Raw genomic sequence first — 54,330 nt, forward strand, 5'->3', positions numbered from 1 at the left:
AGATTTAGAACAAAACAAGGTATATTTAACCAAATATTCAACAGAAAAAATGGATGGATGAAAAAAATAAAATCCCAACTAACAAAATGACAAAGCCTTAAAAGGAAAAATATATATATAATAATCATACAAAATATAATAGTATATTGCCGGGGTGGCTCAGCTGGTTAGAGCGCACGGCTCATAGGGTTTTTAGCTATGCTCTGACTGAATTCCTGGGATACCGTGAGGCCGCGGGTTCGAATCCCGCCCCCGGCATATATATCCCAGGAAAATATCAATCTTATTTTAAAACCTTTTTAAATATTTTATAATTTGCTTATTTTAAAAATAAATAAAAATTTATACATAATATATACTTGAAAAACTATTTTTTAAATATATTAATTTTAAAATTAAAGATAATTATTTAAAATTAAAAAAATAAAAATTAATTAAATAAAATAATTATTTTTGATTTGATTAATATAGCATAATAATTAAATCATGATTAAATTAAGAATAATTTAAACTTAATATGATTCTGGTGTTTAAATGGAATATAGGCAGTTAGGAAACACGAAGGAAAAAGTGTCAATTTTAGGTTTTGGAGCTATGAGACTTCCAACTGTTGAAGGTACCAATAGCCAAATTGATTATAAGAAAGCATCTGAGATTTTTTCATATGGTATAGATAATGGAATAAATATTATTGATACTGCATATTCATTTCATGCAAATGAAGTTCATGGAAAAGCAGGTAATAGTGAACCATTTCTTGGAGAATTTCTTGAGACCGGTTATAGAGAAAAAGTATATCTTCAAACTAAATGTCCCTCTTGGTTAATTAATACAGAGGCAGATTTAGAAAAATATTTAGACCATCAACTTGAAAGACTTAAAACTGATTATATTGACAATTACCTACTTCATGGAGTAAATAATGAAAACTGGCAAAATTATAAAAATGCAAATGTTATTGAATTTTTAGATAATGCAATTAGTGAAGGAAAAATCAAACATGTAGGTTTTTCAACACATGGAACATTTGAAACCCTTCTTGTTTTAACAATGGAATATGATAAATGGGAAATTGGTCTTACACAAATGAATTATTTAGATGAAACTTATCAAACAGGTATTGAGGGATTAGATTATCTTGCATCTATGAATATTGGAACTGAAGTAATGGAACCTTTACGTGGTGGAAGACTTGTTGAAAATATTCCAAATGAAATTATGAAAATGTGGGACACATCAGAAGAAAAACGTAGCCCTCTTGAATGGGCACTGCAATATCTTTGGGATATGGAAAATGTAAATTGTGTATTTAGTGGTATGCAAAGTCTAGAACAGGTTAAAACTAATATTGAAATCGCATCACGTTCTAAAGTAAATATGATTAGTGAAAATGATAAGCAGTTAATTAAAGATGTTGCAACTGAGTATAAACAGCATAAGGGTAATGACTGTACAAGTTGTGGATATTGTATGCCTTGTCCTAATGGAATTAATATTCCTCACTGTTTTAGGGAATACAATATTGGTAATATTTTAAATAATCCTAAAGCTTCTGCAATGCAGTATTTTACATATTTTGAAGATAATACATTGGCACATAATTGTACATTATGTGGTGATTGTACCAGTATGTGTCCACAAGCTTTAAATATTCCTGAAGAAATGAAAAAAGTTAAAAACTTCTTTGGAGTAGAATTTAACCATTTTTAATTAATAAATATTAAAAGATTTATATAAAACTATATAAATAAAAAGAAAAAAAGTAGTATTGATTAAAATTAACTATTGTTATATAATATTGGATTTTTAAAAATTAAATTTTAAAGTGAGAATATGCCTGAAAGATTCATAAATATGGGATACTGGGAAATTGTATCTAGACAAATGAGTATTGTTACAAAAAGCCAACAAGAAAGATTTAAAGAAAGCAAAATAACCGTAGTTGGCTGTGGAGGAATAGGTGGATCTGCTATTGAAATGCTTGCAAGAATGGGTATTGGTAAATTAACAGTTATAGATAAAGATTATTTTGATTTTTCAAATTTAAACAGACAATTATTTAGTAGTACAGATGTTTTAAGAGAAGATAAAGCTAAAGTTGTAAAAGATAAACTAAGATTAATTAATCCTTACATTGAAGTAGAAGCAAAAATTGAGGAGATTAATGAAAATAATATTAGTGAACTTAAAGATAGTGATATAATTATAGATGCATTAGATAATTTAGTAACTAGAGTAATTCTTTCAAGATTTGCAAAAGAAAATAATATTCCTCTTATTCATGGAGCAATAAATGGAACTCTAGGACAAATGACAGTATTTGATAAAGAGTCAACTAAAAGCTATGAGGAATTATTTGCAATACCCTCTAAAGGAAAGGAATTAACAGATGATGTAAAAAAAGAAATTAAAAGTTTAACATACGGTGTTCCACCAGTTATAGGTCCTGTACCCAATATTATAGGTAATTTGCAAGCATTTGAAGCATTTAAATATATTACAGACATTGGAACAATTACACGAGCACCTAAATTATTAAGCTATGATTTATTAAATTTAAATTCATTTAATATTGTAGAGTTATAATAAAAATCAATTAATTATTTTTATTATTTTAAAAAAAAATCATTTATTAATTTAATACTTTAACTACTTTTTTTTAAGAAAATGAAAAATATTTCGATTGATAAGAAATTTCTATACTTAATAAGAAAATTTCTCTATTTGATATATACTCTTCACATATGAGAAAAATGATAAAAAATATAAAATAATATAATTAATACTTTAAATTATGAAAAGATTGTTTAAATTAATAGAGAAATATTATTTTATAATCATTCTAATTAGTGTAGTCATTGCTTTTATAAATCCTAAGACCTTTAATTGGGTATTGGAAAAGTTTATAGGAATGAATATAATAAATATCCTTTTAGGTGTAATTTTATTTGGTATGGGTACCACATTAAAGATAGAACAGTTTGTAAATGTGTTTAAAAGACCTAAAGAGATATTGTTAGGAGTTTGTGGTCAATATTTAATAATGCCACTATTAGCTTTAACAATTGCCCGTTTATTTTCTTTAAATGAAGCTTTAACCGTGGGACTTATCCTTGTTGGAACAGTTCCTGGAGGAACAGCATCTGACGTTATAACTTTCCTTGCAAAAGGAGATTTAGCATTATCAGTTTCCCTTACTGCAGTTTCAACAGTTATTTCACCAATTCTAACTCCTTTAATTACATTTATTTTAATTGGAAATGCTATTTCATTTTCTCCAGCAGATATGTTCATTTCAATCGTTCAAATAGTAATTATTCCAATTGGATTAGGTTTGATTATTAATTATAAATTTCCTCACTTTTGTAAAGAATTAAAGGATTATTTACCTGCAGTTTCATCTATTGTAATTGCAATAATAGTTACAGGAGTGATTGGATCAAACAAGGAAGCTATTATCAGTTCATCTATGATAATAATTTTAGTAATAATCATACAATATTTCATAGGAATGGCTTTAGGATTTACCCTTGCTTATCTATCTGGAATGAAACCTAAGCAAATGATTACAATTGGTATAGAACTCTGTTTCCAAAACTCTGGATTGTCTACAAGTCTTGCTAAAACACATTTTCCCAATTTAACTTTAGCAACAGTTCCAGGAGCCCTATATTCAGTATGGCAAAACTTTGCAGGATCTATTTTAGCTTATATATTTACCCGTTATTTTAACAAAGAAGAATGATTTTTATATCATTCTTAGAAAGTTTTGCCCGAATTTTTGCTAGTATAGACATATAAAATTTTACATACTCAAATTTAGCTAATATATCAATTAAATCAAAACTCAATTTTTTTATTGTTTAAAAAAAAACATTATATTTTTTAAATGAGAAAAATTTAAAAAGTTTTAGAAATTTTGCATTGATTCTATTAATTATTTGAATAAATAATAGATTAAAACTGAAGAAAAATATGAAAAAATTTATAATAAAAAATCAATATAAATAATATTACAAGTTATATTTGATAGTAAATTTATGGTAAATTAGTGCTTAATTATGTAAAAACCTTTTTAAATTGGAAAAAATATTTTTTAAATATATTTACCGCTACTTAAAAGAATAAAATAAAATAAGATTAATATTTTTATTTACAATTCATATAGTGTTTATTAAATTAATATTATTACTCAAATATTATTTATCTAATTTGTACTTTTATTTCCTAAATTTGTTAAATACACAAAAATAGTGCACATAGTAGTGGAACTATTGAAATGTGAGGCCCTAATAATACTATAATAAACTCCACATTCACAAAAAACACGCATTTGATTGTGGAGCGATTGAAATAAATGGAAGCTATAATAATATAACAAACTCCACATTCACAAAAAACAACGCAGACGATCTGGCGGAGCTATGTAATGCAGATACTTATTAAACAAGGTTACAGGTAAAGGGACTTTAAAAGTAATATTTTAAAACAATGAAAATATAAAACTTTAGAATAAAAGAGAGTTGAAAATATTTAAATAATTAATTTAATTATTTTTTCCCTTTTATTCACTTATTACTTTTTTTTAAAATCTTAAATAGAAATAAAAAATATTTAAAATATAAAACTGATGATTTGTAATTTAATATTATTAAAATCTCCATATCTTTTTTTGTTATATGATACTAAAAAACAAAATTAAAAATTCTATAAATTGTTTAATATTATGAATAATATTATTAATATTGTTTAATTAAAAAAGCCAAAATTTATTTAATATAATGGACATAATTAGACATTATAAGGTTTTGAAAAGTTTTTATAGAAATTAATTATAAACGAATTAAAAATATAATTGATATTATCTTAATTAAAGAATTAGTTAAATTTTCTAAAAAAATCATTGAAAAATAGAATTTTTTAGAAAAAATAGATTATAGTCTAAAAATATCTTGAAATTATTTAATTTAGAAAAAGTTTATATATTCAAAAAAATAATATGTTTAATAGGAAGATGCCTTCCGACTAAAATTTATAATATATAATATGTTTAAAATTTTTTAATATTATAAGTTTAAATAAAAAATCAATTTAAAATTTTATTAGAAAAAATGATTTTAATTAAATTCATTGAAAAATGGAGCAAAAATAATGAGTAAAGAAGTAGATAAAATAATGGAACAAATAGAAAAAGACGATATACGTTTTGTGAGGTTACAATTCGTAGATATTAATGGAAAAGAGCAAAATGTTTCTATTCCACCAAGTGCCGATATGGATGAATTATTTGCCAATGGGACATTATTTGATGGATCATCTATTGCGGGATTTGTAGATATTAATGATAGTGACCTTGTTATAAAACCAGATATTAGTACTTATTCTAGATTACCATGGAGAGCAGAGGATTCTGCAGTATGTAGATTTATTTGTGATATTCATACTCCAGATGGAAAACCATTCCCTGGAGATCCTAGAAGTAGACTTAAAAAAGCTTTAGCTGATATTGGAAAAAAAGGATTAAAATATAATATTGGTCCAGAACCAGAATTCTTTATTGTAGATATTGATGATGAAGGATATCCAATGCCTTACGATGATGCAGGATATTTTGATGTAGAACCTAAAGATAAAGGACCTGATTTTAGAGGAGAAATCACTTTCAATTTACAGGAATTAGGATTTGAAGTTGAAGCAAGTCACCACGAAGTAGGTCCAGGTCAAAACGAAATTGCATTTAAATTTGATGATGCACTTAAAACTGCAGATGCTGTTATAACCTTTAAAACAGCAATCAAAGCAATTGTAGCAAATATGGCTGCATTTGATGAAATGGATTATAGAGTTACTTTCATGCCTAAACCATTCTTTGGTGTAAATGGTAGTGGAATGCACTGTCATCAAAGTTTATTTAAAGATGGATATAACCTATTTTTAGATCCAGATAGTGAAACCGGCCTATCCCAAGAAGCACTCTACTTCATTGGAGGTTTACTTGAACACGCACCTGCTCTAACAGCTATAACTAATCCTATTGTAAATTCATACAAACGTTTAGTTCCAGGTTATGAAGCTCCAGTATACAGAGCATATGGTCTTAAAAATAGATCTGCTCTTGTTAGAGTACCTGCAGCACGTGGAAAAGCTACTCGTATTGAATACAGAGCACCTGACCCTGCATGTAACCCATACTTAGCATTTACTGCTATGCTTGCAGCAGGTATGGATGGTATTAAAAACAAAATCGACCCTGGAGACCCTACCGAAATTAACATTTATAATTTAAGTGAGGACGAACTAGAATCAAGAGGTATTAGATTATTACCTGCTAGTTTATGGGAAGCATACCATGCTTTCGAAGAAAACGAAGTTATGATGAATGCTTTAGGAGAACATATCTCAGAAAAATTCTTAGAAAGTAAATACCAAGAGTGGGATGACTACAGAGTCCAAGTATTTGGATATGAACAAAGAAGATACTTAGATATTTAAATCTAAAAAACTTCTTTATTCATTATTTTTAACTATTTAAAAAAAAATATAAATTACTAATTTTAATATTTAACTCTATTTATTAAGTAAAAAAATTATAAAAATTAAAAAATAATTAAGATAAATAGTGAAATAATTTTACTCTAATTTTATAAAAAATAATCCTCTTATTAATACCCATTAAATGAATTTATACAGATTCAACTTATTTTTACAAACATAGTAAAAAAAATTATAACTTTTAATATTGATTTAAATAAATAAATTATATAGGATAAATAATAAAAATTAATATAATTTAAGAAAATTTCAAAAAAGTGTAATTATGTCAGAATCTGAACACCGAATGATAGAAATTTTAAGAATATTGAATCAACAAGAAAAACCTACGGGGTCTAAAATAATAGCTACTGAATTAAAAAATAGAGGATTTAATTTAGGAGAACGTGCTGTTCGTTATCATATGAAAATTTTAGATGAAAAAGGACTTACAAAAAAGGTAGGATATTCAGGAAGAGAAATTACCAAATTAGGTAAATCTCAACTTGAAAAAGGACTTGTATATGATGAGGTAGACTTTACTTTCTCAAAATTTCAGGACTATATATATCAAACTGATTTTGATCTTAACACCTATGACGGAACCGTAATTGTAAATACTAGTAATGTATTAGAAAAAGATGCATTGGATATTATTAAAAAGGTTTTCAAGTCAGATATTGCAGTTAGTCCTTTAGTTGGAATAAACTGTGAAAATATTAGTGGAGAAGAAGGTTATACTGTTAAAACCATTTGTGGAACAACAATTGATGGTATATTCTTAAAAAATGGAATAGCTACCCAACCAAAATTCGGTGGAATAATTGAAGTTAAAGATTATGAACCTCAAAGATTCGAAGAAATAATTTCCTATAAGAAAACTTCAATTACCCCTCTTGATGCATTTATTGCTAAAAATATGACCTCTGTTTTAGATGTTGTTCAAGAAGGTAATGGTTCAATACCTGCAAACTTTAGAACTATTCCAAGTACAGCGAAAAATAGAGCTATCGAAATTATTAAAAAACTTAAAAAATCCAATATTGGTGGAATTATTGCTATGGGCAGAGATGGGGAAGATATTCTTGGTGTACCTGTAGGCGAAGGTTCTATAGGAATTGCAATTGCAGGAGGAGTAACACCATTTTGTGCAGCACAAGAATTAGATTATGATGTTGATATACAACTTGGTGAAGACCTTGCAGATTATAAGGAACTTAAACCAATATGTAAAACCAATCCTCATTTAAGAGATATTAATCCTAATAAAAAATATAAGCCAATGCCTTTCTTTTTATCTAAATCAATGAATCTAATCCAAGATACAAATTATAATTGGCAAGAAGATGAAGGAAATATTATTGTAGATATTTCATATATTAATAAGAAAGACTTAGATAAATCATTAGATATTTATGAAAATGCATACAAAGAAAATCCTAAATGTGTAAACCCATATTATAAAATTGTTGAACATGAAAAAGATGATGAGAAGGTAGGTATTGCTACTGTATGTAGTTTGTCAATTGATGGAATTTTAATAAATAATGGAATAATGACCATTCCTAAATATGGAGGACTTTTAGAAATTAATAAACCTCCATTATTTGTTGAATTAATATCATATAATGGAACTAGTATAGATCCTCATAAAATATTTATCTTTAAAAACCTAACTTGTATAAATAAACAAGCAAATAAAGTTCAAAGAGTCTTAGCTTCCATTAAAGAAATACCTAATATTGCTAAAGATGAAAGTAAGGAAATATTAACTGAACTTCAAAAGAAAGATTTACCTATTTATAAAATTGGTAAACCTCGAGAATTAGTATATAATGCTCCTGTAAATAATTATAATTTTGGAATTGTTGCAGGAAGTGGATTAAATTCCATATCTGCAATTAGAGAAAAAGGAATAAATATTGATGTTAAAGCTTTAGAAGGAATAATGGCTTTAAATGAAATGGACAAACTTTAACTTATCAATAGCTTAATCCTTATTATTTTATTATTGTTTTACTTTTATTTTATTATTATTGTTTTAGTTTTATTGTTTTAATTTTATTATTTTATTTTTATACTCTCTTAACCCTATTTTTCTAGAAGTTTTAATTGAAAAAAACAAATTTTCAAAGCTCCAAATCATGTATTTTAAATGAAATAATAATCCATAATTATGTAAGAATATAATTTTATTTGATTTAAATTAAGTGGCAAATCAATAATATTATGAATCTTATGATTAATTTTTAAATGAGATTAGTTCATATATATATACATATCAACATATATAATGATAAAAATAATAAAAAATTAATAAAAATTATAAATAGTTAAAAATAATTAGAATAGATAAAAATAGTTAAAATAGTTAAATATTAGTTAAAATAGTTAAAATCAATTCAAAATAGATAATAAAATAAAGTAAAATAAAGTAAAATAAAAAAAATATAAAATAAGTCATAAGACTTATTCTAATTCTAATTTAAGTTTTCCTAAACTATTGGAAATTTTATTATAAACAAATACAATAATAAAAGTTCCAATAAATCCGCCGATGAAACTTGAAACAATATTGTAAAGTGCAGAAATAGCTAATTTTTGATTAATAACAAGTAATAATAGTGACATAACTACCCCTACAACAAGAGCGATAACTGACATGATAATAGCTGCACTTTTAGCATCCACACTTTCAACTGAAGTATATTCACGACCAGATTTTAATTCTACTTTAATACCTCCAAGATATGAGGTGAGAATATTATAAATAGATACACCAATTAAAACATCAACAAATGTTAATAAAAATGTAGACACGATTAAAATCAATGTTACAGCAGGAGAAAATAGAAGTGCAATAAGATTATACATTAACATTGCAAGTCCTATTTGACCAGTTAACATAAGCATTTGAAGAATAGCAGATGCCATAAATGGAACAATAACCACGGACATTACATAAACAAATATAAATGCAATTGTAGCAATGATAGCAAAGACCAATGCTGTAGATACAGTGTCAATTTTTACAATTCTACCATCTTCAATTTCAAATCCAATACAACTTAATTTTTTAGTTAACACATTATAGAGGAATCCTCTACCAAAGAAAAATATTATAGAATATAAAATAGTTCCAAAGATTATAAATGGAACCAAACTTATATTTGCAACAAGTACATTAGCTCCTCCAACTATGAGAATATAAACAACTAAGATTAAGACAGCAATAATACTTAATACAGTATATATCCCCATACCTATAGTTGTAAGTGAAGATAAATCTAATGATTTAATTTCTTTTTTATTTACCATTTTTTTCACCTTTTAAAATAAAAATTTAAATTAAAATATTTTAATTAATAAAATTTTTTAATTATATACTTATATTATTTTATTAGAAATATACTATAAAAAGATTTTTATAAAAAAAAATTTAAAAATTTAAAATGTTAATTTTACAATAAATCAAAGAAAATCAATGATTAATTATTTAATAATTTAATCTAAAACCAATTTTTAGATGCATCTACAATTTCACTTACAATTATTTCAGATGAACCTATGTAAGTGTGAGGATCCATTATTTCTTGAACTTCCTCCTTAGATAAGAATTTACTTGCCTCTTCATCTTTTAATATTAAATCTGCAAGTAAAATTTTTTCTTTATTTGCTTTAATAGCATTTTTTCTAACAATAGCATATGCAGTTTGTTTACCCATACCTGCTCTTGTAAGTTCTGCCATTAATCTTTCAGCCATAACTAAACCATGAGTTTTATTTAGATTTTCTTCAATATTATCATCATAAAATACAAGATTAGTCATTAATTTAATTGTAAGTTGTAAAATATAATCAGTTAAAATACATGATTCTGGAAAGATTATTCTCTCACAAGAAGAATTGGTTAAGTCCCTTTCATGCCATAAAGGATTATTTTCTAAAGCAGGTGCAACATATGATTTTATAATTCTAGAAACTCCACAAATCCTTTCAGCAGTAATAGGATTCATTTTATGTGGCATAGTACTACTACCTACTTGTTTTTCAGGATCAAAGAATTCACCAAGCTCCATTATTTCAGTTCTTTGAAGGTTTCTAACTTCAAGTGCTATTTTATTTAAGGTTGATGCAAGATTTGCAAGAACCATTAAAAATTCAGCATGATTATCCCTTTGAACAACTTGATTTGTAATTGTTGCAGGAGGAAGATTTAATTTTTCAGCAACTTTTTTGTGAACTTCCCATCCTTCAGAACCTAATGCTGCAGTTGTTCCAACTGCCCCATCTAACATTCCAACACATACATTTGCCCTTGCATTTTCTAATCTATCATATTGTCTTTTAAGTTCAGCAGCCCAATTAGCAAATTTCATACCATATGTAGTTGGAATTGCATGTTGACCATGAGTACGTCCAATACATACTTTAGATTTATTTTCATCTGCTAATTTAATAGTAAGTTCAGTTAATTTTATAATTTTCTCTTCAAGTACTTCAATAGAATCCCTAATTAATAAAGAATTAGAACTGTCTACAACATCATTAGATGTAGCTCCAAAGTGAACATACTCTCCTGCATCACCTTCACATTGTTCTGCTAAACCTTGAACCATAGATGCAATATCATGTTTTTTAGCCCTTTCTATTTCATCTACCCTTTCAAGTTTAACATATTTTGTGCTTGCTTTTGATTTAATTTCATCAGCATATTCCTTTTTAATAATTCCCAAATCTCCCTCAGCTTGTGCTAAAGCAGATTCAACATCTAACATTCTTTGTAATTTATTTTCACTTTCCCAAATTCTTTTCATTTCAGGAGTACCATATCTAAATTCTATTGGATGAATAGCCATTATAACACTTCTTTTTACTTTAAATATTTAAATAATAAGTAAATTATACCAAAATATAAAATTATATAAAAAAATATATTAGTAAAATAGTAAAATTTACATAAAGTTATAAATTATAATTTATTTTTTAAAATTAATATAATTAGTTATTTTGCCATAAGCTTAAAGTAGAACTTATTAAAAAATAGACTACGAAAAATGGATAAAAATCCTTTATTTTGAAAATAAAGAAAATTAATTTTGTAAAAAATTATATTATTAAAGAGACACCTTAAAGAAAAAAGATAATAATATTAAATATTAAATTATCCAAATATTAAATTATTTATATCTAAAAATAATATTATAATAATGGATTAGATTAAAAAAAGAAATAATAAAAAATAATCATTATAAAAAAGGGGAATAAAATGTGTGTAATAGTTATTAAACCTGAAAATACCAATATTTCAAGAGAGGATATTGAGGCAATGTATAAACAAAATCCTCATGGAGTTGGAATTAGTTACTATGATGATAAAAAAGATACTCTCATATGGAAGAAAGGTTTAACCGATTGGGACGAAATAGAAAAAATTATAAATGATTTATATTCAGTTGAAGCTATTGTACATTTTAGATATGGTACTTCTGGACCTAATAATGCTATCATGTGTCATCCATTCCCTATTAATGAGGAAAATAGACTCAAAGGAGAATCTAAAAAATTATTTTATCATAATGGTGAGTTAAAACCATTTGAACCTGAAGAAAATGCACCTTGTAGTGATGCTTATATTTTCTGGAGAGATGTTATAAATAAAATAGATCTTCCACTATCCCCTGAAATTTTAAAATGGTTTGATGATGGAATAAATAAAATGGCCTTTCATACAACTGAAGGCATACAAACCGTTGGGGAATACTATGATTGGAATGGTTTAAAAGTGAGTAATCTTAAATTTACCCGATTTTTATTTGAAAAAAGTAAACCACGCAAAGTATTATCCTACATTAAATGGAATATTGTACTAAAAACAATTAATGGAACTATTAATTCTTGCACTAAATTAAAATAGAATAGTTTCAAAATAAACTAATTATTTTTAAAAAAAAATAGAAATAATGCTCCGCCCGGGATTCGAACCCAGGTCTCAGGCTCGAGAGGCCCGAATGATTGACCATCTACACTAACGGAGCAAATATTAATAATTTATAATATCTTAATTAAATTTCTTAAATTAAGATAAAAAACTAATAAACTTAACTTATACTTTAATTATAATCATATAATTTAATGATAAATATAATTATGATAATAATTTAATGATCATAATTTAAAATATGCTAATTTTAATAAAAAAATACAATAAGCATATTTTACTTAATTAACTATTAAACTAGTAAATTTTTTTATGCTGAAAACCTTAAAACAAAACAGAAAATTGCAAGTACAATAGTAACAATAACTACTTGTTGAGGTGAAAGTTTAGGTCCAACACTTTCTTCATCGAAATACCTAACTAATCCAGCACCAGTTTGTGGCATATCAACTTTCTTATCTTTTTTTGCCATGAAATCACCGTAAATTTTTCTTTAAAATAAATATTATAAAAGTAATAATAAAAATTCAATAATCTATAAAATTGATTATACAAGTATTTATGAAATTTCTATTATTTATATTTTAGAGGAAATTTTAAAAATTTTAACAATAAAAAAAAATATTAAAAATAATCTAGAGGAAAATAGAAATTTTTAAAAATAAATAAAATACTTCCTTTTAAAAATAAAGGACTCTTATCTATTTTTTATATTATATTTTTTAATTAAGTTGGCAAGCTATATTTTAAAAAAAAATAATCAAAAAAAATTAGAATAAAAAACTGAATCTTAATATATTTATATTATAAACTTAAAAAATATAGTATTATAATATAAAACTTTTTTTAATAAATTTGGTTCAAAAAATATATTAAAATTGAATAAATTATATTTTGGAAATTTAAATATAAAATGAACTTATTTTAAAATTTAAGTTTTAAATTAGACTTATTAAATTATTTAAAATCTAAAATTATTAAACTAAAAAAAAATTTAAACACATATGGTGATTATATGGAACATTGGATAGAAAAAATAGCTGATGATTTAAATAATATGGATGTTAAAAAACATACAATTGCAAGTGGGACATCCATTTCTGGTTCAATACATATTGGAAATTCCTGTGATATTTTCATTGCAAATGCTGTGGGAAAAGCACTTAGAAAATTAGATAATGATGTTGAAGTTATCTGGATTGCAGATGACCATGACCCTTTAAGAAAAGTACCTTACCCACTTCCTGAATCTTACTCTAAATACTTAGGTATGCCATACTCTACAATCCCATGTCCTGATGGATGCTGTGACAACTTTGTAGAACATTTTGAAAAACCTTTATTTAATGTATTAGATGATTATGGAATAGATGTTACTATTAAATCTGGTTTTGAAATGTATAAAGCTGGAGAATATAATGATTATATTAGAAAATCTCTTGAAAAACATAATGAAATTAAGGAAATATTCGACCAATATAGAAGAGAACCTTTAAGTGATGACTGGTTACCATATAATCCTATTTGTGAAGAATGTGGAAGAGTAAATACTACTACAGCATATGACTATGATAAAGATAAGGTCTACTACAAATGTGAATGTGGTCATGAAGGTGTAGTTGATATTACAAAAGGTGATGGTAAACTCACCTGGAGAGTCGAATGGGCAGCAAGATGGAAAATATTCAATACTACATGTGAACCATTTGGTAAAGATCATGCTGCTAGTGGTGGAAGTTATGATGTAAGTAAATTAATCTCTAAAGAAATATTTGATTATGAAGCACCATACCCAATTCCATATGAATGGATTACTCTTGATGGTGAAGCAATGAGTAAATCCCATGGAGTTTTCTTTGCACCTGAAGAATGGTTAAAAATTGGGCCTGCTGAAAGTTTAAATTATTATTTATTTAGAAGTAAACCTTTAAAACCAAAAGATTTCTCACCTAAAATGAAATTTTTAGATTTAATGGATCAATTTGACACTGTAGAAAAAGTTTTCTATGGAGAAGAAGAAGCACCATCAGAAAAAGAAGAAGGTAAATTCAAGGAAATTTACAATGTTTGTCAGATAAATGAAAAAGAAAGTTTACCATTTAGACCTTCTTACAGATTCCTTGTAAATGCTGTGCAAATTGTAGGAGAAGAAGATTTGGAGAAAATCTTTAAAATCTTAAAGAAAAACTCACAATTATCAAAAAGCTTTGCAGATAAAGAGTTTGAAGATTTAAATGAAAGTGAACTTGCCCAATATAAAGAAAGAGTAGAAAATGTACAATACTGGTTAGATAACTATGCACCAGGATTTGTTAAATTCCAAGTCCAATACAATTCTATTCCAAACTTGCCACTTCAAGAAGAACAGAACGGATTTTTAAGTGATCTTGCAGATTTACTTGAAACAAATGATTTTGAAAAATCTGAAGATCTACATGATGAAATGTATAAAATATTAGAAAAATATGGTATTAAACCACAAAAGGCTTTTCAGGCTATATATAAAATGATACTTGGTAAAAAACAAGGACCAAGAGCAGCTTCATTTTTATTATCTTTAGATAAAGACTTTGTTATTAAAAGATTAAGAAAAGAAGAATAAAATCTGTTTTTAATTTTTTATTAAATTTTTTTAAATTTTAAATTAATCTTTTTTTATTTTATATTAATTCTTTTTAAATTAAATTAAATCTTTTTTATTTTAATTATAGAAAATTAATAAATTTTATTATACTTATTTATAAATGATTTATAATAAAAATCGGGTAAACAAGTATAAAATAAAAAAACAATAGTAAAATAGTAATAAATATTAAAATTATATTTTTAAAATGAATATAATATAAAAATAAGTAAAAAATTAGTTTTTTAATAAAAACTAATAAAAAAAGTAAAAAAAATAAAGATTTATCCCTTTAATCTGGATAGGAAACCTTTACCCTGTTTCTCTTTTAAGTTTTCAGCCATATTACTGATTTGTTTTTTAAGGTTTTTAATTTCCTTATCTTTATTATTTAACTCTGTGTGAAGTTTATCATAATTTTTTTGTTTATTACTAACAGATTCATTTAAAATAGAAATTTGATGTTCTAATTTAACAATAGTTTCAGCATATTCCTCTTTTAACTCTTGTTTGAAATCTTCTAATTTTTTAAGTTTATTTTCTAACTCTTCATTTTTATCTTTTAAATGAGGAATGGATTTGTCTGAAGCCTCAGATAACTTATCTTCTGCAGTTTTTAAGTCCTTAGCTAATTTTTCATTATCCTTTTTTAATCTTTCAATTTCCTTATCTTTTTGACTGTCATCTTTAACTGCAGGTTCATCAACTTTTGTATTTTGAAGACTTTTAATTTCTTCTTTTAACTGAGCATTTTCTTCTTCTAATTTTTGATGTTGTACTTTAAGAACTGCAAGGTCTGCACCTGCTTTAGTATAGGTTTCACTTAAATCTGCATTAATATCTAATTGGTCGAAATATTTTTTAGTACTTTCATCTAATGCATCAGTTAATTCCCTTTTAAGTTGTTTTAATTCTTTATTTTCATTTTTTAAGTTAGGAATAACTTCGTTCGTCAAATAATTAAGTTCATGTGCTTGATTTTTTATTCTATTTTCATTCTGTTCTAATTTACTTTCTTCTATCATTTAAACCACTTTAAATATATAATAGTTTAAGATCATTATATTCGTATAAAATCATTTGACAAAATTAAATCTTATTATGAAGATTTAATAACTAAATATTTTATTTTATATTGACTATTTATATAATTTTTTAAAAAAAAATGTGATGTGATTCTTAAGCTTAAATAGATTAGATAGTATAATTAGTTAAAAATTTTTAGATTTAATATAATCTTAATGAAATCTGTTAAAATAGATATTTTAAAAATATAGATTTTTCTATCTAAAAATAAATGACATTACATATTTTTAAATTGAATTAAATAGTTTTAAGTGGAAAATAAAAAAACTTAAAGTAAAAATATAATTAAAACCTTAAAAGAAAATAAGTGGATAAAAATAAAATAATAAAAAAATAAATCAAAATGAAATAAATAATAAATTTATTGATTTAGTTTTTTTGGAATCTGCGTCTATCTACAAGTTCTTGACGTTTACCTGGGTTCCATCCACCACTTGCAGATTTAGCGTGACCTACTTGTTGAACGTATCCAGTAATTCTGTCATACCATTCAACATCTTTAGTTTCACCACAGGTAGGGCATTTGTTAGATAAACCTTTCATTAAAGTTTTACAGTTTAAACAGAAACTTAATGCAGAACTGTAAGCCCAGAAACCAATATCAGATTTACGAGCAATTTTATTAGTTAAACTCATTAAAGATTGTGGATCAGAGTAAGATTCACCCATAAATGCATGGAAAATATGTCCACCCGGAGTAATTGGGTGATATTGTTCCTCGATTTTTATTTTATCTACAAGAGAAATATCTGCACTAACTGGTACATGTGAAGAGTTAGTATAATAGTTTGCACCATTATCACCTTGTAAGATAGTTTGATCTCCAAATTGTTCTTTATCAAGAGTTGCAAATCTATAAGCTGTAGATTCTGCAGGTGTTTGGATTACAGACCATCTTAATCCAGTTTCTTTTTGTAATTCAGAAGCTCTATCATATAAGTATTGGATACATTTTACACCAAATTTATTAGCATCTGGATTATCAATTCCTTGACCAAATAATGCCATTAACATTTCATTAAGACCAACAAAACCAAAAGATAATGTTGAATTATCAATTCTATAATAATATTCATCTTTTATTTCTTGAGTTAAGAATGGGAGAATATCATAATCATTTAAACAATGTAGACCTTGTTCTCTTCTAATAAGTAAAGTTTCAATTGCAAGATCCATATAATTATCTAAGTATTCAAATACTTGAGATTCATCTTTAGATTGGTATCCAATTCTAGGTAAGTTTAAAGTGACATAAGCAAGGTTACCAGTTCTAAGACAATCTTTTTCCCAGTCTCCAGTCCAGTTATCTTGGAGTTGAGTCCTACATCCCATATAATTAGCCATATTATTTCTGTATTTAGGCAACATGTTTACAAAGTAAGGAGAACCAAATTTAGCAGAGAGTTTATGAACATTAAATAAATCCTCATCATAATCTCCTTTTAATGTTTCCTTACGTAAAGTATAAATAGTATTTGGGAAAAGATGTGGTTTACCTTCTTTATCTCCACCATATAAAGTTTCAGTGAATGCTCTTTGGATTAATCTGGTTTCTTCTTCAAAGTCACCATAAGTTCCAACAACTTCACCTTTTGGACCATATGCAGTAACATCTTGTAAGAATTTTGGAACACCGAATTCTAATTGCATACTTGTAAATGGTACTTGTGAACCTCTAGCAGCATAAGCCATGTTTAAGTTATATACTAACATTTGAACACATTGTTTAATGTCTTCATATGTTCTACCTCTTGCAAATGGTGCAACAAATACATTCCAGAAAGACATTGCTTGTCCACCAGACATATTCTGTTGTGCAGCAAGCATTATTTCACCAGTATGATTCATTAAAGTTTCCATATGTGCAGGTGATCCTGCAACAGAAGTATGATCACCGGTTCCATCAACTTTAAGACCATATTTTATGAATTGCCTAATATCATGTTGTAAACAGTTTAGTGGTCTTGATGCAAAATATTCTAAATCATGAATATGTACATCTCCTGACATGTGTGCATCTGCTAAATGAGATGGTAACATATGTAATAATGCATATTGTTTTAATGCTTCATCTGCAACATATTTATGAATAGTTTCAGGATTGTGCATCATATTAGCATTACTATTATTTCCATTTTCTATTAAAGAGGAAATATTATAAACAGGAATACCTAAACGAGTATAACTTTTTCTTAAATCTTCTAGACCATATTCTATAAGTTTAGTATTAACCATTTCCCTAATCATTGGTGCAGTAAGGGAATCTACATTTAATTTTTTAAGTTCTTTCCATACTTCAGATGCAATTTTAAAAGCTGTTTCTTGTGATGCACCTGTTTCTTGAACTAAAGTATTTGCAATTTTTGATAAATCAAAAGATTCGATTTTATCTCTTGAAGTTCTAACTTTTAAAGTAGTATTAGCTAAATATTTATTAGCTGATTCTTCATCAATTTCTGCTAATGATTCATAAACTATTTTTTTAATTTCTTTAGTAGTGATTCCATCATGTAATGATGATACTACAGTTGCAATAATTTTATCAGACTCAAAAAATGGAGCTTCAACCATAACTAATGATTTCAATAATTTTTCATAACTAAATCTTTCCATAACTCCATTATTCTTTACAACTGACACTTTAATATCTTCTTGTAAAGTTTCTGCAATATTTGACATTGTCTTCATCTTTTTATCTCCACTTATTTCATATAAATATTTTTAGTCATTATACTGGAATTTTATTCCCTTATAAGGATTATATAAAATTTTAGACAGATTATCTGAAATTTTATTATGTATATTATACTTAAGTTAAACTAGTATATATTTGTTCGTATAGTAACGAACAAATGATATTTTTTATGGAAAATTTAAAATAACCTTAAAAAAAATCATATTCTAAATACTATAAACCATTATTAAATTAATTTTGTATGTTTATAAACAAAATAATAAGTTTATAAAAAAATAATTTACTTAAAAATATATAACTGATTAAAATTTAAACAAATACTGAATTAAATTAGAAAAATGATTACTAAATAATATAATTTAGACAATAATTAATATAATCTAAAAATTATTAATTTAGATAAAAATACTTCTAAAATTACGATAACTTTCAAATAATTAAATAAAAAAATAAATTATAAGAAAATATCTAGTGAACTTTGTTTAGACTTATCAGATTCAAATAAAGAGTTAATTCCAAATTCTTGAATTTCCAATCTTTGCTCAAGATAATGTGAAACAGGATATCTATGTACTAACTGTTGTGAAATATCTAAGTATTTAGTAACAGAACCTTTAGATACACTTAAAATCAAATTACCTCCACACTTACATTTACCTGATAAAGGCATACGCCTATATTTAGAATTACATTTAGTACATCTAACCTTTTGTTTGGAAAATGCACGTACATTACCCATAATATCAGGTAAGAAATGACTTGATAAAACTCCTTCTACTACTCCTCTTTGATCAACTGCCCTAATTTTCTCTGCAAGACCAATTTGACCTTCAACTTTTTCTTTCATAGAAGGTAACTTTTTGTATAAACATAAAGTTGGCCCAGCATGAATATTAGTCGTATGATGAGAAAACATTAAATCTTCATATTGTTCAGGTTTTCCTAAATGCATACTTACATTATCAATTAAATCTAAAAAGTCAGCTGGCTTAAGACCATTTTTTTTAGTTCTCTCAAAGAATTCAAGAGGGAATCTTTCATAAATATCTAAATTATGAGATTCATCATCAATTTCTTGAGGATCTATTCTAGTAGATAAAACTAAAGGTGCATCCATACTTCCTCCACGAGTACTTGGAAGATAAGTTTTAGAAAAATTAATTAAAGGGTCTAGAAGTAACATTACAGAATCTTCATCACTATCACAATTTCTCCTTTTTGCAGAATGGAAATAAGGATGAGCATAACATCCAAGAGCCTTAGTAAAACCTACAATACGGCCTAGAACACCTGCTGATGTATGAGGTGCTAAACCTGCAATTAAATGTCCAATTAAGTCTTCGCGACTTTTAACATTGTAAAATGTATCCATTTTATAAAACCTTTTAAGTTCATCATCAACATAATGTGCAACATTTACAAGATACTCTGCACAATTATCAGATATAACAACATCCTGAACTTTAAGTTCTATAATTTGATTTTCATTTGTGATTGTCTGTCCATAACAATCATGATCATAACCCATTTCATGAAGTTTTTCAACTGTAACACCAATTTCTTTTGGAATAAAATGAGTAAGAGGTAAATCTGTTGAATCATGACGAATAGTTGCATCTTTAAATGTGAATACATTGTTTTTAGATCTAAGTATTCCTTTTTCTAAAGGTTCAGGTATTTTATTTTCAGAAATCATACCTACTACACCTTTCATTTCATCAACTTTACGAACTGCAATATTATCAGATGCCTTTGAAAGTAATTTTGAAAGGTTAATATTTTTTTCTGAATTTTTTCCAAATTCTGTAGGACTTCCACAATATGGACATAATGCCTGAAAAGAACTTAAACCACAATTTGGATTAGTACATTTACGACTAGCCAATTCTACTTTAATATTACCTTTACGAGCAGCCTCAGCAACTAATCTCCTATTTCCCCCAAAGTTACCTATAGGGAATAAAACATTAGGTGCAGGTCTCATTAATCTTTCTTTAGATTTTTCAGGCCTACCAACACGAGTACCAATATAAACTGGAGCTTTATATTCAATAGAAACTTCAGATATATTGTTTAAAATCTCAACACCATCTCTATCATCATTTAACTCTTCGGATGAAAATTCTCGACAAAAAGTATGTATAAGTGCATAAGACGTATTAGAGTCAATGATGACTTTACCATCAACAAGCTTATGACTTATTCCAATAACTTCCATTAGACGTTTTTCATATTGCACATCTAATTTAAGTTCATCACCCACCTTATAATCCCCTTTAAATGATAAAATATATTTAATCAAATCATTTAACTCAGATTTACTTATATCATGATAACAGTAAGTGTATTTAGGATGTAGAGGAATATTATATTCTTTTGAAATTTCAAATGCTCGACTAGCTGAAATATCTCTGTCAAATTCTAAATCCATAAGATTTAAATTATGAGTATCTTCCTCTTGGTATTTTGAAGAATTTCTAATATGTTCAATCCACCATTCTTCACACCACCCAGACTGAAGCATAGGCTGATTGTTTCTTAAAAATTCACCAAATGCAATTAACATATCCCCCACAAATAAAATTTCTGAAATATGATTTTTAACCTTTCGAGCTTCTTTTATAGAATTAACTTGAACTACATCACCATTTTTAAGTTTAACAATAGGTCCTTCAATGGAATCTACAGGAACAACACAATTACCTTTACCCGGTCTTTCAATTTTCATTTGAGTTCCAACTGCAATAAATTCAATAATTTCCATTGCTGCAGGATGAACTCCCATAGTTGCAAGTCCTGTATTACGAGACCTACCATATCTTAATCTAAATCCTCCTTTCTCAGAAGGGTAACTTAAAACTGGCCTTCCACCAATAATATCTTCAATATATTTAGAGGATACTGGTACATCATCAACTTCACCAGGGAAAAGTTCTATTTCTTCTTCCCCTTCACTTTCATCACTTTCTGCCTCTTCATGTTTAGGTTTTGCATATTCCTTTAAAAATTCCCATCCTTCTAATTTTAATTTATTAGAAATTTTATGAATTTTTTTTGATTTTTGAATAACACCTTCAACCATAGCAAGAAGAGCACCACCACGAATATTATTAGTTTCTACTCTTGGTAAGTCCCTATGTGATACTTCAATTTTATCAGTCGGTTCACCACTAACTTCTACAGGGATACTGTTTGCTGCAAGTCTTACCTCATCAGGAGTAGGAGAATATTGAAGGTTAGTTACCTCAGATTCATAAATCTCTACCTCCTCAACATATCTTTCAATTTCATCATCAGTAGGTTTATAAATTTGAAGGCCTGTAGCTTCACGAATTTTATCTCCAAGTAAAACTGCTAAAGCTGCAGCAGTACCACCTGCACTCCTAATTGGACCTGCAAAATAAACTGCTACATATTTACTTCCATCAGGATTATCTTTAATTTTAACTTGAGAAATACCTTCTAAAGGAGCTGCTACTACTCCTTCTGTAAGGATAGCTAAAGCAGTTCTAAGAGCTTGGTCTGCATTTGCTTCACGTTTCGCAGCACCTTCATCAGTATTTTCATACTCTTCATTAGATGCAATTTCAGCAGCAATTTCAAAAGCAACTTTTTCACGATCTTGAAGCTCGCTATCTAATTGCTTAATACGATTTGCAACACCTTTAGGACCAACAAGCCCTTCAACTCTTTCTGCTAAATCCTTAGCCCTTGGAATTTCACATTCAGTGGTCATATCCAAACCTTTAGACCTAGCTTCATTAGCTATAGCATATAAATCAAGAGTTTCTTTTTCTAAACGTTCAAAATAATCCATAATATCCCCTATATAAATATAGAAAAGATTTTAATTAGTTAAAGATATTTTAAGTAAATTTAAATAAATAAAAATCAAGTAATTATGTAAATATTTTTATTAAAATTAGTATTTAATAGTATTGTGCTAGTGAAAACTAATATATAAATAGATATTTTTAAAATCCATTATCCCTAATTTAAAATCCAATACTATTAATTTTTAAAATTAAATGATAATTATTATTTATTTATAAAAATATAAACTTTATTTCCATAAAATTAAAAATAAAAATTAAAAATAATATAAAAATATAAATGAAAAAAATAGAATAAATAAAAATAAAAAAATAGCAATGAATTAAAATAAAAATTAGAAAGAAATAAAATAAAAAATAGAAATGAATGTAATAAAAAATTAGAAAGAAATAAAATAAAAATAAAAAGAAATAAAATAAAAATAAAAAGAAATGAAAATAAAAAAATTAACTTAAATTATTAAAAACAATTAAAATAATTTTAAATTAATTATATTGTATTAAATATATCATCATCTGCTTTATCTAACCAACTGTTTACTATTTTAATAGCACAGTAGTCTCCACACATAGTACATGCGTCATCATCAGATGGGGGCCTGTTTGCTCTTTTAGCTTTTGCTACATCTGGAGCAATAGCTGCATCATATTGAGCTTGCCAATCTAATGCTTTACGAGCCTTAGCCATAGCCAAATCTTTTTCACCATTATGAATTCCTTTAGCCATGTCTCCTGCATATGCACCGATTCTTGTAGAAATAACTCCTTCTTTTACATCTTCAGGAGATGGAAGTGCTAAATGTTCAGCCGGAGTTACATAACAAATAAAGTCAGCACCAGCTTTAGCAGATTCTGCTGCACCAATAGCAGATACAATATGATCGTAACCTGGAGCAATATCACATACTAAAGGTCCTAACATATAAAATGGTACATTTCTACATAATTTTTTCTGAATAGTGACATTTGCTGGAATTTCATTAATAGGAATATGACCTGGACCTTCAATCATAGTCTGTACACCTGCTGCTCTTGCACGATCAACAAGTTCACCAAGAACAATAAGTTCTTGAACCTGTGCCCTATCAGTTGAATCTGCAATTGCACCTGCCCTCATAGCGTTTGCAAGTGATAAAACTACATCATATTCTTTTGAAATGTCTAAAATATAATCAAAATTTTTGTATAATGGGTTTTCAAGTTTATTTTCAACCATCCATGATGAAATAAATGATCCTCCACGAGAAACTAAACCACATTCACGACCTTGGGTTTTAAGTCTTCTTAAAGTTTCAACATTTACACTACAATGGATTGCCATAAAGTCTATTCCATCTTTAGCTTGTTTTTCTATGGTTTTAAACATGTCATCTTCTTCCATGTGTATTACAGCACCATTTTTTCTAATAGATTCAATTGCTGCCTGATATATTGGAACACTTCCAACAGGAAGTGGAGACATTGCTAAAACTCTTCTTCTTATATCGTCTAAATCCCCACCAATACTTAATTCCATTAAACAATCTGCACCTGCATCAACAGCTACTTGTGCTTTTAAAACTTCTTCATCAAAGTCAACAATATCTGTTGAAGTACCTACAGTTGCATTAACTTTGGTTTTAAGGCCTTTTCCAATACCTGTAGCTTTAATATCATGATTTACATTTTTAGGAACTACTATAGTACCATCAACTATAGAATTTAATATAAATTCTTCTGTAACATTTTCTCTATTTGCTACAGTTTTCATTTCTTCTGTAATATTACCTTTTCTTGCCTCATCAAGTTGTGTCATTTTATCACCAATATTTTAAAAAAAAATAATATTTTAAATTAAATATTAAAATAAAATATAAATTAAAAAATTATCAAATAGATTTAACTAAAATCAACTTTAATTAAATTAAATTTCATTTTCTAATATATTTCTTAATAGGATTTCTTAATATATAAACTAATTCTTTTAATTTGAATACAAATAAAATAATCTTGATATAAATCAAAGAAAATTTAAAACATTAAAATCAAGAAAGTAAATTGAAAAAAATAAACAAAATAAGTTTGAAAAATTATAATGATTCTTTGCCCTTAATGTAAGCTACAAATAAAAGCATTAAAATAATTATAACGAATATAGTTCCAAATAAAATAGTAATATCTTTCAATGTTTCAATCTTTTTCTTTTCAGTGTTTAATTCATATGATTTCATATGAGAACTTCCACCTGAACCAGTAGCTACTGCAGAAGGTGTGCTAAACTCACCAGGTTCACTGTAAGATGATGAATGACCATTTCCAGAATTAGATGAATTAGAAATTAATCCCTCTCATTATTAGTATTCGCTATACCTTGACCATTAGGACGATTGGAATTTGCCCCAGAACTATTTCCATGACCTATATTTCCACTACCATTTCCTTTGAAAAATCCAGAACCATTACCACCAGATTTGATAACAATAAATTTAACCATTCAGGAATCATATCCCTAGGCATATTATGTTTAGTATTTAAATCTGTATTAATTTCAATAATATTATTTTCACCTTTACCAATATATACAGTATTATTACCGATCATGTAGCAGATTGAATTCTATTATTTGCAACTATAGAATCATCAACTGTAGAACAGTACCTGAAAGGTAAACACCAACACTGCCATCACATATAATAGTATTATACTGAATATTGTATTTATGTTTTCCACCAGTATTTTGAGAATAACTTATACCATAATTTCTATAATCCGTATTATAAGACCCTATATTATGGATTTCAATAATGTTATTTAAGATTAAATCATCTGAATTATTTATTATAAAATTCATTCATTCTAGCAGTTGCTTCTTCTAATGTAGGAATATTAGTTTGACATCCCTGTTTTTCAACAATAAAAGATGAAACTGATGAAGCAAATTTAATAGAATCTTTTAAACTATAATCATTTAAATAATAATATAAAAATGCTGCCTTATAAGAATCTCCAGCACCAGTTGGATCTACTGCTGGACGGTAGATTGCATCTACAGAATCTTCACCATCACTTGTGTAAATGAAACTACCATGTTCCCGACATGTTTTAATAATTATTTCAGGACCAAGTGATAATAGACCTTTAATATCAAGATTTAACTGGTCACATATCCTATCAATTTCATAATTATTACCGAATAATATTTTAGAATTAGATATAACTTGTTTTAATCTTTCATCAGAGTAAATAGTTAAATCTTGACCTGGATCAAATGATACAGGTTTACCTAATTTTTTTGCTATACATGATGCCTTCCAGTTATAATCAGGATCACCTGTTGCAAGGTGGATAAAATCACAGCTAGAAATAGCTTCATCAGGTACATCATAATCTTTAAAGTATTTAGATGCACCTTCATAGAAAAAGGTTATCTGATCTGTATTTTTATCATTTACCATAATTGCTGTAGCATTAGATTCTCCTTCAACATAAATCATATTATCCATATTAACATTATATTCATCAAAAGAGTCATAATAATCTGATTTTTGAAAATGTTCGCCAACTGCTGAAATTAAACTAATATCCATACCTAATTTAGCAGCAACCTTTGCTACATTAGCTCCAGCACCACCGAATAAATTTAACATAGATTCCATATGAACTGAAGTGTTTGTTTCTGGAAAATTTTCAACACCTATAATTATATCAGAAGCCGTATGTCCAATAACTAATAATTTAACTTCATTTGTCATTTTATCACCTTAAATAAGAATAATTCTAAAAAAATTTGATTTAATAAATGATTATAAATTAAAATTATTAAATTTAATTTAATTTAAATTAATTTAATTAAATATGATTAATAATTTAATTAAATATAATTAATGTCTACTTATTTGATTAAAACATAAAAATTTTGAGCTTTTTAAAGAAATAATTGATTTAGCTTTAAAATTTAAAAATAATCCATTAAAAATTAAAATTAAATCAAATGATATAATTTAAAGAAAAATTTATCTACAGTATAAATTTAAAAATTATTATATAAGAGATTTTTTATAGAGTTTATGAAAACTAATAATAATTTTAAAATTATTATAAAAATATTTTTTTAATTAATTTTTTTACTGATTTATTAAAACATCAAATTATTTTCAGTGCTTAATTGATTAGTTATTAATTTATTTAATGATTAGTTTAAAAATTTTAAATTAATTATAAAATTAAAGTATTTATTTAAGTTAAAACATAGTTGATATATATTTAACTTATTTTCAAATGAAAAAATTAACAAAGGTAGACAAATAGAATTAGATATTGCAAAAGCATTTTCAATTATCTTTATGATATTTACACACACTGTAATAACTATTTCATATATTGGAAATTTCATTTCTCCAACTTATAATCTTGTTGTTAATTCTATTTTAGGATGTCCTTGTGCAGCACCTGTTTTTATGTTTTGTATGGGTGTTGGAATGGTATATACCAGACATAAACAGTGGAATATGATGATAAAAAGAGGAGTGAAACTATTAATTTTAGGTATAATACTAAATGTCTTTATATACATTATTCCTTATTTTGTCCTTGGTTATGCAATAGGAAATTATAATATAGTCCCAATATATGGAGGATTAATCTTATTTTTTGTTGATATTTTAGCATTTGCAGGGTTAAGCTTTATTTTTATGGGAATTTTTAAGAAATTTGAACTATCTAATAAATACCTGTTACTTATTGCAGTGCTTTTATCAATAATTGGATCTTTTTTAAGGAACATTACTTTTGGAGATCCTGGTTTGAATTTTCTTTTAGGTTATTTTATTGGAACTAAACTAGAATTTACTTCTTTTCCTTTCTTTAACTGGTTCATAATCCCTGTTGTAGGTTATATTTGGGGAACATATTTCATTAGAGTTAAAGATAAATCTAAATTGTTCAGATTCTGGCCAGTTTTATTAATTGTTTCATTGTTTTATTTTGTATATTCAATTAAAATACCTGGCGGATTCTTATCATCAGAACCCAATTATTATTATTATATGACTACCTTTGATGTTATATCCTGTTTAATTTATATCCATGGAAATATAGGTTTTTGTTATTATTTATCTAAATTTTTACCAAATAAAATTACAAAGGTATTTGCTGTATTAAGTAGTAATATTACTGTAATTTATTTTATTCAGTGGATTTTAATACCTTTAACCCTAATATTTATTATATTACTTTTTGATTATAGTTTATTTAATGATTTAGGACTATCATCTATCTCTATATTCATATTGATATTATCTACTCTATGTGCCACCTATTATAAAAAATTAAAGAATATTAAACTTAAATTAACTAGTAAAAATTAGTATAATTCAATAAAATATTAGTAGATAAAGTTTAATAAAATTATATCAGCATATTTAATCCCAATAATAAAAAAAGAATGGACGGGAAAGGACTTCCTATTAAAACTAAATTATGGAAATAAGAATAATGCTAATAAAATTTTATCCCATAAGTTTTGAAAGAGCCCTCAAAAAATTTATAAATACTTAATATAAACATACAATAATGAAAAACAATCTGAAAGAAATACAAAGTAACCCTATTAAATCAACCCTTATATTATCAGTCTTAAAAAGAGTTTTTATACATTTATTTTCCTTATATTTAATTTTATTTTAATCGGTTTTTTTATACTACTATTTAGTCACTTTTTAAATTTGAAAGGCCTTGGAGTATATTTATCTATTGTTTTAACTAATATAATTGAAGCTATAAGTATGATTATACTACTTAAAACAATGTTAAAAAGGAGAATATACGAACTTGAGGTCATTTAATGTGTTTTAAAGAATAAATTAAAATTTACTTTTAAATATTGGTAATAATCTTTTATATTAGCTTTAAAGAATCCATTCTAAAATAATTTAGATCTTTTAAAGAATTTAAAAAAGAATTATTAAAAAAAATTAGATAATGATATTTTGATAAAGAAAAATGGAAAATGAAAATTAAATAGAGCTATATTAAAAACCAATAGGAGTAAAACCCTCTAATCTAATAATATCAGAACAGTTATTTAACACATAATCTAAAAAATCATCAACCCTTTTATTATATCCAGGTCTATGTACAAATCCTATAGAATGTCTTGTTTGATCTTTTAAAACATTACTACCATTAAAATAGCTTGCATTTAAGAAAGTATAAAGATTATCCGAATTTCTAACAAGCTTAAATGCATCAAATTGTGAAACTACTTCTTTTTCAATATTAAATGAAATATTATGATCTTTTAATGTTTCCCATACTAACCTTTGAGCCGTACCTTTAACCGCTACAAAATTCAAATCCTCTAAATCTTCAATATTTTCAATTTTTTTATTTGTATTAAAATTCGCATACTCATAGGAGGTAGCTGAAGGATTAATATTCTCATCAATATTTAAGCTACCATTATCATCATAAATATTAAATTGATTATTAGAATTATTTTTAAAATTAAAATTGTTTTTAAATGAAGATACTAAAACCATATAATCAAATGCTATAGGTGTAAAATTTAAATTCTCCTGAAAAGCAAGTAACGGATCATCTAATGCAAGTATATCAATTAGATCATCTTTTGCAAGATTAAATGCACTATCATTATCAGTACTGTATACCTCAATATTAAATGGAAGATTTAAGGATTCCAATAAACCTGTAATAATATGCCCACCAGCAATACGAATATTTTCATTAGGTTTTAGTCTATTATTATATGTATGGTAAATGTCTAAAAGTTTCAAACCTTCTTTTGTAATTTCACTTCCAGAACCTACTTTTCTAACTAATTTATAACCTAATTCTTTTTCTGCTTTAAGTATTCTTCTATTAAAAACAGAATGAGCAATACCTAATTGACTAGCTGCTTTTCGTTGAGAATAGGTTTTTGTAAGAAGCTCTAATGATTCAAACAATTTATAATTATAGATTTTCCCATCGACTTCAATACCAATTACTGGTTTAATATTGGAAGACATAAAAACTCACTAGAATAAATTAATAAATGATTTCCAAATAAATCCAATTATATATTTAAAACTTTTAAATTAATAATCTTTAAAATTTAAAATATCTTTAAAAATAAAGAAAAAATAATCAAGAAACCATCTAATAAAAAATTTATTTTATATACTTATCTTTAAATAAATTAAAACATATAAACTAATATATAAATTTAATATTAATTATACTTATTTAGTAAATTAGGAAAGAGATACTATGGAATTAATGAAGTCATCCATTAATGCAATAATAAATAATATTGAAACAGCAGAGACATATCTTGATGAAAAATCCATTGAAAATTTTATGAAAGTTATAAATGATGCCGACAATGTATTTGTTATAGGTGCTGGTAGATCTGGACTCGTTGGTAAAGCATTTGCAATGAGATTAATGCATTTAGGAGTAAGTACCTTTGTTGTTGGAGAAACCATATCACCTGCAATAAATGAGGGCGACTGTATTATTGCAATATCTGGTTCTGGTGAGACAAACACCATTGTTTCTGCAGCTAAAACTTCTAAAAATAGAGGAGCAAAAGTTTTAGCATTAACATCTTATACAGAATCTACGCTTGGACAATTAGCTGATGTTACATTATATGTTCAAGGAAGAACTAAAACAGAAGCAGATGATAAAAACTATTTAAAACGTCAAATTCATGGAAATTATACATCTCTTACCCCACTAGGTACTGCCTTTGAATTAACATCCCTTGTGTTTTTAGATGGTCTTATATGTTCCTTAATGAACAAAATGGGTAAAACTGAAGACGACCTAAAAAGAAGACATACCGTACTTGAATAAATAATTATAAATTATAAATTATTTTATAATAAATTAAGACATTAATATAATAATAAAATTAAATTAAATTAAATAAATATATTAAATAGATTAAATTAAGTGATATGATGGATTTAAAAACTTATGATGAACAACTTGAAAAAGTGAAAGAGTACGGAGAAGTTTGTGGTGGAATTGCTATTGGAACAAAACTTGCAATGTATGGAATGGAATTAATGGGAATGGAACTTAATACAAGACATAAAAACTTAATGGTATTTGTTGAACTTGATAGATGTATGTCAGATGCAATCCAAATAGTTACAAAATGTAATATGGGTAAAAGAGCATTTAAACAAATGTATTACGGTAGATTTGCAGTAACATTCTATAATATGGATACTGAAGAAGCAATTAGAGTTTCAGATGCAGATGCAAATAAACAAACATGTCAAAAAGAGACAAAAGAAGAAATGGTTAAAAGATTTAGAGAAACCCCTGCTGAAGAATTATTTAATGTTCAAAAGGTAAAGATCGTAGGAATCCCTGAAGCACAAAAACCTGGGCCACTACACAAATCAACCTTCTGTTCAGTATGTGGTGAAAAGGTAGCAGACGATCAACACCTTGTTATTGGCGGTAAACCTGTCTGTAAAGGATGTGCTTTAGGAACCTATTATGAAATAATAGAATAAAAACATTAGTTAATACACTATAAATTAAAGACCCTTTATTGGTCTTACTTTTTTTTATAAAATAATAAATATCATTAGGTAAAATATTTACAAATGAAATTTAACTATTTCCTATTATTATCACGAAATTCTTCTTAAAACTTCAATTAAACTATATATAAAATTTATAATAAATTATAATAGATTATTAATTAATTTATTAGAAAATAAATTAAAAGGAGTTAAAAAAATGGTTGAGATAAAATTTGTTCCAACAATATGCCCCTATTGTGGAACTGGTTGTGGACTTAACCTTGTTGTAAAAGATGGGAAAGTTTGTGGTGTAGAACCATGGAAAAGAAATCCTGTTAACTCTGGTAAATTATGTCCTAAAGGAAACTTTTCATGGGAATTTATAAACAGGGAAGATAGATTAACAAAACCATTAATTAGAGAAAATGGTGAACTAAGAGAAGCTAGTTGGGATGAAGCTTTAGATAAGGTTGCAAAAAAACTAAATGAAGTCAAAAATGAAGACCCAAACAAAATAGGTTTTTATGCATGTGCAAGATCTCCAAATGAGAACATATACATTACACAAAAATTTGCAAGAGTAGCATGTAATACTCATAATGTTGACCACTGTGCACGTATTTGTCATGGACCTACTGTAGCAGGTCTTGCTACTTGCTTTGGTTCCGGTGCTATGACTAATGGATTTGACAGTATTGAAGAATCAGATTATATAATTGTCATTGGTGCAAACAGTATGGAAGCACATCCATTATTTGGCCGTAAATTAATTAAGGCTAAAAAAAATGGTGGAAAAATTGTAGTAATTGACCCTCGTTACACACCTACAGCAAAAATTGCAGATAAATATCTTGAATTTAAAACGGGTACTGATGTAGCTCTATTAAATGGAATGATGAAAATTATTCTTGATGAAGGTCTTGAAGATAAGGAATTCATTGAAAATAGAACAAAGAACTTTGAAGAATTTAAAAAAGTTGTAGAAAAATATGATTTAGAAACTGTAAGTGAAATTACAGAAGCAGATAAAGATTTAATAAAAGAAATTGCAATTGAATATGCTAAAGCAGATAAAGGTGCTATTGTATATTCATTAGGTATTACAGAGCATTCTCATGGTGCAGATAATGTTATGTCTACTGCAAATATGGCTATGTTAACTGGTAATTTAGGAAGAGAAGGTACTGGTGTAAATCCACTGAGAGGGCAAAACAATGTACAAGGCGCATGTGATATGGGAGCATTACCTACTGATTATCCTGGATATCGTAAAGTAAATGATAGCGAAACTACATCATGGATGAATGAATACTGGGGAGTGGAAATGAGTTGTGAACCAGGTTTAACATTAATTGAAATGATGAATGCAGCTCATGATGGAGATTTAAAAGTATTATACATACATGGAGAAGATCCAGTATTATCAGATGCGGATATTACCCATACAAAAGAAGCAATTAATAATCTAGAAATGTTAATTGTTCAAGACTTATTTTTAACTGATACTGCACAATTAGCTGATGTTGTACTTCCTGCAGCTGGTTGGGGTGAACAAGACGGTACTTTCACCAATGGTGAGCGACGTGTTCAAAGAGTTCGCAGAGCCCAAGACCCACCAGGAGAGGCAAAATTAGATTGGAAGATTATGGAAGAGATTGCAATTAGAATGGGTCCAGATGCACATCCTGAACAGTTCCATTACCAAACAGCTCAAGATATTTGGGAAGAATTAAGAGAAGTAGCCCCATCGATGGCAGGAATTACATCTGATAGATTAGATAGGCCTGAAGGTTGTCACTGGCCATGTTATAGTGAAAAATATGAATGTGGTCCTTTAATGTATAGGGAAAAATTCTCACATCCTGACGGATTAGGTCGATTCCAAGCAATAGAACATTTAGGACCAGTTGAAGTTCCTGATGAAGAATTTCCATTACTTTTAACTACAACACGTATATTATTCCATTATCATGCAGCAACAACACGTAGATGTAAAACACTTGATAGAGAAGTTAAAACCGGATACATAGAAATTAGCGAAGATGATGCTAAAGAGTTAAATATTATAGATAAAGAAATAGTAAGGGCAAGTTCTAGAAGGGGAACCATTGATATTGCTGCTAGAGTAACTAAAGATATAAAACCTGGAATAGTTAACATACCAATGCATTTTAGTGAATGTGCAGCTAATATGTTAACTAATTCCGAATCATTAGACCCTAAAAGTAAAATGATAGAGCTTAAAGCTTGTGCTATTAAAGTGGAAAAAATTAAGGAGTAAATAACATGAGTTTTAAGGTAAATGATATGGCTTATGCATATTCTGCTAATAATGCCATTAAAGAAAAAGGAGAATATGGTGGAGTTGTAACTACCATTATGAAATATTTACTTGAAGAGAGTATTGTTGATGGAGTACTTGCAGTTGAAGAAGGATGGGATTTATATGATGCTGTACCGACCATCATTACAGATTCTAAAGATTTAATTAAATCTGCAGGTTCACTTCACTGTGGTACATTAAACTTAGCTAAAATACTCGTCAAATATTTAAATGGTGCAAGGGACATGAAACTTGCTATTAGCTGTAAGCCATGTGATGCTATGGCCATTAGAGAGTTAATTAGAAAAAGAAAAATCATTGAAGACAATATTATTCTAATTGGGGTAAACTGTGGCGGCACAATGCCTCCTATTGACACTATAAAAATGATTAAAAATGTTTACAAAATGGATCCTAACAGAATTGTAAAAGAAGAAATTGTAAAAGGCAATCTTGTAATGACCTCTGATGAGGGTATTGAAAAAGGAATTAAAATTGATTATTTAGAAGAAGAAAATCTCGGAGGCAGACGTGAAAATTGTCGCCGATGTAATTTAAAAATACCATTAAATGCAGATTTGGCTCTTGGAAACTGGGGAGTTATTGGTGATATAAAAGGTAAAGCTACTTTCATAGAGATTTGCTCAAAAAAAGGTGCTGATATTTTTAATAAAGTAGTCGATGCAGGATTTGTAATAAGCCAAGAACCATCTAAAAAAGGTATTGAAATTCGAAGTAAAATTGTAAACACAATGCTTAAACAGTCTAGCAAACAAAAAGAAAAAGATTTTAAAGGAACAACAGGAGATATTCTTGATGTTTTAAAAATATATAAAGAGGAATTGTCTAAATGTATGAAATGTTATGGCTGCCGTGAAGCATGCCCATTATGTTACTGTGAAGACTGTTGTCTAGAGACTGAAGGACCTGAATGGGTACCTGGAGGATACACACCTGCTGCACCATTTTTCCACCTGACACGTATGGTTCATATGGCAGATGCATGTATTAATTGTGGACAATGCAGTGAAGTATGTCCTAGCGAAATTCCAGTTAGTAAAATCTGGGCTACTGTAAATGAGAAAATTAGAGAAACTTTCCAATATTATAGTGGAATTAATAATGGAGATATTCCATTACCATTTAGTGAATATGAAGATAGTGGTTCAAGAACTATTAAAGATAAAAGTAAATGAAAATTGGGTCAAAAACTTTTAAAAGAATAAAGTATATTTATACTTGATTTAATCAAACAGAAAAAATAGATGTGAAAATATGGGAAATAAAACAGGAATTATACCGAAAAATGGCCATAGAATTCATGGGCGAAGTAGTGAAACATTTTTAGATGCAAGAGAAATAATAAACTCACTTGATTTAAAAGGAGATGAAGTTTTCATGGATGCAGGATGTGGAGATGGACATGCTGCAATTGAAGCATTAGATATATTAGATGATAATGCTCTTGTTTATGGAGTGGACATATACGAGCCATCTATTGAAGATTTAAAAAAATATAAAAATGAAAATAATATTGAAAATTTAATTCCTCTTGTTGGAGATTTAACACAGCATGTTGATGTTGCAGATAGTTCTATCGATGTTATATTAATGATTAATGTATTCCACGGATTTAAAGGCATTCAAAAATTAGATGAAGTAGTAGAAGAATTAAAAAGAATGATTAAACCTGATGGAAAAATCGCAATTATGGATTATAAAAAACAAGAAGCTAAACATGGACCCTCAATAACAGTTAGAAGTAGTGCTGAAGAATTAGAAAATCTTTTTAAAAATCATGGACTTAAATTATTATCTCTTGATAATGATACTGGTGAAGATATTGAAGAGGGCAAATCTCACTTCTTAATAATCTTTACAAAATAAAATAAAATAAAATAAAATAAAATAAAATAAAATAAAATAAAATAAAATAAAATAAAATAAAATAAAATTTAATGATACCTGAATATGCAAAAATTATAAAGTGGAATTTTTATTATAAAAAATACAATCTAAATATATATTAAATTGGTTTTGAGACTTATGAATATTGATAAATTAATTGGTAATACACCAATGATAAAGATTAATTATGAATATGAAGGAAAATTAGGTAGTATATACACTAAACTTGAATATTACAATTATTCTGGTAGTATAAAAGATAGAATTGCACATTATATTATTAAGAAAGAAAAAGAATGTGGCAAACTTAAAGATAATCAATCAATTGTAGAAGTTACAAGTGGAAATACCGGTATTGCTTTTAGTGCAATTGGGGCTTTACTTGGCCATGAAGTCCATATTTTTATGCCGGATTGGACATCTATTGAAAGAAGAAAAATTATGGAAATGTATGGAGCACATGTACATTTAGTATCAAAAGAAGAGGGAGGATTTAAAAAAGCTCTTGCACTTGCTGAAGAATTTGCAAAGAAACATAATGCATACAGACCTCTCCAATTTGATAATACGTTAAATGTAGATGGACAATATAAAACAACGGCAAAAGAAATATTAGATGCTCTTCCTGATGTTAATACATTTGTTTCCGGTATTGGAACAGGTGGAACAATAATGGGTATAGGTAAAAGATTAAAAGAAAATAATCCTAACAGTAAAGTAATTGCATTAGAACCATCTACATTATCTATTCTTAAAATGGGAATGGAAGAAGGAAGTCATATGATTGAAGGAATTGGAGATGACTTTATTCCCGGAATTGTCAATCAGGATTTAATTGACGAAATTGTTTTAATAGATGATTGTGATGCAATAAACATGTCAAAAAGAATAGCACGAGAGTTTGGTTTAGGTGTTGGAATATCAAGTGGTGCAAATTTCCTAGCTAGTGTTTTAGTAAATAATGATGAGTTAAAAATCGCCACTGTTTTTCCAGATGATAATAAAAAATATATAACTACCAGATTATCTGAAAAAATAGATGAAAATCCAGAACTCATTTCAAATAAAATTAAACTAATTGATTTTGAAGTAGTCAATAGATAAATTAAGTTTAATCTAATAGAAAATAAACTATTTTTAAATAATAAAAGAAAAAGTAATAAAATAATCTTAAACTTAGTTTATCTCTACACACTAATTACTTACACTACCTTTTGTGTCTTTAGTATTCCATCAGATATATAGTAATTATTGTTTAATATTTTCCCATAAGTTAGAAATCTCAGTTATGAATTAGCTATAAACATATCATTATCTTTAAGCGGTCATGGTTCAATAGTAATTACACCATTAAAAGAAGAACCATTAAATACTTCATCTCCAGGATAATACATTGAAACATTATATGTACCAGGACTTAACTGTAAATTTGTAGAAATATTTGTATTGTCATCATTTAAATATGAATCCGTTAAAGAATTTTCTTCAAAATGTTTAGTATGATTATTTTTATCAGTTACATTAATATAAACAGTTATTTGAATCCTCTGATAAAGCTTCAGAACTAGTGGTATTAAGCTCTACTACCATATAACCATGACCTGTAGAGAAACAATTCAAAGTAGTAGGATATAAGTCTTCATGACCTGTAAAATAATCAAAACCTTCAGCACTAACTAGAGATAATGAAAAAAGACATAAAACTAAAAGTAATAGAGATATTATAAATTTTTGATTTTTCATAAATATTCCCCAAAAATATTAAATAAAAATATAATTTATTTTTTATTTATCTTTTAATATAATATGTAATTAACTATATAATAATTTATAAAATTTAGCAATATGTAAAACTATTTAAAAATTAATTAAAAAAAAATTCACAGACAATATTTTTTAAAAAAAAACAATACAATATAACGAATATTTAAATAATTAAAATAATAATAAATTTAAATAATTAAAATAATAATAAAATATAGAAATAGAATTTTATTATTTAATAAAATTTCAGCGTGATTAATATGAAAACATGGGGCAAAGTAGCAATTGGAATTATAGTAATACTAATGGTTTTATCTTTATTTACTAATGTATTATTCCTTGCATTAGATACTAGTGAAAGCCAAGAAGAACCCGGTGCTGATATGGCTGCTCTTTGGTCAGTTCAAGGAGGATTTAGATGGATATATCCAGGTGGTACAACAGATGCCTCAGGAAATACATTACATAATATCTATTTATTTGACGATCATAATCCAATGGCACATGCAAAGGAAATGATTGAACATACATATAACATACATCCAACCCTTTGTATAACTATAAATAACGAGGCTTCCAATAGAATATTTGGAGATGATTTAATCAACAATATTCGTGAAGAAAACTGGGGAGAAGGTAATGATAGAGGAGATGCAGTAAGTATGTCACTTGGTTCACGTTTTCCAAACCCTATTGGAATAATTATAAGTCTATTTACTGGAGATTTAAGAATATTTCCAATATAACTTTAAAATAGTAGATTAATTAAGAAAAATTAGTAAACAAATAAAAATTAATTAATCTATTATTAACTTATTTTAGATTATTTTTTCTTTAAAACATAATATTTTTTAATTGATAAATTGACGAAATCATCAGCACCTATAAGATTTATCACATTCTGCTTTATTATATGGTTCTCGTAGACTGATTCCCTCTAAAAATATTTGTTTTAATTCCTCATCACTTGCACCATTTCTAATAGGATTAATTATATTAATTAAATTATCGTTTCTAAGTAAACATGGTTTAATTTTACCTGTAGGTGTAAGTCTTAGTCTTGTACATCTTTGACAGAAGTTTGTATTATCAAAAGGTTTAACAATCTCTATTTCGCCCTTACCAATAAAATATTTAGGACGATTCTGCATGTTTTTTCTAAGCTTTACTTCATCTGCTATTTTTTTTATTTCCTCTTCAATTGAACTAATATCTAAATGATGATTTTTTGAGAAACTATTATCATCACAACTTTCACTTTCCATAAGTTCAATTAATTGTAAAATAAGTCCATTATCTCGTGTGAATGTGAACATGTCCCATATTTCATCTTCATTAATACCTTTCATTAAAACCATATTAATCTTAACAGGATATATTCCATATTCCACAGCTTTAAGAATACCTTCTTTAACACCAGATAGATAATCTTTTTTGGTTAAAAATTTATATTTATCCTCATTTAAAGTATCTAAAGAAACATTTATCCTATCTAAACCAGCATTTTTTAAATCCTGTGAATATTTTGATAAAAAAGTACCATTAGTTGTAAGTGAAATGTCTTTAAAACCTATTTGATTTAGTTTATCTACAATATCCACTATATCTTTTCTAAGTAAAGGTTCTCCTCCAGATAACCTAATCTTTTTAACCCCTAAATCCTTTGCAACCTCAGCAATTTTTGCAATTTCACTTGGAGTCATTTCGTCTTTTGATGGAATCATACCATCATGATGACAATACAAACAATTAAGATTACACCTATTGGTTATGGACATTCTAAATGAAAGAATAGGCCTATCGTATTTATCTTTAATTACCATGTAAACTTACTTCTCCTTTTTATTAATTGATATTTGTATATTGTTAAAATCAGATGCCCCATATTCTTTAACTTTAATAGATTTTAACATTCCCATAATAGTATTTTTTATAAAAGCTTCTACAAATTCATTTAAGCCAATAACATTTCCATCTACAGATAAACTTACTTCTGCCTGTTTATTATTATCATAAGTCAGTTCATCATTAATTATTGCTTTAGCAATTGAATTGGGATCTTTGTAACCGCAATCTTTAGTATATAATGTAGGTAGTAGATCATATGCATATTTTTCTGCCTTATCAACTAAAAGATTTAAATCATCATCACTTAAATTTTTAGCATCCACTACCTCAATTGTGTATTCATCATCTAAATCTGGAGATGTTGAAAATTTTGGATAATTATAATTTTTAAATCCTTCAATTACTACAAAATCAGGTTCATCAATTAGTTTAATTAAAAAAAGTAATCTTTCTAAAGAAAAGCTTTCATTAATATTAAAATAAGTCCTGTTTCCAATACCTACTGTAAATCGAGACCCTGCCATAGTATGTTTATAAGTATCTGTCCCTTCATGGTCCATTTCCATTTTATGATGAGAATGTTTTATACTGGCAACCTTATAATCCCTATTAGTTAATTCTTTAATAATACGGGAAGATAAGGAAGTTTTACCACTGTCTTTTTTACCTGCAACAGATATAATTCTCATATAACCACCATAAAAAATTACAATAATTAATTTTTAAGAAGTTTAAATTTTATTTATATTCTTATTATAATTTATTTATGTATATGTTAATATAATGATTTAAATTTTTAAATTAAAATTTTAAAATTATTATAAATAATGGTTATTAGAATATTAGAAAAATGAAAAATTAGATAAAATGTTTATAATTAGTATTTTAAAATAATATAAACATTATTAGATTATAATTTAATTTACTGGCCATGATTTACCCTCAATAGAAATTTTAAAAACTACTTTAATTAAATAAAAAAGTTCAATACAAAAAAAATTATGGATAAAATTAAAAAAATATAGGTGCATTTCAAGTGTAAATTAAAAAATTTTGAATATCTGTAAAATATCAAAAAAATGTGTAGTAATAACACATATATGATTAGTATTACTTATAACAGGAGAAACCATAGAAAAAAATAGATATTTTTAGGCGTAACTAAAAAATTTTTTACCAAATTTGAAAAAATAACATTTACTTAAAAATAGTTATAAAAGAATTATATATAGTAAAAATCTGTTCTGATAAAAATTATAATATAAAATATTAAGATATTATATAAAAATTAATCATTAGTAAAATAAATAATAATAAGAAAAATTAAAAAATTAAAAATGTGTAGATACTACACATCATATATAAAGCTTTTTAAAAGTTTCCAGTGAGCATATTTATATATATACAAGAATATATGTGTAATCAATACACATGGTGGATAATATGCCGAAACATATTTCATCTGGACTTAAATATCTTGCTGCAGTCGAGTTAAAAAGTAGAGGTTTATCTCATAAAGAAATTGCAGATGAATTAGATTTGGACCGTTCAACTGTATCCCACTATCTTAATGGCAGAAATCTTTCTTGGGGTTCAGTTGATGTTGCAAATACTATTGTAAACATGTGTCCAAAAGACTTTTTATCAATGGTGCAAGTATTATTTAATGATTTGGATAAAATACAAACAATTGTCTCCATATTAAAATCAGAACAATATAAGACAATTGTTAGTAAATCATGTATCGGATGTGGATTATGTGTAGATTTATGTGTAATGAAAGCTATTAAATTAGACTCATTAAAAGCCAAAATAGAACCTGATTTATGTTGCGGATGTCTTGTTTGCGAAGAAGAATGTCCAACTAGATCAATTAGAATTTTGGAGGTTAACAAATGATCAAAAATGAGAAAGAAATTAAAGGTAATGACTTTAATATAACAAGATCAGCAGAAGAATTACGTAAACTTTCTTTCAACGATCATGTTTGTATTGGTTGTGGAATTTGTGAATCCACTTGTCCTGTTGAAGCTATAAGTTTAGATGCTATAGCAAACATTGAACGTAAATATACAGGAACATACTTTAGTGGACATGAAAAAATTACACAAAACAATGTTTTGGAAACTAACAAAGCAGGAAAAAATACTAAAGTCACAATTGACGAAGAAAAATGTGTTCTTTGTGGAATGTGTAGTGGATTATGTCCTGCAAGTGCATTAACCTTAACCATTGATGATGAACCAATTAAAAACATTGATGCGTACCCAAGTTACCTTGCTTATGCTGAGTGTGATGATGACGAATGTATTTACTGTGGTAAATGTGAAATCGCATGTCCTAGAGATGCAATTACAGTAAAAAGGAATTTACCAGAAAGAGCAAAATTAGTTACTGGTGAAATTGACCCTGATAAAGACACTTGTATTTATTGTGGTGTTTGTGAAGAAATGTGTCCAGCAGATGCAATCGATGTAACTAAAACAATTGGTGAAGAAGACATTGTTATTGATACAGATAAATGTGTTTACTGTTTAGTATGTAAAAAAGCATGTCCTGTTGAAGCAATCACTGCTGTATGTAGATTATGTCCATATGGTGAATACGATTTAGATGAAGCAGATACAGAACTTACTGGAACCACCATTATCGACCAAGACACTTGTATTAGCTGTGGTTGGTGTGAAGGTGTATGTCCTACCGATGCTATGACAGTTAAAAAACCATTTGAAGGAACTCTTGTTACCGACCCAGAGAAATGTGGAACCTGTGGAGCATGTGTAGACTTATGTCCATGTAATGCTTTATCATTCCCGAAAACTAATGGACCTGGTGTAAGATCTGTCCAAATCGTATCAAATGATGATTATTGTATAAAATGTGGAGCATGTGCAAGAATCTGTCCTAATGATGCTATCGAAGTAAGTAGAACTTGTGTAAACCACACTCCTACAAGTTCAGAATCTTGGACAGACGCATTAGAAGCTTTAAAAAATTAGGTGATATAAATGGAACTTAAAGTAAATCAAGATAATTGTTTAGGATGTGGTGTCTGTGTTGTAGCATGTCCTATTAATGCTTCTATTAGTCCAGAAGTTGCTGGAGGACATGGTTCAAAAACAGAAGAAACTATTATGATGGTAGAAAATGGATTTATTAAATTATTTTCACCTGAAAAATGTGATGAATGCGGAACATGCCAAATGTTTTGTCCTGTAGACGCAATATGGTTAGAATAGGTGATATTTATGCATTATGCTAATACTTATTTAGATAAACCAGTAGTTGGAGATTTAGAAGAAGCTACTACTGAAGGAACTGAAAAAGTACTCCATTGTATGTTAAACACAGGATCTGATATTTATCAAGGAGCTTGTAAGAAAAGAGGTTCAACCTTAAAAGAAGAATATAAAAATGTTTCTGGAACCTGTTACATGGACCCTAGAGATATGGCAGCTTTAGGTGTTAAAAACTGGGACACAGTTCTTGTCAAAACTGACTATGGTGAAGTTGTTGTAAATGCAGCAAAATCCAGAGATGCACCTCACAAAGGAACTGTCTTTATTTGTAAAGGACCATGGGCTAATACTGTTGTTAGTCATGAAACTTACTGTTGTTCAGATCCAACATATAAAGGAGTTAAATGTACCGTTGAAAAAACTGACAGAAAAGTTTTATTAATGGCAGATTTAATGAGATGGGTTTACAAAAAATATGTTGATGAAACTGATGATGATGTTATTGAAAACATGGAATCATTAGGAGAATTACCTGTTTATAAAGGCCGTAAATGGGAGGAATTAAAATGAGTTACGAACCACCAATTACTGATTATGATGAAATTGTTGAAAATTGTACATGTGCATTTTGTGGATGTAACTGTGATGATTTAGATTACTTAGTTAAAAATGGTCATGTTGTAGCTGTAAGACATGCATGCAGATTAGGTGCAAGTAAAATTATGGAAGATATGGACCAAAGATTAATTGTACCTATGGTAAGAGGAGAAAACGGAGAACTTGAAGAAGTTGACTGGGATACTGCCCTTGATACTGCTGCTGAATATATTGCAAATTCCATAAGACCTGTATTCTATGGTTGGTCTGAAACTTCAACAGAATGTATGAAAGAAGGTATTGAATTAGGTGAATATATTGGTGCTGTATTAGATAACCAAGCTACTATTTGTCACGGACCAAGTTTACAAGCTGTACAAAACGCAGGATATCCTATCCAAACTTTAGGAGAAGTTAAAAACAGAGCAGATATGATTGTTTACTCTGGTAGTAATGCAATGAACTCTCACCCAAGACATATGGGAAGATACTCTGTATTCCCTCGTGGATACTTCAGGCAAAGAGGAAGATTTGATAGGACTGTAGTTACTATGGATCCTAAATTTTCAGATACTGCAAAAATGTCTGATAAATGGATTGGATTTGAACAAAATGGTGATTACGGTTTCTACAATGCTATTAGAGCTGTATTAAAAGGTAAAAAACTTACCCAAAATGTAGTTTCAGGAATTCCTGCTGAAGATATTTATGAATTAGTAGAAGAAATGAAAAATGCTGAATTCGGTGTTCTCTTCTTCGGTTTAGGTTTAACTCACACTTTATCCAAACAAAGAAACATTGATATTGCTATTAAAATGGTTATGGATTTAAACAGATTCAGTAAATGGGGACTTACTCCTATGAGAGGTCACTTTAACGTTAACGGTTTCAACATCTTTATGGCATATGAAACTGGATTTGCATTTGGTGTAGATTTCGCTAGAGGATATACCAGATATATGTTAGGTGAAACCAACACAATCGATTTGCTTGTAAGAAAAGAACCTGATTGTTTCTTAGTTATTGCTGCAGATCCTGGTGCTCACTTCCCTAACGGAGCAAACCAACATTTAGCTGATATCCCTGTTATTCAAATTGATATTCACTGGGGACCATCTACTGAACTTGCTGATGTTGTATTACCAGGTTCATTTATTGGTGTAGAATGTGCTGGTACCAGTTATCGTATGGATGGAGTACCTATCTACATGAAAAAAGCAATTGATAAACCTGAAACCTGTCGTGATGATGAATGGATTGTACGTGAACTTAAAGAAAGAGTTATGAAACTTAGAGAAGAACCTAACGTAGCTCCTAAATACGTACCTAACCCGGCAGCAGAATAAATATAGGTGATTTTATGGAATATATACTTAAAAATGGTATTGTTTATGATCCTGCTAATGAAGTAAATGGTGAAAAAAAGGATGTATACTTCAAAGATGGTAAAATCGTTGAAGATGTTTCTGCTGATGCTAAAGTGCTTGACGTAACTGATAAAATAGTTATGCCAGCGGGTGTAGACACTCACGCTCACGTTGCAGGACCAAAATTAGTTTTAGGAAGATTATACAGACCAGAAGATTCAAGAAGAGGAGTAACTCAAAAAACCAAAAATGAAAGAGGAGAATCTGGATTTTCCATACCAAGTTGTCCTACAACTGGATACAGATACTCAAGAATGGGATACGGAACTGTTTGTGAAGCAGCTATGCCTCCATTAGAAGCAAAACACACTCACGAAGAGATTTGTATTATACCTAACATTGATATAAACCCATTAACATTATTTGGTAACAACTGGTTCATTTTAGAAATGGCTAGAGAAAATAAAATTGATGAAATGGCAGCATTTATATCTGCATGGTTAAAAATTACCAAAGGATACGGTGTAAAAATTGTTAACCCTTGTGGTAGTGAAGCATGGGGATGGGGTATGAACGTACACGGATATGATGATAAACCACCATACTTTGACGTTACCTCAAGAGAAGTTGTAAGAGCTCTTGCAAAAGCAAATGAGAAATTAGGACTTCCACACTCTATACATATCCACCCTAATGATTTAGGACACCCAGGAAACACTAATACTACAATTGAAACACTTGATTCACTTAAAGATATTGTTAAAAGTAATAGTAAAGCAGCATCTGTAAGGGATCAAATTGTTCACTGTACCCATATGCAATTCCACTCCTACACTGGAACTAACTGGAGAGATGCAGGTTCTGGTGCAGAGGAAGTTGCTAAATTCTTAAACCACAACAAACATGTTACTGGAGATATTGGTCAAGTAACCTTAGATGAAACTACTACCATGACTGCAGATGCACCAATGGAATACGACTTATACCAATTATCTGGTTTAAAATGGGTTAATGCAGATATTGAATGTGAAACTGCTGCAGGTATTATACCTTGTATCTACTCACCAAAAACCCCTGTTAGTACATTACAATGGGCTATTGGCCTTGAATTATTCTTACTTACTAAAAACCCATGGCAAATTAACTTAACTACTGACCATCCTAATGCTGGACCATTTACTAGATACCCAAGAATTATCTCTTGGTTAATGAGTGCTCCAAAAAGGATGTCTATGATTGAAAATGAAGAAGTACACAATTGGGCAGAAAAAAGAACTAGTCTTGCTACCCTTGACAGAGAATACGACTTCTATGATATTGCTACTATTACCAGAGCATCCAATGCTAAAGTACACGGTTTCACTGATAGAGGTAACTTATCTGTCGGATCTAACGCAGATATTGCAGTATACGACTTAGAACCTAATAACTTTGATCCATCTAAAGATCCTGAAGCTGTTGAAAAAGCATTTAGCCGTGCTAAATACACAATCAAAGATGGTCAAATTATGGTTCAAGATGGTGAAATTGTTAGTACTAAACCTTCCCAAGTTCTTTGGACTAATGTTAAAGGTATGGAAGATGAAGAAAAAGCAGTACTTGACCAAGTTATGCCATTCTTTACTCAATATTACTCAGTCAAATGGGAAAACTACAAAGTACACGACCACTTCTTATCTAACCCAATTAGGGTAGACATAGAGATGGAAGGTAAATAAGGTGATAGTATGAAAACCATTACTTTTGATGTTATAAAAAGAAACCAAATCGCTTTAGAAATGGACGAAGTTATTCCTGATAACATTTACTCCTGGGAAGCTGAAGACTTTGATAAATATGCTGTTCCTGTAGGAAACTCAAGATTCCCAATTACAGATTTCTTTGACATTACAGTAGAAGGAACTGCTGACTCTCCTGCTGAAGTTAAAATGATCTTTAATGGGGACTGTGGAAGAGTAAAATACATTGGAAACAAAATGAGTGCTGGAGAAATCATCGTTAACGGTGATGCAGATTTACACGTTGGTGCTGAAATGTCTGGTGGAGCAATTACTGTACACGGTAACTGTGAAGCACATGCAGGACGTGAAATGACTGGAGGTACTCTCGAAATTTTCGGTAACACCAAAGAATTTACTGGTGCTTCTTACATTGGTGAATGGAGAGGTATGAGAGGCGGAAAAATTACCGTCCATGGAAACGCAGGAAAACAATGTGGTGAATGTTTAGTTGGTGGACATATCCATGTTAAAGGTGACTGTGATATTCTTGCAGGTATCCACATGAGAAAAGGTCTTATTGAAATTGATGGAAATGTAAACCGTTGGCCGGGTGGACAAATGAAAAACGGTAACATTATCATCCGTGGAAGACTTGGAAGATTACTTGAAGGTTTCGTAGAAGAAGGAATCGTTACTAACCCTGTTGTAAATGGTATAGAATTTGAAGGTACATTTATTCAATATAAAGGAGATATTGCACTTAAAGGTAAAGGCCATTTATACATCGATGCAGAGAAAAACAGAGATAAATTATCTGCATGGGAAGATGAAGATGATGAATACATCTCCCTTGGTGACAACAGATTAAGGTAAGTAATCTAAAAAAATCAAAACAAACACAGGGAGTAGGTTATTACCTACTCCTTTTTTTATAAACTATTTTTTAAAATATTTAACTTGAAAAAAAGCTCTCTTTTTTAATAAACTAATTATTTAAAATAATTAACTTAAAAAAATTCTATCTGTTTTAATAAACTAATTGTTTAAAATAATTAACTTAAAAAAATTCTATCTGTTTTAATAAACTAATTGTTTAAAATATTTAAGTTAAAAAAAGTATTCTATTTTTTAAAAACTAATTAAATATGATATAATAATCATAACAGGAAGCTTTATCATATTTACCGATAAATAGCTTATAGTAAGATTAAATAAACAAATATATTTTGGAAATTTAAATAAAATCTAGTAATAAACAATCAAATCTAAAATTAAAATAATAAGTTTTTTTAATTATAATAAATTAATAATAATATAATTAGGATAATATTTTTTTATTTTACTTGAGGTGAAAATATGGCTAAAGAAATAAAAATGAACCCTGAGGATGCAATTGACTATGTTCGTAAAAATGTAGAAGTTGGAGATACTTTAGAAATCTCATATAATCGTATATACTCTCCAGGAGAAGTACTTGGAATTACAGAAGAAGATCCTGAAACTGGAGAGGGATTAACTATTAGTTTACAATTAAATGGTGAAATGTTAACTGATGTTGTTGATATTGATTTAAAAAATATCACAGATGAAATAATTGAGATGCGTCATATACATGATGATGAGGAAATTGTAATTGAATTTTATTAAATATAATATAATTCAATAACCTCTTATTTTTTTATATATATTGCCCTTTAAAATCATTTTAATTAACTGTAATTTCAATTAAATTATAATAAAATTTACTCTTATTTTTATAAAATTTCTTAAAATAAAAATTATAATAAAATTTACCCTATTTTTTTTAAAATTCTTAAAATAAAAATTATAATAGTCAAAAATAATGACTAGTTTAGAAGAAAATTTTGATTATATATAAAAATTTAAAAAAAAAGAAAAGAAATAAAATAAAATAAAAAAAAGAATAATTAATTATTATTTTCTCTTTTTATAGGTGGAACATAAGATTTTAATAAAAGTGAAAGTGTAATTACTGTAACAGAGCTTAATGCCATGGCAAGAGCAGATAATTCAGGTCTAAAAAGAATTCCAAAGAAAGGATAATAAACTCCTGCAGCAAGAGGTATTAAAATAATATTATATGCAAATGCCCAAAAAATATTTTCTTTAATTCTTTTCATTACTTTTTTAGATATCTGTAGAGCAGCTACAACATTTAAAAGATTACCTTCCATAAGAACTATATCACCACTTTCCATAGCAATATCAGTACCTTCACCTAAAGCAATACCAATATCAGCAGCTGTAATAGCTGGTGCATCATTAATACCATCACCAGTAAATAATACCTTAATATTTTGATTATCTTGAAGTTGAACAATCTTTTCAAGCTTTTCATGAGGAAGTATTTCACTAACAACATGACCTATACCAACTTCCTCTGCTACAAGATTTGCAATTTTAGAATTATCACCAGTTAACATATATGTGGAAATATCCATTTCATGAAGTTTTTTAATTGCATATTTAGAATTATCCTTAATCTTATCAGTTAAGGTTAAAATTCCAGATAACTGACCATTAATAGCTAAAAATATTAGTGTTTTAGATTTTATCTGATTATTAATTTCATTTATATGCTCACTCGTAATAATAATATTATTGTCTTCAAGTAGAGTTTGATTACCAACTATTATATCAACTGAATTTATTTTTCCTTTAAGGCCTTTACCAGTTATATTTTCAAATTCATCAACCTTTAATATATGAGAATTCTTTTTCTTTGAAAATTGTACTATTGCCTTTGCTAATGGATGATTTGAATTTTTCTCCATACTTACAACATAGGATAAAATCTCTCCCTCATCTAAATCACATAATGATATGATTTCTACAAGTTCAGGTTTTCCTTGAGTAATTGTACCTGTCTTATCAAATACAGCCACTTTTACTTTTTCTGCTTTTTCTAATATTTCGCCATTTTTAATCAATATGCCATATTCAGCAGCTCTACCTATCCCAACAGTAACAGCTGTAGGAGTTGCAAGACCTAAAGCACAAGGACAAGCTACAACCAATACTGATATCATAGAGCTAAGTGCAAAAAGTAAAGTTGAACCAAATACAAAATACCATAATCCAAATACAACTATAGCAAGTGTAATGATTATAGGAATAAATACACTAACAACTTTATCTGCAAAAGCTTGGACCGGTGGTTTAGAGGATTGAGCCTTTTCAACAAGTCGGATAATTTGAGATAAGAGTGTTTGTTTACCGATTTTTTCTGCTTCAATTTTAATTATACCTTCCTGATTAATTGTACCTGCATAGACCTTAGAATCTTTAACTTTAAATTTAGGCATTGGTTCTCCATTTATCATTGATTCATCAATATAGCTTTCACCTGTTAAAACCTTACCATCAACAGGTACCTTATCCCCTTCTTTTACAAGTAAAATATCTCCAATGGAAATCTTTTCTATTAATATTTCTTTTTCACTTATAATATTACCTTCATCATCTAATTCAACTTTAATCGCAGTTTTAGGTTGTAGTCCAATTAAAGATTTAATTGAGGATGATGTTTGTCTTTTAGCCCTTGCCTCCAAATATCTGCCAATCATTAAAAAGGAAGGTAACATTACAGCCGTATCATATAACATAAAACTTGAATCTAAGATTATAGAAAAGGTTCCAAGAATACTTGATATATATGCTACAAGTACTCCCATAGTATACATTACATCCATATTAAGATTTTTATGATATAGGCCAGTTAAACCAGCTTTAACAATAGGATAAGATACATAAATAAATGGAATTATTGATATTATTAATGATAATTGACCTAATGTTAAATATTGAAGGTGTATATGTGCATACATTAAATACATTAATACTGCAGAAGATAATAGGCCCAAAATAATTCTATTTCTTTTATCTTTTAAATCCTGTTGATACAATTTTTCTTCATCAAATTCATTTAGTTCTCCTTCAAGACCTAAATATTCAAATCCTCCATCTTCAATAGCTTTTACCATTTCATCTATAGATATCTGATTATTATCATATACAACAGTAACAATACCAGAACTTAAATCTGCATGAACATTAAATACTCCTTTTAAACGATCCATAGATTTTTCCACTAATATTACACAAGAAGCGCAATGCATACCCTGAGTTTTAAGTTTCACTTCATCTTTTAAAATAACAAAACCTAAATCTCCAACAATTTTGTCAATATCATCTATTGTTACCTGACGAGGATTTACTACCACATGTGCCTTATTAGAGTTTAAATCCACACTTACCTCATTTACACCTTCTAATCTACTAAGTGATTTATCAAGTGAAATTGCACATGAAGCACAATGCATACCCTCAATTGGCAAATCCATGGTTTTTAATTTGGTCATTAATATCTACTCTAATATAATAAATATGAAATCTATAATATAGGAATAAAATAATTAATAATGTATTTTATATTTATTTAAAATTTTAAAACAAAATAATTAATTATTATTCTAGTGAAAATCCTGCTTCTTCAACAGCATCTTGAATATCTTCATCACTAACTTTACCCCTATCATAATCAATAATTACATTTTTATCTTCTAAACTAGCTTTTGCATTATCAACCCCATCCAATTCAGTTAATGATAATTCAATTGCTTTAACACAATTAGGACAATGCATACCTACAATTTTTACTTCTTTTTTCTCATTTACCATTATTTAACCTCTATTAAATCGAATAGTGAATTATATAATAATTAAGTTTATTAATATTAAAAGATATTAATTTTTCCATATTTAAAAAAACTGAAAGAAACTATTCAAATAAAAAAATTCATTATTTTATATTTCAAAAAATAAATAAACTTAGACAAAGATAATATTATTAATTAGTATTTAAGGATTATATCATGTTTACAATAGAATATTTTATTGGCATAATTTTAATTGGAATTGTTATTGGTCTTCTATCAGGCATGTTAGGAGTAGGTGGAGGGATTTTAATGGTGCCATTTCAATATTTCCTTTTTTCTTATATTGGAATACCTCCACAATATGGATTATTAACTTCTTTAGGAACAAGTTTGGCCATTATAATTCCAACAGCCATTAGTGGAGCTTATGAGCATTCCCGTAAATTAGATGGCATAATTCCATTAGGAATTAAATTTGGGATTTTCGGCATTATTGGAGGATTTATTGGAGGCATTATTGCTTATTCAATACCTTATTGGATTTTACAGTTTATTTTTGCTTTAGTATTATTATTAGTCATGATAAAAACCATAGTATCATTTAAAGAAGAAGAAAATAAAGGAATTTTTACCATTAATCAGATTTCAATATGTTTAACAGGACTTTTTGTAGGTATATCCTCAGGATTACTTGGAATTGGAGGAGGACTTTTTTTAATTGGAATATTAACAGCAGTTTTCGGATTTACAACTATTAAAGCTATAGGAATTTCATCAGTGTTTATTACATTAACAGCCATTGGAGGAACAATAGCATATATTATTTTAGGATGGGGAAATAATCCTATTCCATATACAATTGGTTTTGTAAGTATAATTAATTTTATTGTAATATGTGCATTTTCAGTACCTTTTGCTAAGCTTGGTGCAAAATATGCTCATATAATACCTGAAAAATACTTAAAAATATTATTACTTATAGGAATTATTTATATTGAAATTAAAATCTTAGGATTTATATAATTCAATCAAAAAAAAGTAAAAATGTAAATTTATTTTAAATAATGTGAAATTAATAAAATTTAATTTATATTAACTAAAACATATTCACATTTTCCTTCATTTCTTATTGGCCATCCCCAACCAGCTAAACCTGAAGAAACAATCTGAACCATACTATGATGCATGTATAGACCATAAGTGTAAATATTAGTTAATTCCTGAAAGAATTTAAATGGAAATACTTGTCCTGCATGAGTATGGCCAGAAAGTTGTAAATCTATTCCATTTCCTAAATCAACATCTTTATCTATAGGTTGATGATCTAAAACAACGATATATTTAGAATAATCGCTTTCATCAAGCATATCACTTACATTGGCTCTTTTAAAATCATGATTCCATCCTAAATCGTCTCTACCTACTAAAACTATGTTATCATCAATTATTGCTTTTTTATCCTTTAAAATTTTTATACCACTACTAGTGATTGCCTGATTCAGCTCTTTATCTGTGAAGGTTCTGTTTTCATTTTCATAATCTGTGACATATGGTTGCCTGTCATGATTTCCATAAACATAATATACACCATATGTAGAATTAATTGAACCAAATTCCTTAAAGACTTCCTTCATACTATCTTTAGATGTTCCCTCATCAACAATATCTCCCCCTAAAACAACAATATCCGGTTTTAATTCATTTATTTTAGAAATACTTTCCTTTACTAATTCAGGGTTTTGAATAGTATCATAATGAACATCACTGATAAACAAAATAGAATATGATTCATTACCAATTTTATCTGTGGTTAAATTATATTCCGTCATATCTATATGGTTCATTCCATAAAAACCATGTATTAAAATTATTGCAAAAAATACCAATGCTAAAATTCCTTTTTTATGTAAACCTGGAATGGTTTTTAAAAAGTTATCTTTAAATAAATATTTCCAAATTAATCTGATAATATCTGCTAGAAGAGAAGCTAAAAATAAATAGAAAGTAAATACTGCAACATTTGACCAGATATTTAACATATTAACAAAAGCTAAAATAGCAATAATACTACTTATAATAATTTTTTTATTTTTAGATAATTTAAAATCATTTATTGAAAAATAAACTCTAAATAATGCATATAATCCAATAATAATTCCAAATATTATTCCAACCATCAAATATTCTGTTAAATATCCTAATGTATAAAAATGTATAGGATCCATAAACTAATATAATCTATTTTAATATTTATATTCAATGTTTTGAATTTTTTTAAAAAAAAATCAATAATTTTCTATTATTTGCATATTAACTTATACTCAAAGTGAAAAAATTAACACAATAATATTAAATTTTAAGATTATTAATAATATGAGTAATAAATATAATTAATATAAAAATTAAATATTATGTTAAACATTTTAAAAACATTATTGTATTAAAAATATTAATATAAATAAAAAAAATAGGTGATAAAAATTTTATTACTAGATATTTTAATATTTCTAGAGTTTATACGTGAAGCTACTGGAGGAATATTTAATAAATTTTTCCTCGATGCATCTTTTATAGCAAATCTGCCAGAGGCAGTATTTATTATAGCTATAATTTATTGGTGCTTTGATAAAAAACTTGGAGAATTTTTACTAGTATCAATGGCATTTACTCGTAATCTTTCGTCGATGATTAAAAATACTGTAGCTATATACAGACCTTGGATACTTAATCCTAATATACATCCTTTAGAAGAAGCAATGGAAGAAGCTACGGGATATTCTTTCCCAAGTGGACATACAGGAACTGCTACAATATTATTTGGAGGAATACTAGTTAAAAAGGAAAAAATTGTAACAAGTTTAAAAATCCTTGCAATAACTGCTATTATAATTGTAGGATTTAGCCGACTTTATGTAGGAGTACATACAATATGGGATGTAGTTTTTGGATTTTTATTTAGTCTAATAGTTTTAATCATTATGAAAAAAGTCTTTGATAAATATGAAGACAGACCTAATTTTGATTTAATAATATTAGCAGTCGGAATAATATTTTCCATAATTTTAATTCTATATAGTACCTTTAAAGGATATCCAATGGATTATGATAGTTCAGGGAAATTAATAGTAGAACCAAGTAAAATGATGCTTGATGCTTATAAAAATGTAGGTTTTAGTGTTGGAACACTTCTTTCATGGGTTATAGAAAGAAGATATATTAAATTTTCAACTGATGTAGGTCTTGATTCTAAATTTGCTAGAATCATAGGAGGATTTATAGGATTTCAACTTTTAATGTGTGTAATTGCACCAGCTATGAAACCTCATATGCCTCAAATACTTAGTAGGTTTATGACAAACTTTTTATTAAGTATATACATTATTTTAATAGTTCCAATATGTATTAAAATAGCTGAAAAAATAAGAGAAAAAAGGGAAAATAAAGAAATTGTAGCTTAGTTATTTTAGTATTTTAAATACTTAAAATAACTTATTCTTTTTTTAAATAATTATTATTCTAAATTAAACTCTTTTTAATGAAAAATAGAAAAGTTTTAGGGGTCTGAAATCTTCTGAATAAAATTCGGGCTGAAATCTCTTATTTTTTATATTTATCATATTCATTTATAATTGTTTGTAAAAATACAATTC

The 54,330-nt window shown here is 27.4% G+C and carries 43 protein-coding genes and 2 tRNA genes; 26 read left to right on the forward strand and 19 right to left on the reverse strand.

Annotation, left to right across the window (positions count from 1 at the left end; translation table 11 throughout):
- The first annotated feature begins 148 nt into the window (after positions 1-148).
- The 6 genes from QZ146_RS03440 (at position 149) to QZ146_RS03465 (ending at position 8,509) form a co-directional block, all read left to right on the forward strand.
- Positions 149-258 (forward strand) — tRNA-Met (locus QZ146_RS03440).
- 276 nt (positions 259-534) lie between these two features.
- Positions 535-1,710, forward strand: coding sequence for an aldo/keto reductase (locus tag QZ146_RS03445; protein ID WP_295722259.1), 1,176 nt, complete (start codon positions 535-537; stop codon positions 1,708-1,710).
- Positions 1,711-1,833: 123 nt separating this feature from the next.
- Entirely contained in the window at positions 1,834-2,586 is a 753-nt protein-coding gene (locus QZ146_RS03450) for a HesA/MoeB/ThiF family protein (RefSeq protein ID WP_295722260.1), read from the forward strand.
- A gap of 208 nt (positions 2,587-2,794) precedes the next feature.
- Positions 2,795-3,745, forward strand: a complete 951-nt coding sequence (locus QZ146_RS03455) for a bile acid:sodium symporter family protein (protein WP_295722261.1) — start codon at positions 2,795-2,797, stop codon at positions 3,743-3,745.
- A gap of 1,406 nt (positions 3,746-5,151) precedes the next feature.
- Positions 5,152-6,492 carry a type I glutamate--ammonia ligase gene (gene glnA, locus QZ146_RS03460; protein WP_295722262.1) on the forward strand — a complete coding sequence of 447 codons (1,341 nt, stop codon included), beginning with the start codon at positions 5,152-5,154 and terminating at the stop codon, positions 6,490-6,492.
- 325 nt (positions 6,493-6,817) lie between these two features.
- Complete coding sequence (locus QZ146_RS03465; protein ID WP_295722263.1) at positions 6,818-8,509, forward strand: DUF128 domain-containing protein; 1,692 nt, start codon at positions 6,818-6,820, stop codon at positions 8,507-8,509.
- Positions 8,510-9,000: 491 nt separating this feature from the next.
- Here the strand turns inward: QZ146_RS03465 and QZ146_RS03470 are convergent, their stop codons facing one another.
- Together QZ146_RS03470 and purB are read right to left on the reverse strand one after the other, a co-directional pair.
- The gene (locus QZ146_RS03470; protein WP_295722264.1) at positions 9,001-9,849 is read right to left on the reverse strand and encodes a hypothetical protein; all 849 of its coding nucleotides are present in this window, start codon (positions 9,847-9,849) and stop codon (positions 9,001-9,003) included.
- 191 nt (positions 9,850-10,040) lie between these two features.
- Positions 10,041-11,390, reverse strand: coding sequence for an adenylosuccinate lyase (gene purB / locus QZ146_RS03475; RefSeq protein WP_295722265.1), 1,350 nt, complete (start codon positions 11,388-11,390; stop codon positions 10,041-10,043).
- Positions 11,391-11,800: 410 nt separating this feature from the next.
- On the opposite strand from purB, the gene QZ146_RS03480 reads away from it, so the two are divergent.
- Positions 11,801-12,448, forward strand: coding sequence for a class II glutamine amidotransferase (locus QZ146_RS03480; RefSeq protein WP_295722266.1), 648 nt, complete (start codon positions 11,801-11,803; stop codon positions 12,446-12,448).
- Between the two features lie 47 nt (positions 12,449-12,495).
- Here the strand turns inward: QZ146_RS03480 and QZ146_RS03485 are convergent.
- Positions 12,496-12,569: transfer RNA gene (locus tag QZ146_RS03485), tRNA-Glu, on the reverse strand.
- 213 nt (positions 12,570-12,782) lie between these two features.
- Positions 12,783-12,944: a preprotein translocase subunit Sec61beta gene (locus tag QZ146_RS03490; RefSeq protein WP_295722267.1), complete on the reverse strand. Its 162-nt coding sequence runs from the start codon at positions 12,942-12,944 to the stop codon at positions 12,783-12,785.
- Positions 12,945-13,487: 543 nt separating this feature from the next.
- Between QZ146_RS03490 and lysS the strand changes: the two genes are divergently transcribed.
- The gene (lysS, locus tag QZ146_RS03495; RefSeq protein ID WP_295722268.1) at positions 13,488-15,074 is read left to right on the forward strand and encodes a lysine--tRNA ligase; all 1,587 of its coding nucleotides are present in this window, start codon (positions 13,488-13,490) and stop codon (positions 15,072-15,074) included.
- A 305-nt stretch (positions 15,075-15,379) separates the two neighbouring features.
- Here the strand turns inward: lysS and QZ146_RS03500 are convergent, their stop codons facing one another.
- The 8 genes from QZ146_RS03500 to QZ146_RS03535 all read right to left on the reverse strand — a co-directional run bounded on the left by QZ146_RS03500 (position 15,380) and on the right by QZ146_RS03535 (position 26,440).
- The gene (locus QZ146_RS03500; RefSeq protein WP_295722269.1) at positions 15,380-16,120 is read right to left on the reverse strand and encodes an acyltransferase; all 741 of its coding nucleotides are present in this window, start codon (positions 16,118-16,120) and stop codon (positions 15,380-15,382) included.
- Between the two features lie 430 nt (positions 16,121-16,550).
- Positions 16,551-18,869, reverse strand: coding sequence for an anaerobic ribonucleoside-triphosphate reductase (gene nrdD / locus QZ146_RS03505; RefSeq protein WP_295722270.1), 2,319 nt, complete (start codon positions 18,867-18,869; stop codon positions 16,551-16,553).
- Between the two features lie 461 nt (positions 18,870-19,330).
- A complete protein-coding gene (gene polC, locus QZ146_RS03510) occupies positions 19,331-22,705 on the reverse strand; it encodes a DNA polymerase II large subunit (protein WP_295722300.1) in 3,375 nt (1,124 codons plus the stop codon).
- Positions 22,706-23,199: 494 nt separating this feature from the next.
- Positions 23,200-24,504, reverse strand: coding sequence for a phosphomethylpyrimidine synthase (thiC, locus tag QZ146_RS03515; RefSeq protein ID WP_295722271.1), 1,305 nt, complete (start codon positions 24,502-24,504; stop codon positions 23,200-23,202).
- A 274-nt stretch (positions 24,505-24,778) separates the two neighbouring features.
- Positions 24,779-24,919: a hypothetical protein gene (locus QZ146_RS03520; protein ID WP_295722272.1), complete on the reverse strand. Its 141-nt coding sequence runs from the start codon at positions 24,917-24,919 to the stop codon at positions 24,779-24,781.
- Positions 24,920-25,026: 107 nt separating this feature from the next.
- Complete coding sequence (locus tag QZ146_RS03525) at positions 25,027-25,182, reverse strand: hypothetical protein (RefSeq protein ID WP_295722273.1); 156 nt, start codon at positions 25,180-25,182, stop codon at positions 25,027-25,029.
- A 135-nt stretch (positions 25,183-25,317) separates the two neighbouring features.
- The gene (locus tag QZ146_RS03530; RefSeq protein ID WP_295722274.1) at positions 25,318-25,539 is read right to left on the reverse strand and encodes a hypothetical protein; all 222 of its coding nucleotides are present in this window, start codon (positions 25,537-25,539) and stop codon (positions 25,318-25,320) included.
- A complete protein-coding gene (locus QZ146_RS03535; RefSeq protein WP_295722275.1) occupies positions 25,520-26,440 on the reverse strand; it encodes a carbohydrate kinase family protein in 921 nt (306 codons plus the stop codon). Before QZ146_RS03535 ends, QZ146_RS03530 begins: the two co-directional genes overlap by 20 nt.
- A gap of 552 nt (positions 26,441-26,992) precedes the next feature.
- Between QZ146_RS03535 and QZ146_RS03540 the strand changes: the two genes are divergently transcribed.
- Positions 26,993-28,054, forward strand: a complete 1,062-nt coding sequence (locus tag QZ146_RS03540) for an acyltransferase family protein (RefSeq protein ID WP_295722301.1) — start codon at positions 26,993-26,995, stop codon at positions 28,052-28,054.
- A 663-nt stretch (positions 28,055-28,717) separates the two neighbouring features.
- On the opposite strand, the gene QZ146_RS03545 is transcribed toward QZ146_RS03540, so the two are convergent.
- The gene (locus QZ146_RS03545; protein WP_295722276.1) at positions 28,718-29,716 is read right to left on the reverse strand and encodes a LysR family transcriptional regulator; all 999 of its coding nucleotides are present in this window, start codon (positions 29,714-29,716) and stop codon (positions 28,718-28,720) included.
- Positions 29,717-29,957: 241 nt separating this feature from the next.
- On the opposite strand from QZ146_RS03545, the gene hxlB reads away from it, so the two are divergent.
- The 6 genes from hxlB to QZ146_RS03575 all read left to right on the forward strand — a co-directional run bounded on the left by hxlB (position 29,958) and on the right by QZ146_RS03575 (position 36,569).
- Complete coding sequence (gene hxlB, locus QZ146_RS03550; RefSeq protein ID WP_295722277.1) at positions 29,958-30,548, forward strand: 6-phospho-3-hexuloisomerase; 591 nt, start codon at positions 29,958-29,960, stop codon at positions 30,546-30,548.
- Between the two features lie 104 nt (positions 30,549-30,652).
- Entirely contained in the window at positions 30,653-31,222 is a 570-nt protein-coding gene (locus QZ146_RS03555) for an FmdE family protein (protein WP_365316487.1), read from the forward strand.
- A gap of 229 nt (positions 31,223-31,451) precedes the next feature.
- A complete protein-coding gene (fdhF, locus tag QZ146_RS03560; protein ID WP_295722279.1) occupies positions 31,452-33,515 on the forward strand; it encodes a formate dehydrogenase subunit alpha in 2,064 nt (687 codons plus the stop codon).
- A 5-nt stretch (positions 33,516-33,520) separates the two neighbouring features.
- Positions 33,521-34,753, forward strand: coding sequence for a Coenzyme F420 hydrogenase/dehydrogenase, beta subunit C-terminal domain (locus QZ146_RS03565; protein WP_295722280.1), 1,233 nt, complete (start codon positions 33,521-33,523; stop codon positions 34,751-34,753).
- 79 nt (positions 34,754-34,832) lie between these two features.
- Positions 34,833-35,444 (forward strand): class I SAM-dependent methyltransferase, encoded by a 612-nt coding sequence (locus QZ146_RS03570; RefSeq protein WP_295722281.1) that lies wholly within the window; start codon positions 34,833-34,835, stop codon positions 35,442-35,444.
- A 159-nt stretch (positions 35,445-35,603) separates the two neighbouring features.
- Positions 35,604-36,569, forward strand: a complete 966-nt coding sequence (locus QZ146_RS03575; protein ID WP_295722282.1) for a PLP-dependent cysteine synthase family protein — start codon at positions 35,604-35,606, stop codon at positions 36,567-36,569.
- Between the two features lie 417 nt (positions 36,570-36,986).
- Here QZ146_RS03575 and QZ146_RS03580 read toward each other — a convergent pair whose 3' ends face one another.
- On the reverse strand, positions 36,987-37,208 hold the full coding sequence (locus QZ146_RS03580) for a hypothetical protein (RefSeq protein ID WP_295722284.1): 222 nt from the start codon (positions 37,206-37,208) through the stop codon (positions 36,987-36,989).
- Between the two features lie 281 nt (positions 37,209-37,489).
- On the opposite strand from QZ146_RS03580, the gene QZ146_RS03585 reads away from it, so the two are divergent.
- Positions 37,490-37,975: a hypothetical protein gene (locus tag QZ146_RS03585; protein ID WP_295722285.1), complete on the forward strand. Its 486-nt coding sequence runs from the start codon at positions 37,490-37,492 to the stop codon at positions 37,973-37,975.
- Between the two features lie 129 nt (positions 37,976-38,104).
- Here the strand turns inward: QZ146_RS03585 and moaA are convergent, their stop codons facing one another.
- Together moaA and mobB are read right to left on the reverse strand one after the other, a co-directional pair.
- Entirely contained in the window at positions 38,105-39,052 is a 948-nt protein-coding gene (gene moaA / locus QZ146_RS03590; RefSeq protein WP_295722286.1) for a GTP 3',8-cyclase MoaA, read from the reverse strand.
- Between the two features lie 6 nt (positions 39,053-39,058).
- Complete coding sequence (gene mobB, locus QZ146_RS03595; RefSeq protein WP_295722287.1) at positions 39,059-39,766, reverse strand: molybdopterin-guanine dinucleotide biosynthesis protein B; 708 nt, start codon at positions 39,764-39,766, stop codon at positions 39,059-39,061.
- A gap of 742 nt (positions 39,767-40,508) precedes the next feature.
- On the opposite strand from mobB, the gene QZ146_RS03600 reads away from it, so the two are divergent.
- The 8 genes from QZ146_RS03600 (at position 40,509) to QZ146_RS03635 (ending at position 47,648) form a co-directional block, all read left to right on the forward strand.
- Positions 40,509-40,976, forward strand: a complete 468-nt coding sequence (locus tag QZ146_RS03600) for a DUF362 domain-containing protein (RefSeq protein ID WP_295722288.1) — start codon at positions 40,509-40,511, stop codon at positions 40,974-40,976.
- Positions 40,973-42,076, forward strand: coding sequence for a tungsten-dependent formylmethanofuran dehydrogenase subunit FwdF (fwdF, locus tag QZ146_RS03605; RefSeq protein ID WP_295722289.1), 1,104 nt, complete (start codon positions 40,973-40,975; stop codon positions 42,074-42,076). The genes QZ146_RS03600 and fwdF overlap by 4 nt, the downstream gene beginning before the upstream one ends.
- Before the next feature lie 9 nt (positions 42,077-42,085).
- The gene (locus QZ146_RS03610) at positions 42,086-42,316 is read left to right on the forward strand and encodes a 4Fe-4S binding protein (RefSeq protein ID WP_016357762.1); all 231 of its coding nucleotides are present in this window, start codon (positions 42,086-42,088) and stop codon (positions 42,314-42,316) included.
- Positions 42,317-42,325: 9 nt separating this feature from the next.
- Positions 42,326-42,886 (forward strand): molybdopterin dinucleotide binding domain-containing protein, encoded by a 561-nt coding sequence (locus tag QZ146_RS03615; RefSeq protein ID WP_295722290.1) that lies wholly within the window; start codon positions 42,326-42,328, stop codon positions 42,884-42,886.
- On the forward strand, positions 42,883-44,259 hold the full coding sequence (locus QZ146_RS03620; RefSeq protein ID WP_295722291.1) for a formylmethanofuran dehydrogenase subunit B: 1,377 nt from the start codon (positions 42,883-42,885) through the stop codon (positions 44,257-44,259). The genes QZ146_RS03615 and QZ146_RS03620 overlap by 4 nt, the downstream gene beginning before the upstream one ends.
- Before the next feature lie 14 nt (positions 44,260-44,273).
- Positions 44,274-45,998, forward strand: a complete 1,725-nt coding sequence (locus QZ146_RS03625) for a formylmethanofuran dehydrogenase subunit A (RefSeq protein WP_295722292.1) — start codon at positions 44,274-44,276, stop codon at positions 45,996-45,998.
- Between the two features lie 9 nt (positions 45,999-46,007).
- Positions 46,008-46,874, forward strand: a complete 867-nt coding sequence (locus tag QZ146_RS03630) for a formylmethanofuran dehydrogenase subunit C (protein WP_295722293.1) — start codon at positions 46,008-46,010, stop codon at positions 46,872-46,874.
- 483 nt (positions 46,875-47,357) lie between these two features.
- Positions 47,358-47,648, forward strand: a complete 291-nt coding sequence (locus QZ146_RS03635) for a DUF2097 domain-containing protein (RefSeq protein ID WP_295722294.1) — start codon at positions 47,358-47,360, stop codon at positions 47,646-47,648.
- 281 nt (positions 47,649-47,929) lie between these two features.
- Here the strand turns inward: QZ146_RS03635 and QZ146_RS03640 are convergent, their stop codons facing one another.
- Together QZ146_RS03640 and QZ146_RS03645 are read right to left on the reverse strand one after the other, a co-directional pair.
- Positions 47,930-50,383, reverse strand: a complete 2,454-nt coding sequence (locus QZ146_RS03640) for a copper-translocating P-type ATPase (RefSeq protein ID WP_295722295.1) — start codon at positions 50,381-50,383, stop codon at positions 47,930-47,932.
- Between the two features lie 106 nt (positions 50,384-50,489).
- Positions 50,490-50,702 carry a heavy-metal-associated domain-containing protein gene (locus QZ146_RS03645; protein WP_295722296.1) on the reverse strand — a complete coding sequence of 71 codons (213 nt, stop codon included), beginning with the start codon at positions 50,700-50,702 and terminating at the stop codon, positions 50,490-50,492.
- 194 nt (positions 50,703-50,896) lie between these two features.
- Here QZ146_RS03645 and QZ146_RS03650 point away from each other — a divergent pair, with 194 nt between their 5' ends.
- Entirely contained in the window at positions 50,897-51,703 is an 807-nt protein-coding gene (locus QZ146_RS03650; protein ID WP_295722297.1) for a sulfite exporter TauE/SafE family protein, read from the forward strand.
- 59 nt (positions 51,704-51,762) lie between these two features.
- Here QZ146_RS03650 and QZ146_RS03655 read toward each other — a convergent pair whose 3' ends face one another.
- A complete protein-coding gene (locus tag QZ146_RS03655) occupies positions 51,763-52,905 on the reverse strand; it encodes a metallophosphoesterase (RefSeq protein WP_295722298.1) in 1,143 nt (380 codons plus the stop codon).
- A gap of 246 nt (positions 52,906-53,151) precedes the next feature.
- Between QZ146_RS03655 and QZ146_RS03660 the strand changes: the two genes are divergently transcribed.
- A complete protein-coding gene (locus tag QZ146_RS03660) occupies positions 53,152-54,138 on the forward strand; it encodes a phosphatase PAP2 family protein (protein WP_295722299.1) in 987 nt (328 codons plus the stop codon).
- The last annotated feature ends 192 nt before the right edge of the window (positions 54,139-54,330 follow it).

This window comes from uncultured Methanobrevibacter sp. (genome assembly GCF_905235195.1).
Classification (GTDB): Archaea; Methanobacteriota; Methanobacteria; order Methanobacteriales; family Methanobacteriaceae; genus Methanarmilla.

What these genes read in the sequence shown, in the direction of transcription:
- QZ146_RS03445 (WP_295722259.1), top strand. Translation starts at nt 535, where the DNA reads ATGGAATATAGGCAGTTAGGAAACACGAAGGAAAAAGTGTCAATTTTA.
- QZ146_RS03450 (WP_295722260.1), top strand. Translation starts at nt 1,834, where the DNA reads ATGCCTGAAAGATTCATAAATATGGGATACTGGGAAATTGTATCTAGA.
- QZ146_RS03455 (WP_295722261.1), top strand. Translation starts at nt 2,795, where the DNA reads ATGAAAAGATTGTTTAAATTAATAGAGAAATATTATTTTATAATCATT.
- glnA (WP_295722262.1), top strand. Translation starts at nt 5,152, where the DNA reads ATGAGTAAAGAAGTAGATAAAATAATGGAACAAATAGAAAAAGACGAT.
- QZ146_RS03465 (WP_295722263.1), top strand. Translation starts at nt 6,818, where the DNA reads ATGTCAGAATCTGAACACCGAATGATAGAAATTTTAAGAATATTGAAT.
- QZ146_RS03470 (WP_295722264.1), bottom strand. Translation starts at nt 9,849, where the DNA reads ATGGTAAATAAAAAAGAAATTAAATCATTAGATTTATCTTCACTTACA.
- purB (WP_295722265.1), bottom strand. Translation starts at nt 11,390, where the DNA reads ATGGCTATTCATCCAATAGAATTTAGATATGGTACTCCTGAAATGAAA.
- QZ146_RS03480 (WP_295722266.1), top strand. Translation starts at nt 11,801, where the DNA reads ATGTGTGTAATAGTTATTAAACCTGAAAATACCAATATTTCAAGAGAG.
- QZ146_RS03490 (WP_295722267.1), bottom strand. Translation starts at nt 12,944, where the DNA reads ATGGCAAAAAAAGATAAGAAAGTTGATATGCCACAAACTGGTGCTGGA.
- lysS (WP_295722268.1), top strand. Translation starts at nt 13,488, where the DNA reads ATGGAACATTGGATAGAAAAAATAGCTGATGATTTAAATAATATGGAT.
- QZ146_RS03500 (WP_295722269.1), bottom strand. Translation starts at nt 16,120, where the DNA reads ATGATAGAAGAAAGTAAATTAGAACAGAATGAAAATAGAATAAAAAAT.
- nrdD (WP_295722270.1), bottom strand. Translation starts at nt 18,869, where the DNA reads ATGAAGACAATGTCAAATATTGCAGAAACTTTACAAGAAGATATTAAA.
- thiC (WP_295722271.1), bottom strand. Translation starts at nt 24,504, where the DNA reads ATGACACAACTTGATGAGGCAAGAAAAGGTAATATTACAGAAGAAATG.
- QZ146_RS03520 (WP_295722272.1), bottom strand. Translation starts at nt 24,919, where the DNA reads ATGAAATCATATGAATTAAACACTGAAAAGAAAAAGATTGAAACATTG.
- QZ146_RS03525 (WP_295722273.1), bottom strand. Translation starts at nt 25,182, where the DNA reads ATGGTTAAATTTATTGTTATCAAATCTGGTGGTAATGGTTCTGGATTT.
- QZ146_RS03530 (WP_295722274.1), bottom strand. Translation starts at nt 25,539, where the DNA reads ATGAATTTTATAATAAATAATTCAGATGATTTAATCTTAAATAACATT.
- QZ146_RS03535 (WP_295722275.1), bottom strand. Translation starts at nt 26,440, where the DNA reads ATGACAAATGAAGTTAAATTATTAGTTATTGGACATACGGCTTCTGAT.
- QZ146_RS03545 (WP_295722276.1), bottom strand. Translation starts at nt 29,716, where the DNA reads ATGTCTTCCAATATTAAACCAGTAATTGGTATTGAAGTCGATGGGAAA.
- hxlB (WP_295722277.1), top strand. Translation starts at nt 29,958, where the DNA reads ATGGAATTAATGAAGTCATCCATTAATGCAATAATAAATAATATTGAA.
- QZ146_RS03555 (WP_365316487.1), top strand. Translation starts at nt 30,653, where the DNA reads ATGATGGATTTAAAAACTTATGATGAACAACTTGAAAAAGTGAAAGAG.
- fdhF (WP_295722279.1), top strand. Translation starts at nt 31,452, where the DNA reads ATGGTTGAGATAAAATTTGTTCCAACAATATGCCCCTATTGTGGAACT.
- QZ146_RS03565 (WP_295722280.1), top strand. Translation starts at nt 33,521, where the DNA reads ATGAGTTTTAAGGTAAATGATATGGCTTATGCATATTCTGCTAATAAT.
- QZ146_RS03570 (WP_295722281.1), top strand. Translation starts at nt 34,833, where the DNA reads ATGGGAAATAAAACAGGAATTATACCGAAAAATGGCCATAGAATTCAT.
- QZ146_RS03575 (WP_295722282.1), top strand. Translation starts at nt 35,604, where the DNA reads ATGAATATTGATAAATTAATTGGTAATACACCAATGATAAAGATTAAT.
- QZ146_RS03580 (WP_295722284.1), bottom strand. Translation starts at nt 37,208, where the DNA reads ATGAAAAATCAAAAATTTATAATATCTCTATTACTTTTAGTTTTATGT.
- QZ146_RS03585 (WP_295722285.1), top strand. Translation starts at nt 37,490, where the DNA reads ATGAAAACATGGGGCAAAGTAGCAATTGGAATTATAGTAATACTAATG.
- moaA (WP_295722286.1), bottom strand. Translation starts at nt 39,052, where the DNA reads ATGGTAATTAAAGATAAATACGATAGGCCTATTCTTTCATTTAGAATG.
- mobB (WP_295722287.1), bottom strand. Translation starts at nt 39,766, where the DNA reads ATGAGAATTATATCTGTTGCAGGTAAAAAAGACAGTGGTAAAACTTCC.
- QZ146_RS03600 (WP_295722288.1), top strand. Translation starts at nt 40,509, where the DNA reads ATGGTGGATAATATGCCGAAACATATTTCATCTGGACTTAAATATCTT.
- fwdF (WP_295722289.1), top strand. Translation starts at nt 40,973, where the DNA reads ATGATCAAAAATGAGAAAGAAATTAAAGGTAATGACTTTAATATAACA.
- QZ146_RS03610 (WP_016357762.1), top strand. Translation starts at nt 42,086, where the DNA reads ATGGAACTTAAAGTAAATCAAGATAATTGTTTAGGATGTGGTGTCTGT.
- QZ146_RS03615 (WP_295722290.1), top strand. Translation starts at nt 42,326, where the DNA reads ATGCATTATGCTAATACTTATTTAGATAAACCAGTAGTTGGAGATTTA.
- QZ146_RS03620 (WP_295722291.1), top strand. Translation starts at nt 42,883, where the DNA reads ATGAGTTACGAACCACCAATTACTGATTATGATGAAATTGTTGAAAAT.
- QZ146_RS03625 (WP_295722292.1), top strand. Translation starts at nt 44,274, where the DNA reads ATGGAATATATACTTAAAAATGGTATTGTTTATGATCCTGCTAATGAA.
- QZ146_RS03630 (WP_295722293.1), top strand. Translation starts at nt 46,008, where the DNA reads ATGAAAACCATTACTTTTGATGTTATAAAAAGAAACCAAATCGCTTTA.
- QZ146_RS03635 (WP_295722294.1), top strand. Translation starts at nt 47,358, where the DNA reads ATGGCTAAAGAAATAAAAATGAACCCTGAGGATGCAATTGACTATGTT.
- QZ146_RS03640 (WP_295722295.1), bottom strand. Translation starts at nt 50,383, where the DNA reads ATGACCAAATTAAAAACCATGGATTTGCCAATTGAGGGTATGCATTGT.
- QZ146_RS03645 (WP_295722296.1), bottom strand. Translation starts at nt 50,702, where the DNA reads ATGGTAAATGAGAAAAAAGAAGTAAAAATTGTAGGTATGCATTGTCCT.
- QZ146_RS03650 (WP_295722297.1), top strand. Translation starts at nt 50,897, where the DNA reads ATGTTTACAATAGAATATTTTATTGGCATAATTTTAATTGGAATTGTT.
- QZ146_RS03655 (WP_295722298.1), bottom strand. Translation starts at nt 52,905, where the DNA reads ATGGATCCTATACATTTTTATACATTAGGATATTTAACAGAATATTTG.